The organism is Gordonia hydrophobica NBRC 16057, from assembly GCF_001592365.1.
Taxonomy (GTDB): domain Bacteria; phylum Actinomycetota; class Actinomycetes; order Mycobacteriales; family Mycobacteriaceae; genus Gordonia; species Gordonia hydrophobica.
Genome location: NZ_BCWU01000007.1, coordinates 1 through 56906 on the forward strand (window position 1 = coordinate 1; position 56906 = coordinate 56906).

The window sequence follows — 56906 nt, forward strand, 5'->3', positions numbered from 1 at the left end:
GCCACACACACCACCCAGGCGCCCCTCAACGAACACCCTTGCGTACCAGCGAAACTCGCGATGGTCTTGATTCGCCCGGCAACTCCGTTCCCCCGGCTACTCGACCGAATTATGACTACTCGGCGACGACGGCATACCCCAGCAGCAACCGCGCTGCGCCTTCGGCGATGTGCTGAACAGTCGCCCGGTCGCCGGTGCTGAGGTAGTTCAGGGTCATGCCGTCGGTCATGGCGAGGACGATGGGCACGATCTCCGCAATCGGTCGGGTCCAGGTGATCCCGGCCGCGTCGGCGGCGGCGGAGAGCAGACCGGTGATCATGTCGTGGTAGCCGCGGTAGAGTTTCTCGCCCAGATGCTCCAGCCCGTCCGTTCGCTGGGCGTAGAGCGCCAACTCCACCAGCGCATGCTCGCGGTCACGGTGCTCGAAGAGGTCGTCGGCGAAGGCTTGAAACGCGGCAGCCAAGACATCGGCGATGCTCATCTGGGAGGCGGTGAACATCGCCGATGCCTGACTCAACCAACTGTCCATCGCGGACAGTTCTTGCGCGATCCCATGCTCGACGACCGCAGCGAGCAGTTCGTCGCGCGAGGTGAACGCATAGAACAGACTCGATTGACCGACCTTCGCCTCCTGGGCGATACGCCGGGTGGTGGCCGCCTCGACACCGTCGCGGGCGATCACACGCATCGTCGCATCGATCGCCAGTTCGCGTCGCTGTTCCACTGAAAGCCGGGCCATCACACTCCGAAGTTGATCAATTGATCGACTACTGTTCCTTGGCGACAGTAGCCACCTGTCCACCATAAGGGCAACCCCGGTCACGCCGTGCGCGACCGGGGTTGCCTGGTCTTATCGCTGCCGTTCGCAGCAATCCGTCACCCGAATCGACCGGAGATGTAATCCTCGGTCTCGGTGCGGACGGGGTTCGAGAACACATCGCTCGTCGCGCCGACCTCGATCAACTCGCCGGGCTTACCGACGGCCGCCAGGTTGAAGAAGGCGGTCTGATCGCTCACACGCGCGGCCTGCTGCATGTTGTGCGTGACGATGACGATCGTGTAATCGCTCTTCAACTCTGCGATGAGGTCCTCGATCGCCAGCGTCGAGATCGGGTCGAGGGCCGAGCACGGCTCGTCCATGAGCAGCACCTGCGGCGACACGGCGATCGCGCGGGCGATGCACAGACGCTGCTGCTGGCCGCCGGAGAGACCACCGCCCGGCTTGTCGAGACGGTCCTTGACCTCGTTCCAGAGGTTGGCGCCGCGCAGACTGGCCTCGGCGACCTCGTCGAGCTTGGCCTTGTCGCGCACGCCGGCCAGCTTCAGACCGGCGACGACGTTGTCTCGGATCGACATGGTCGGGAACGGGTTGGCGCGCTGGAACACCATGCCGACCGTGGTCCGGACACCGACCGGGTCCACGCCCTTGCCGTACAGGTCCAACTCGTCGAGCTTCACCGAACCGGTTGTGTAGGCGCCGGGTGTCACCTCGTGCATACGGTTCAGGGTGCGCAGCACCGTTGACTTACCGCAGCCCGACGGCCCGATGAACGCCGTCACCGACTTCGGCGCGATCTTCAGCGAGACGTCCTTCACGGCGTGGAAATCGCCGTAGTACACGTTCAGGTCGTCGATGGTCAGGCTCTTTGCCATGATTTAGCTTCTCTCCATTCGAGGCCCGGTGAAGCGCGACAGAATGCGCGCCAACACGTAGACGATCGCAACCGCGATGACCAGCGTGAGAGCTGCGCCCCACACGGTCTCGTAGCCGCCCGGCCCCTTGTTGTATTCCTGCAGCATCATCAACGGCAGTGATTCCTGGTTGCCGTCGAACGGGTTGTAGTTCATCGCGCGGCTCGCACCCACCAGGATCAGCACCGGAGCCGATTCACCCATCACGCGGGCGATCGCCAGCATGATGCCGGTGATGATGCCGGACATCGCCGTCGGCAAGACGATCCGAAGGATGGTCTTCCACTTGGGGACACCGAGCGCGTACGACGCTTCACGGAGTTCCTGCGGAACGATCTTCAGCATCTCCTCGGTAGCCCGCACCACCAGCGGCACCATGAGCAGCACCAGTGCCAACGCGACGGCGAAGCCCGAGCGAGGCATGTCGAGCGTGGTCCGCCAGACGGCGTAGACGAACAGCGCCGCGACGATCGAGGGAACGCCGGAGAGGACGTCGACCATGAAGGTCGTCACCCGCACCAGACTGAATCGGCGACCGCGCTTGGCGCCCGTGTCTGCGTACTCGACGAGGTAGATCGCAACCAGAACACCGAGCGGAATGGCCACGACCGCCGCGATGGCGGTCTGCATCAGGGTGCCGACGATGGCATTGGCTGCACCGCCGTAACGCTCGGAGCGGGTCCACCAGTCGATGTCGAGGAGCGGACCGATGCCCCGCGCGATCAGGGTGTAGATCAACCAGCCCAGCGGCAGGATGGCCAGCGCCACGGCCACGGTGACCGCACCGCGGACGACGTTGTCGGTGGCCTTCCGGCGCGGCGACAGTGTGGTCAGTTCCATGTCAGGTCTTTTCTCAGCAGTCGTGTTAGTCATGTCGCTCCTCTCCTACTCTCCTGCGCGACGCGAGATGACACCGCGCGCTGCAGCGTTGACGAGGAAGGTGAGCGCGAACAGGACCAGACCCGCGGAGATGTAGGCGCCGGTTTTGAGCGGCGAGTCGAACTCGGCGGCATTGTTCGCGATGACGGTCGCGAAGGTCTGACCGCTCTCCAACAGGTTGAAGTTGATCGGTCCGACGGTGGAGATGATGAGCAGGAGCGCCATCGTCTCACCCAGTGCACGACCCAGGCCGAGCATCGCGCCGCTGATGTATCCGGAGAACCCGAACGGCAGCACCGCGAATCGCACGACCTCCCACTGGGTGGCGCCGAGCGCGAGCGCGGCCTCCCGGTGCGAGTGCGGCGTCTGCGCGAAGACCTCGCGGGTGACAGCGGTGATGACCGGCAGGATCATGACGGCAAGGACGATTCCTGCCGTCAGCAGCGTGCCGCCGGTCGACATGTTGGCCACGTTCTGCGGGGTCTCGAAGAACGGCAGGAAGCCGAGATTGCTGACGAGCCAGTTGTTCACACCGACCATCGCCGGGCCGAGCACGAGAATGCCCCACAGGCCGTACACGATCGACGGCACTGCGGCCAGCAGATCGACGATGTACGCGATGGGTCCGGCGAGCCGCTTCGGTGCGTACTCGGTCACGAACAGCGCGATGCCGAGCGACACCGGCATGGCGATGATCAGGGCGATGACCGACACCAGCACCGTGGCGTAGAACTGCGCCGGGATGCCGAACTCGAGGTCGGTGCCCGACACCACCCAACTGCCGGTGTAGGTGAAGAAGTTGGCGGTGTTCTTGGCAAGCGCCGGAACTGCCTGGATCAGCAGGAACAGCGCGATGAGGCCGATGACGAGCGAGACCAGCAGGCCCGAGCCAGTTGCGAGGGTGCCCATGATGCGGTCCCCCAGACGAGAGACGGCCGAGCCGGCGCGATTGCTCGCGCTCGGCCCGGCTGCGGGTCCTCGCTGACTGGGCGCCGGGGCCGATGCGAGATCGGTTCCCAGCTGCTCGGACACGGCCGGTTCCCCGTCACTACTCGTGTGCGGGTTCACAGTGGTGTCCGGATTCGTCACAGCGCGTCGATCGTTCCACGCAGTTTGGTCTTGAAGGCATCAGGCAGCGGCACGTAGCCGAGCTTGTCGAGGCCCTCCTGGCCCTTGTCGAGAATGGTGGTGAAGGCGGACTTCAGGTCCTCGGAGACCTTGGAGTCGGAGTAGCCGGTGGAGCAGACGATCTCGTATGTGGTCAGCACCAGCGGGTACGCGCCGGCCTCCTTGAGTCCGTACAGCGCATCGGTGTCGACGACGAGGTCCTTGCTGTCCGGCTTGACGAACTTGGCGGCGTCGAGCGCTTTGCCCGCGGTCTCAGCGGTCAGGTCGGTGGCGCCTGCGCCGAAGTCGATGGCGGCCACGCTGAGGTCGTTCTCGGTCGCGAAGCCCCACTCGACATAGGTGATCGCGCCCGCGGTCTTCTTCACGGTGTCACCGACACCGGTCGACTTCGACGCGCCGCTGCCGCCGTGGCCCGTCCACTCCTTGGAGTGCTCGTACGGCCACTCGGTCGGAGCCGCCGTGTTCAGGTAGCGGGTGAAGTTGTCGGTGGTGCCAGAGCTGTCGCTGCGGTGGACCGGAACGATGTCGGTCGCGGGCAGGTTGGCGCCCGGGTTCAGCGCGCGAATGGCGGCGTCGTTCCACTTCGTGATCTTGGAGTCGAAGATCTTGGCGAGGGTCGGCGCGTCGAGGTTCACCTTGTCGACGCCGGGGAGGTTGAACGCAACGGCGACGGGGCCGGCGACGAGCGGCAGGTGCCACGCGTCGTTTCCGCCACAGCGAGCCTTCGCGTCGACGACTTCCTTCTCCTTGAGGGGAGAGTCGGAGCCTGCGAAGTCGACGTCGCTGGCCAGGAACTTCTTCACACCGTCGCCGGAACCCGACCCGGTGTAGTCGAGGATCGCGCCATCGTTGTCGGTCAGGACCGTCGCGAACTGCTCAATAGCCTTCTGCTGCGCGGTCGAGCCTTCACCGGTGATGGTGCCGGCGTCGGAACCACCACCGCCGCACGCGGTCAGGACGAGGGACACAGCGGCAAGGCCGGCGGCGGCGGAGCCTGCAGTGCGGACGAGCTTCGGGGACACGCTCATGGGAGTCGGGCGCCTTTCGAGTAGTTCAGGTAACGAGCCGAAACTATCGACACCCGGTTAGCGAAAGGAGGCCGAAGGGTTACCGCGCGGGCAACACTCGGGACGAGAAGGTGAACGGAAGATGGACGTCACGTTTTCACTCCGCGCGGCGCCTGCCACGCGGAGTGAATGCGGTGAGAGATCAGCTGCGCCGGTAGGCGATGTCCGCGGTGTATCGGGCGAACCCGAGCTTGGTGTACGTGTGCAATGCCGCGGTGTTGTCGCCCTCCACGTACAACTCCACCTCGTCAAGCGTCCGCCCGTCGACGCGGAGTTGCGCCATGTAGCGCAGTCCCGCGAGGGTCAGGAGCGCCCCGAGGCCACGGCCCTGCGCGGTCGAATCGACGCCGACGATGTACACCTCGCCGAGCGGCGCGGAACCGTCGTCGAACCGGTGGATCTTGGTCCAGTGGAAGCCGAGCAGAGCGTCGGGATCGTCCGCGTCGAAGGCGAGGAACAACCCCGTCGGGTCGAACCAGTTGGAGCCGGTGCGCTCGGCGATGTCTTTCGGCGTCCAACCGCCCTGCTCGGGATGCCAGGAGAAGGCGTCGTTGTTGACGCGGAGTACTTCGGCGTGGTCGGACGTTCCGGCGTATGTCCGCAGCAGCACATCGTCGCGCTGCGGCAGTTCAGGCAGCGGCTCAGCGACGGGCCTGCGTAGTCGGAGGAGTTCGCGCACGCGGTCGAGTCCGAGTGCGGCGGCGACTGCGGCCGCCGCGGGCAGGTCTCCGTGCGCCCAGATCTGCGGGGCCTCCGATCCCGGTACCGATTCGGCCGCAGTCAGCGCGGCGTCGATCAGCACGCGGCCCTCGCCGCGATTGCGGTAGTCGGGATCGACGACGGCCTCGACCATCGGTGCACCGCCGTCGCGGGCGGCGAGCACGTTCGCATAGCCGTGCTCGGTGAGCACATGAACGTCGGCGCCGGATTCGACCGCCAGACGCGCCTGCTCGGCGAGCGGCGGCACACCGTCTGCGCGTTCGGCGCGCGCGCAGAGGTCGTGCGCGGCGGCGATGTCGCTCGCGGTCAGTGGGCCGGTGATCACGCGGGGCTGGTTCTCAGTCATCACCTTCTAATGTATCCATCTCCGAGGCCTGGCTGGCGGTTTCTGACATCGAGGTCTCGGCGGTCGCGCGCCGCGGCGGCTTCACCGCCTTGTACCCGACATTCCGGACCGTCCCGATCAGCGATTCGTGGTCGCTGCCGAGTTTGGCCCGCAGTCGTCGGACGTGCACGTCCACGGTGCGCGTGCCGCCGAAGTAGTCGTAGCCCCACACCTCGTGCAGCAGCTGTGCACGCGTGTAGACGCGACCGGCGTTCTGCGCCAGAAACTTGAGGAGCTCGAATTCCTTGTACGTGAGGTCGATCGGCCGACCGCGCAATCGGGCCGTGTAGGTGGACTCGTCGATCACGAGTTCGCCGAGCGTGACCTTGTCGGCGGGCTGGTCGTCGTGCGCGGTGGTGCGCGTGGCCACCATCCGCAGCCGGGCGTCGAGCTCGCCGGGCCCGGTGCCGGGCAGCAGGAAGTCGTCGATCCCCCACTCGCCGTTCACGGCGACGAGTCCACCCTCGCCGACGATCGCGATCACCGGTGCGGTGTCGGTGTCGGAGACCAGGCGGCACAGGGTTCGCGCGGCGGCCAGATCGGCCCGCGCATCCACCAGGATCACCGCGGGCTCGCCCAACCGCACCAGCGACGAGGTGTCGGCAGGCAGCACCTCGACCCGATGGGACAGCAGCGACAGGGATCCCAGGGCGACATCGGCGGTCGCTTCGTCAGTCAACAGCAGCAGGTCCACACACCACTCCGCTCTCGTCGTGGCCTTGGGACGTGTTCTGGTCACGCCCCTGCGTTGTGGGCTGTCGATCGACGCTGGTCGCAGCACCCGGTAGTCAAATGACAGAATAGCGCCGATGCCTCGAACCTCTGACGACACCCCGAAACCCATGCCTCGTCGCGCCCTGCGGATCGGCGCGTGGATCGCGGTCGTCGCGGTGGTGGCCGCGGTCCTCGCGTTGGTGATCGACGACGTCGCCGCGTCTCGTGCCGAGCACCGGTTGGCTCAGTCCGTGCAGGCCTCGCCGGGCGTCGAGTTCGAGCCCGACGTGATCATGAGCGGCTTCCCGTTTCTGGCCCGGAGCGGTTCCGGTGAGTTCAGTTCGATTCTGATCAGTGCGGACGGCGTGCCGATCCCCGGCTGCACGGGGCCGCACCCGTGCCGATCCACGGTCGACGCCCGTCTGCAGGATGCGCGGATCGGCGACACCGGCGAGGTGAACCCGCGCACGGTGCTCCACGCGCAGGCGATGAAGGTCGAGACCCGCATCGATTCGCCGACTCTCGGGCGGCTGATGCACATCACCGACCTCTACATCAACACGCCCGCGCCGGACGACAAGGTCGGTGGCGGTGGACCCGGCGACGGGCTGCTGGAGCGCACCGATGGAATCATGATCAGTGGGACCGTGCCGCTGCCGGGTTCGCCTGCAACACAGAACGGGTATCCACCGTCGGCCGCCGCCTACACCGCACCGAAGGTGAAGGTCAGTGTCAGCGCGCGCGTCTTCGTGGTCGACGGTCGCATCCACATCGAGGCGACGGACTTCTACGACGGCCCCGAAGAGCACTATTCGGCGGAGGTCCCCGAGGAATTACATTCAGCGGTATTAAAAAGCTTCTCCATGGTTCTGCCGCGCTTTCAGATGGCGTGGGGACACACCGCGAAACATGCTCTGAGCAGGGGAAGCGACCTCGTCGCAAGCGGTGAAGTCGGACCCGTCGCGGTACGTCCGATCGACTACGCGAAACCGCTCCCCGACAGGTCGTGATCCGACGTTGTAGTGTCGGATTCATGCAGCAACGACGTGAGCTGATGCTCACACACAGATTGGCGATCGACCTCTGTCGTGTCGCCGCAGATCGCTGTCGCTAGCCGGGGACCGAACCGCCGGATGCGTGGCTGACGATCTCACCCGCACTCCGACCGTCCTGTCGCAGACTTCCCGATCCCCGACCACATACCTCTCTCGCCTTGCGCGGGAATCCCTCCATCTGTCGAATCACTTCGCTGCCCGCGCGGCGAAATTCTGAAAGGAATTCAAGAATGGCACGCTCCGATGCGCTCGTCAGCGCCGATTGGGCTGAAGAGAACCTCAACGCCGACAAGGTCGTGTTCGTCGAGGTCGACGAGGACACCTCGATCTACGACACCAACCACATCCCGGGTGCCATCCGCCTCGACTGGAAACAGGATCTGCAGGACGGCCTGCGCCGCGACTTCCTCGACGCCGACCGCTTCTCCGCTCTGCTGAGCGAGCGCGGTGTCGCCAACGACGACACCGTGGTCCTGTACGGCGGCAACAACAACTGGTTCGCCGCATACGCCTACTGGTACTTCAAGATCTACGGTCACAAGGACGTCCGTCTGCTCGACGGCGGTCGCAAGAAGTGGGAGCTCGACGGTCGCACTCTGAGCACCGACGCCGTCAGCCGCCCGGCCACCACCTACGTCGCACAGCCCGCCGACGCCTCGATCCGCGCCTACCGCGACGAGGTCATCGACTCGATCGGCAGCAAGAACCTGATCGACGTCCGCAGCCCTGACGAGTTCTCCGGAAAGATCTCGGCGCCGGCCCACCTCCCGCAGGAGCAGGCGCAGCAGCGCGGCCACGTGCCGACCGCACTGAACATCCCGTGGTCGAAGGCCGCGAACGAGGACGGCACGTTCAAGTCCGACGAGGCTCTCAATGCGCTGTACGCCGAGCAGGGCTTCGACGACTCGAAGGACACCATTGCGTACTGCCGCATCGGCGAGCGCTCGAGCCACACCTGGTTCGTGCTGCAGGAGATCCTCGGCAAGAAGAACGTCAAGAACTACGACGGCAGCTGGGTCGAGTACGGCTCTCTCGTCGGCGCCCCCATCGAGCGCTGAGCGCTTCTTCCGCGAATCTCCAGAGAGGACTAACGACATGTGCGCAGCCCCCAAGCAGGGTCAGACCCTCCCCGCAGGCGTCGACACCGAGAAGGAGACCGTCCTGACCGGCCAGGTTCTGGACGGCTCGGGCAACCCGGTCGCAGGCGCCTTCGTGCGTCTGCTCGACGGCACCGGTGAGTTCACCGCCGAGGTCGTCGCATCGGCCACCGGCGACTTCCGCTTCTTCGCCGCTCCCGGCAACTGGACGCTCCGCGCGCTCAGCTCGCAGGGCAACGGCGACGTGCAGGTTTCGCCCGAGGGCCCCGGCGTCCACAACCAGGACGTCACCGTCGCCCGCTGATCTCATCACCCAGAACCCCGGCCCGCCTCCTGTGGCGGACCGGGGTTCTGTCGTCTCAGCGTCCACGGCGACCGGACGACGCACGGTAGTAGGCTGAGTCAAGCGCCCGAATCGGACGCGGGAAGGGATGTCATGACAGCACCAGCCACTCTCGCAGAGGTCCTCACCGTCGAACACCGTGCGATCGACGAGGGCATCGAGAAGTTCGTCGCCGCGTCGCCCGGCGGATCCGTCCAGGAGTGGGCCGCACCGCTCGTCGACTCGATGGACGCGCTGCGTCGGCACATCTACCTCGAGGAGGAGCTCGTCTTCCCGCAGCTCCGGACCGGTCCGCTGATGATGCCGATCATGGTGATGCTGACCGAGCACGGCGAGATGTGGCGCCGGATGGCCGCGCTCGACGCGAAGCTCGCGTCCGACGGCGTCGACCAGGAGCCCCACCGCAGCGAGGCGGTGGCCGCCTGCCGGGAGATGCTGGAACTCCTCGACAGCCACAACGGCAAAGAAGAGCCGATCATCTACCCGCACCTCGACTCCGACATGGACGACGACTCCCAGGCCTTCCTCCGCGACTTCCTCACCGACGGCACCACCCCCGACGGCTGGGAGTGCGAGCGCGCCGCCGCCAGATAGTCGCGGGTATCCGCGTAGTGCAACGGGATCCGCGTAGTTCTGCGCGTTCTCCGGCGGGTTACGCGGATCCCCTACCTACCGCTTGATGAGCGGGCTGCGGACGACATGGGCGCCGTTGGCGCGGTCAGCAGCGTCGAAGAAGTCCTCGCGGTAGATGTCGCGCGGGAAGAGACGCGCCTTCATCAAGGCACGCATCGTGTCCTCCACCATCGCAGGGTTGCCGCAGATGTAGGCGACGTTGCCCCCGGCTCGAGGGAAGTCCTCGGTGAGCAGCGCGGGGACGCGCCCCTGCCGGCCGTCGCACTCCTCCCGCGAGACGGCGGGTCGGTACGAGAACCAGTCTCGTTCGTCTGCGACCTGCTCGAACCACTCGCGGTCGTAGAGTCCGTTCTCCAGGGCGACGCCGTGGTACATCACCACCTCGTGCTCCCATTCGCCGTCCTCATCCTCGATCGCCATCACTGTCTTGAGGATCGAGACCAAGGGCGCCAGACCCGTCCCGCTCCCGAGCAGCAGCAGCGGCTTGTCCCGATCCGGGCGGAAGTAGAACTTGCCGTACGGACCGGACAGCGTGACCACGTCGCCGACGGCCAGCCGGTCGAACACCCACCCGGCCGTCGCAGCACCATTCTCGGTGCGCTTGATGTGCAGCTCCACGCGGCCGCGCTCATGCGGAGCATTGGCGATCGAGTAGGGCCGGTCGTCGCCGTCAGGCAGATTCAGCTGCACGTACTGCCCGGCATTGAAGTCCATCGGCTCGTCCAGGTCGACGACGAGTCGCCGAACGTCGGGTGCGATCTCGTCGAGCACCGCGACCGTGCCAGAGAAATCGCGGACCGGATACATGGTGATCCCCTCCTCGATCTCCACGTCGCCCTCGATGACCACGTCCTCACGCGGCGTTGCGACGCACATCAGTGCGGCGCCCTCCGCGCGTTCGCTCTCCAGCAGCGCGTACGGCGACGCGTCGCCGTAATCGATCGCACCCTCGAGCACCTCGGCCTTGCAGGTTCCGCAGGTCCCGTGGGTGCAGGCGTGTGGCAGCCACACGCCGTTGCGCAGACAGGCGTCCAGGATCGACTGGTCCTCACGGCACTGCAGCTCCGTGCCGAGCGGTTCTACCGTGATGGTGTGCGTTGTGGTGGTGTCAGTCGTCATCGCAGGGTCTTCCCGTCAGGCCGTGGTGAATTTCAGGAGCGCCTTGTGCCCGATGCCCAGCTCCGTCAGCGACGCGGATCCGTCACCGGGATCGAGCGCGTCGTCGAAGAGCTGCCAGTCGGTGATCGAAGACGGCTCGAAGTCCGGATCCGACGCCGCCCACGGGTTCACGATCTCGGCGACGAAATCGTTGAAGCTCATGGCCTGGGGCGCACGGAAGCACGCCGCCGAGCAGAACAGCGGGTTGCCGCGCCAGTGCACGTACAGCAACTGGTCCTCCCCGAAGATCTCCGCGCGGTCGGCCGCAGGGTACTTGTACTCGTAAAGGGCCTTGACAGCCATGTCTCACGCCTCCTGGGTCTCGGTGTCGTCGGTGCTGGGGCTGCTGGAATGCCATTCCTGCCAGGAGACGTGATCGGGTGAACCCTTGTACTCACCGTTGTCGCCGTCCTGGATCCCGTACCACTCGAGTACTTCGGGGACCGTCGGTCCACCGCAGTTGCCTTGGTAGATCTGGTGAACCGGCAGCCAGGCCTGCACGTATTTCTCGGGCTCCCGTTCAAAGATCCACTGACATCCGTCACTGCAGGTGTGGTAAGTCTCGCCTTCGTAGTCGCTGTGACGGAAGGAGATCGTCGTCGGGTCGCCCGGCTCGGTGAACGCCATCGGCACCTGGCACACCTGACACAGCTGAGGGAGCCCCTGGAAGAAGACGCGACCGCCGTCGGCCTCGATCTTCCGGTGCTTCTCCCAGTTGGGCCCGTAGTGGGTGTCGAAGGTGTCGCCGTACTGCTCCGACAGCCATGCCATGTGGTCCGGCGTCGGGACCTGCGTGGTGAACGACGCTGCGAACGAGAAGTTGTGCAGGATCTTGTAGACCTCGTGCGAAAGCTTGTCCTTCTCCGCGATCGCGTCCTCGACGTGTCGCGGCGGGCGGATGCCGTAGAACTCCAGGTCTGGGAACAGCCCGCCGAGCATCTGCTCCTCGAAGTACAGCTCGAACGCCTCCTTCCAGCTCATCACCGGTTTCGGAAGCATGTAATCCATCATTCCGGCCACCAGCGCCGACATCCGGTATGCCCGCCAGAACCACTTGTCGATCCAATCCTGGATGATCGGAACGTTGTCCTCGTCCTGCTCCAGCAGGAATTTGATGGCTTCCAGCCCCAGCGTCATGTGGCGGCTCTCGTCCGACTGCGCCGAGAAACCGAACGACATGGTCGGCATATCGCCGTTGAAACTCGCGCCCGACATGAACGGCACGAACAGCAGGTTGGTCAGCAAGTACTCGAAGCTGAACGAGATCGAGATCAGGAACTCGAACGGACCGGCGGTCATCGCATCGTCGAACAACGACTTCGGAACCGACAGGTACCAGACGCGGTCGTGCATCTGCGACCACGAGTGGAAGCCCGAGTAGTACTTGTTATAGTTGCTGATGGTGTGGACCTGCGTCTGACAGTGACGCAGTTCGTCGACGCTCTGACAGAGCGCTGCGAACCGTGGTGCCGGGCCTTCGAGGTACCGCGCAAGGTATGCGAAATGGCGGTGCGCCTGATATTCGAGCGGCGTGACGCCCTGGATGAACAACTTGATCGCATTCAGGTACGACGCGTCCGAGACTGTCAGGTGCCCCTGACTCTGCGCAAAGCCGTCGAGCACCGCATACAGGCGCTTGTCCTTCTCCGCCTGATACTTGTAGTACGCGTCGACGGTCAGCCGGAACGGATCCTCCCAGCCGTCCCAGTCGTGGATCTTGATGCCCTCATAGCGGGTGTACGGGTACAGCGTGTCGTGATCGACGTACGACGGTTCCCAGTCGAGGTCGCGTGTCAGAGCCGAGTAGCGCTGTTTGAGTGGAAGCTTTTTGGCGCGTTTCGGAGTCGCTGCGGTGGTCATGTGATGTCTCCTCGTAACCTCTGGTCAGTGTTCCCAGGCGACGACGATCTGGTCGTCGTCCCATTCGGCGAAGTTGCCGGTGTAAGTGACGATGGCGAGTTGGAACTCGCCGGTCTCCCACTCGCGGCCCAGCTGGGCCTCCACGGATTCACGGTTGATGACGATCTGGCCGGGCGCGGACAGCTTCACCAGGCCGGGCAGCCTGCGCATCTCGACGTCCGGGTTGTCCGCCCGGATGGCCGCGATGATCGCGCGGTTCTCGTCAGACTCCTGCATGTCGATGCCCACGGGACGGGCTGCAGCGGTCATGCCGGCACCTCCGCTCCCACGGCGCCGTCGACGACGGCGGTCAGCGCTCCGACCGCCTCCGCTGCGCGGGCGCCCCATTCGGCGTCGATCCGGTCCAGAGTCGCGATGTTGGCCTCGCCGTGTTCGGGATCGGTGCGCCAGGATTTGATCAGCGAGTCGAGCCATTTCCGCTGGTCGGCGAACCAGGTGGTCAGGTATTGCGCGACCAGGCTGTATGCTCCCGCGCCGCCGAGCAGCGCACGGTCGTCGAGGCCGCTGTAGAGGGCCGGGTACAGGACCTTGTCGACGGCGTCGATCGCGAGAAGGCCCTCAGCCCAGTCCTCGACAATCATGATCTCTTCGACGAGCCGACGCAGCGGCTGAAGGTGGTCGGCACCCATCCACTGGGCCTTGGCCGCTTTGAGCACATCGACGGTGCCGACCCCCGCGGCGATCCCAATGCGCGAGAGCATCTGTGCGTTCCCGATGCGGTCGAAGGCTGCGAAGCTCGCGCACTGCGAGAGGGAGGTGCCGTACGCGAACCGCGATCCGGCCACGCTCACCAGTTGCGCTCCCGCTTCGTAATGGCGAAGCGGAACGACCACGTCGGCGACCACGCGGCGCCAGCCCTCCGGCAGTTTGGCGAGCAGCTCGCGGCTCTCCAAGTAGCCGAGAGTCTTGCCGAACTCGTCATGCAGCGCGGCCCGGTTGGTGACGTAAGGCGTGTAGTAGAACTGCCTCGGATCGGCGAACGTGTACGGATCGGTGAGCTTGAGCGCGCTGTAATTCGCGTCGTACAACTCGTGGTCGGGCGTCCACGTGGGCCGGTAGTGGAAGTTCTCCCGCGGCTCGATGTCGAGGGTGGCCTCCTGATAGCGGGTCGCCGGCTCGTCGCCGAACCGCTCGATGATGTTTTGGTACGTCTGCCGTTTCGGTTCGATGGTCTGGTAGCGCAATTCGAATTGCATCGATGTCTCCCGGTTGTGGGTTGGCTGCGGTGGGTGGGGTGTGTCAGTTGCCTGCGATGAGTTCGAGGACCAGCGCGGCCATCTCGTCCTCACCCGCCAGGCGTCGTGAGGTGTGAACGCCACGGACGACGAGCTCCGCGGTCGCAGTGTGTCCGGAGACGACGGTCTCGATCCGCGCGGTTCGATCGGCGTAGTCGAGGGTGAAGGCGAGGGCGCCGACACCGGTCTCGTCGGTGAGACCGAGCACTCCGACAGCGTCGTCATTGCCTGCGAGGACCGCGTTGGCCTCGCTGACCAGTTGCTCGGCGAGCGAACGGATGATGACCTGCGTGTCGGCAGCGTGCGCGACAGCCACCTCTTCGCTCGGCAGGGTCTGCGGCGCCGATATCGCACCGCCGTCGAGCAGGTCCTGCACCTGGTGCATGAACGGGGTCATTCCATCTCCTCCACTGTGTGGCATGAAGCATCGTTATCGAGCGATGAGATGAGCATCACACAGTATTGGGGGGCTGTGAAGTATTAGAAATACCCTTATTAAGACTAAGGAAGTCTTTATGGGTTCCCGGTCAGATCAACCTCCGGCAACACCCGATACAGACAAGCCAGCACCCGCTCCAGATCGGGCGACGGCGGCTCGTCGCGCATCGCCATCGCCAGTTCGACGGTCGGCACTTCACCCGCCAGGGGGACGTAGACCGCGCCGGTGATCTGCAGCTGTTGCACCGACTGCGGCACCAGCGCAACGCCGAGGCCTGCGGCGACGAATGACACCAGCGTGGCGGTCTCCCCCACCTCATGACGGATCACCGGCCGGAAACCGGCGCGCTGACACGCGTCGATCACGACCTCGAAGACGACGGACCGATTGAAACCGGAGTAGGCGACGAAGACCTCGTGTTCCAGATCCGCCACCTCGAGCGACGTGCGGGTCGCCAGCGGATGCGAGTGCGGAACCACCGCGACCATCGGTTCCGCGCCGACCACTTCGTAGCGCAGCCGACGGTCGTGCACCGGCGGCCGGAGGAAGCCGAGGTCGATGACGCCGTCGTGCAGCGCCGCCGCCTGCTGCGGCGTGAGCATCTCACCGTGGAGGTCGAGGTCGATGTCCGGAAGCTCGGCACGCAGACGACGCGCCATCGCGGGCAGCAGGTGATAGGTCGCCGAGCCGGTGAAGCCGATCGAGACCCGACCGATCTCCCCGCCCGCGATCCGCACCGCCTCATCGGCGGCCGCGTCGACCGACGCGAGGATCTCCTTGGCGCGCTCCAGATAGCGCTGCCCCGCCGCCGTCAACTCCACCCTGCGGGTGGAACGGTTCAGCAGAGTGACGCCGAGGTCCTCCTCGAGTTGCTTGATCTGCTGCGAGAGCGGCGGCTGCGCGATGTGCAGGCGCTGCGCAGCACGCCCGAAATGACACTCCTCCGCCACCGCGACGTAGTACCGCAAGTGCCTGAGTTCCACCGAGACCACCGATCCGTATTCCGGCCTCGACTGTAGACGCCTGCCGAGGGTCGCAGGCGTCGATCGACGTCAGTCCGCGGAATGGATGCGCGCAAGCAGCGCCGCGGGCTCCTCACCGAAGGTCTCGACGATCTGCGCGCCGCCCGAGCCGAGCTCGATGATGGCCTCGGGCGCGTAGACCCGATTGACGCATCCGACGCCGGTCAACGGATAACTGCACGACGGCACCAGCTTGGCGTCGCCGTTGCGGGCGAACAGCGTCATCATCACGAAGACCTGCTTGGCGCCGATCGCCAGATCCATCGCGCCGCCGACGGCGGGAATGGCGTCGGGCGCCCCGGTGCTCCAGTTGGCGAGATCGCCGTCGAAGGACACCTGGAAGGCGCCCATCACACAGACGTCGAGGTGCCCGCCGCGCATCATCGCGAACGAGTCGGCGTGGTGGAAGTACGACGCGCCCGGCAGCTCGGTGACCGGAACCTTGCCCGCGTTGGTGAGGTCGAGATCCACGTCGTCGCCCCGAGCCTGCGGACCCATGCCGAGCATGCCGTTCTCGGTGTGCAGTGTGACGGCGCTCTCGGGCGAGAGATGGTCGGAGATCTGCGTCGGACGGCCGATCCCGAGGTTGACGTACGAGCCGGCCGGAATGTCGGAGGCGATGCGCGCAGCGAGTTGGTCCATCGTCAACGGTGCGTCGCCGCCGCGTCGGGCGTCGGGTGCGAGGGTCAGCGGAGTGTTCATCGTGCGCCCTCCACGGCGAATCGGCGGGTCGGGGTGGCGATGACGCGGTCGACGTAAATCCCGGGGGTCACCACGCTCTCGGGATCCAGCGCGCCCACGTCGAGGATCTCCTCCACCTGGACGATGGTCGTGGCGGCGGCGGTGGCCATCACAGGACCGAAGTTGCGAGCGGTCTTGCGGTAGACCAGGTTGCCCGCCCGGTCGGAGCGGTGGGCGCCGATCAGTGCGACGTCGCCCTTGATCGGATATTCGAGCAGGTAGGTACGCCCGTCGATGACCCGCGTCTCCTTCCCCTCTGCGATCGGCGTGCCGACGGCCGTCGGACAGTAGAACGCGCCGATGCCCGCGCCTGCCGCGCGCATCCGCTCGGCCAGATTGCCCTGGGGAACCACTTCCAACTCGATCCTGCCCTCGCGATACAGACCGTCGAAGACCCACGAGTCGGACTGACGAGGAAACGAGCAGAGAATCTTGCGGACGCGACCGGTCGCCAGCAGCGCGGCGAGTCCGTGGTCACCGTTGCCCGCGTTGTTGCTCACGATGGTGAGATCCTTGGCGCCCTGCCGGATCAGCGCGTCGATGAGGTCGAAGGGCATGCCGGCCAGACCGAAGCCGCCGACCAAGACGGTGGCACCGTCCGAGATTCCCGCGACGGCCTCGTCGGCGTCGCCGCAGAACACAGTGGCACTCACGGGCACACTCCTTATCGCAGGTGAGAGAGCTGTCCCCTACGACGGTATGGCCTCCGATTCATACTGGCAATTACTCATTTACCGCCTATTGATAGCTGTTGAGTGTCACGGCCGCTCGAGGCTGAGCCGGGCTGTGATCTAGCGTGCACTCGACGGACTCGGTTCTGTCCGCGCACTGCGGGGCTGTAGTATCAGCAACGTGGTCCTCTTCTTTGAAATCCTGTTGGGATTGGCTTCGCTGCTGATCATCTGGTTCGCGCTGTACACGGTCTACAGACTGGTCAACGACGAGTCATGACCCGCTCCGGAAACGAAGCGATCTCCGACGCCGAACTCCGCGCTCAGGAGACGGCAGGCAAGAATCTGTCGCCCGTCGGCGATCTGCCCGTTTCTCCGGACACGGCCAACCTTCGCGAGGGCGCGGATCTGCATTCCGGCTTGCTTGCACTCCTGCCGCTCGTCGGCGTCTGGGAGGGCGAGGGCGAAGGTCATGACCCGCTGACCGGATCCGACTATCAGTTCGGTCAGCAGATCATCGTCGCGCACGATGGTGGCAACTACCTCGTCTGGCAGTCCCGTTCGTGGGTCCTGGACGAGCAGGGCGAGTTCGTCCGCCCCGACCTCCGTGAATCCGGCTTCTGGCGGATCAGCGAGGACGACAACATCGAACTCATGCTGACGCACGCCGAAGGCTCCATCGAGCTGTACTACGGCCGTCCGCTCAATCAGACGTCGTGGAATCTGACCACCGACGTCACCATTCGCACCGAGACCGGCGCCCACACCGGCGGCGCCAAGCGTCTGTACGGGCTGGTCCCCGACGGCGACCTCGCCTACGTGGAAGAGCGCGTCGACGCCGACGGCGATCTGACCCCGCGTCTGTCCGCGAAGCTCCGCCGCGTCATCGGCTGAGTTCCAGCACCGGAACGTCCACGCCCGACACGTCCTGGTGCGTCACCACGACCACCGTTCGGTCGCCGAAGAGATCGCCGCAGATCAACGACATCAGCGTGTCCGCGTCCGCGGCGTCCAGGTGCTCGGTGGGTTCGTCCAACAGGACCACCGGCGCCGGGTGCACCAGCGCGCGAGCGAGCAGCAGGCGCCGACGCTGTCCGCCGGACAGGGCCGCCGCGCCGCCGACCAGCCTCTCGTCGAGCCCGTCCGGCAGCCCGGCGAGCCACTCTCCCAGTCCCACCTGCGTGAGGACGGCGACGGCCTCGTCGTCCGTGACGTCGCCGCGCGCCACACGCAGATTCTCCCGGACTGTGGTCGAGAAGACATGTGCGTCCTCAGCGAAGTAGCACACCGAACTCCGCAGCCGGGAGCCCTCGACGACGACCGTCCCCGCAAGCGGCGCGCGCAGACCGGCAAGAGTCAGCAGCAGGGTCGACTTACCGACCCCACTCGGTCCGACGACGACCTGCCGCGCGCCCGGCACCAGCCGCAACTCGGCGAGCGTCCCCAACGGATCCGTCCATCCCCAGGCCAGCCCGTCCGCCACGAGTGAGACCGGCCGCGGGTCGACGACGGGATCGGCCTCCTCGACGCCGTCGGCCTGGGCTCCGTCGACCAGCGCCAGAATGCGCCGGGCGGCCTGCCGACCGCTCTCCCACGCGATGCCCGCCTCGGTGAGCGGCGACGTGGTCTCGAACGACGACAGCGGCAGCAGGAGCAGCACACCGAAGAGCATCGGCGTGATCGCCTCCCCCGACGAGACGTCGGCCAGGGAGCCCGAGAGGCCGGACGACAACTGCACCGCGATGAGCGCGGCGGCGAGGACGCTGACACCCATCGAGAGCGGCGTGACGGCTTGGGCGGCGGCTTGCCAGCGCATGCCCGCGTCCTCGGCGCGTTCGGTACGACGATCCGCCTCCGCCACGGCGTGCAGCACCCCTGTGCGAGCCCGCGCGACGGCCAACTCCGGACCGTGCCACAGCAGCGACGACGCCGCATCGGTCACGTCTTCGCGCGCGCGGGCGGCGTCGGCGACCTTGCGTGACGAGCCGCGTGCGGCGAGCCAGGGCGCGAGGACGCCGCTCACCAGCAGCGCAACCGCCAAGATCACTGCCGCGGGGACCGAGACGACCGCCATGATCACCACGGCGCTGAGTGACGTGACGGCACCGATCGCCATCGGGAGGAGGCCTCGGATCACCGCGCTGCCGACCTCGTCGACGTCGTCGGCGGTCCGGGACATCACTTCGGACTGCCGCAGTCCGACGGTGAAGCCCGCCGAACCCTGCGAGAGCGCTCGGTACAGCCGAGTGCGGGCATCGGCCATCGCCTGCAGCGCGACGTTGTGTGTCGCGAGGCGCTCCAGGTAGCGGAACACGCCGCGCGAGATGCCGAGGGCGCGCACCGCCGTGACGGCGACCGACAGGTAGAGCACCGGCGGCATCTGCCAGGCACGGGTGATGAGCCACGCCGACAGCGCGGCGAGGCCGAGCGCCGACAGCGCACCGGCGACGCCGAGCAGGATCGGAACGACGAGTCCACGCCACCGCAGCCCGGTGAAGGCCAGTACGGCGACGACGGGATCACGATCAGCGTGCATACTCGGTCTCCTCGGCGAAGTCGACGATGTGATCCGCGGCGGCGAGCGTCGCGGCGCGGTGCGAGACCATCACGACCGTGTCGCCCGCGCGGGCCCGTGCGGTGAGCGCCTCGACCACGCGGTCGGCCGTGGCGTCGTCGAGATGGGCGGTGGGTTCGTCGAGCAGCAGGAGCGGCGCCGGCGAGGCGAGCGTCCGGGTGAGCGCGAGGCGCTGCCGCTGGCCCGCGGACAGTCCGGCCCCGCCCGCACCCAGGATCGTGTCGAGTCCGGCGGGAAGATCGGCGAGGACCTCGTCGAACGCCGCTGCCCGGGCCGCGTCACGCACGGCGGCGTCCGACAGCGGCCCGAACAACGCCAGGTTCTCGGCAACGGTCCCCGGCACGATCGCGGGATGCTGCGGCAGCCAACCGACCTCCCGATGAAACTGCTCGGGAGCCAGACTCTGCACGTCGGTGTCTCGTACCAGCACTCGCCCCTCGTCGGGACGCTGCAGGCCCAGGATCGCCGCGACGACAGACGATTTGCCGCAGCCGTTGGGTCCGGTCAGCACCGTCAACGTGCCCGGACGGATGCGCATCGACAGGCCCCGCGGCGCCCAGCCGTCACGGCCGTGCAAACCGAGCCGTTCGACCGCCACCTCGGCGCCTCGAACCGGAACGTCGACACTGACCTGCTGTGTTCCACGTGAATCAACACCGCCCGCGTCGATGATGTCTAGGACGTCGTCGGCCGCGGCGACACCGTCTTCCGCGTTGTGGAACTGCGCACCGATCTGTCGCAGCGGGTGGTAGGCCTCGGGCGCCAGCACCAGCGCGAGGATGCCCGCATAAAGGCTCATGTCGCCGAACACCAGGCGCAACCCGATGCTGACGGCGACCAGCGCCACGCTCAGCGTCGCCAACAGTTCCAGTACGGCGCCGGACAGGAAGGCGATCCGCAGCGAGCTCATCGTCGTGCGACGCAGCCGTTCGCCCAGGTCGGCGACCTGCCCGGCCGGTCCGTGGGCGCGGCCGAGCGCCCGCAACGTCGGCAGCCCGGTCATCAGGTCGACGAGTCGGGCGTTCTGCCTGCTCATCGCATCGAGTTTGCGGCGCGTCCGGTCGCGCGTCACGAGGCCGATCAGGACCATGAAGATCGGGATCAGCGGCAGCGTGACGACGATGATGACGCCGGAGAGCAGATCGGTCCACAGCACCACCGCGACGACCAGCGGGGTGATGATCGCCGTGGAGAGCAGCGCGGGCAGGTATCCCGACAGGTAGTCCGACAGCCGGTCGAGGCCGCGCAGGACCACCGTCAGCGCGTGCTCGCGGTGAGTGAGCAGGTCACGGGGTGCGGTTTTGGCGGGATCGGTCATCGTGTCGAGGGCGGCGACCCGCAGTTCGTCGATGGTCGCGTGCGCGGCACGACGACCCACCCGGTCGCCCGCGTACGTCATCGCGGCCCGGGCCGCCACGGCGACCGCCAGCACGGCCAGGTGCACCGCCTGCGCATCGAGATTGCGCGTGGCCGGATCGGTGATGATCTCGGCGCCCAGCCCGGCGAGCGCGATCGCGGCGGCGACGGTGGCGATCAGCGTGCCTGCCGCGAACAGCGCACTCGCGATCACCGAGCGGCGCGCCGACCGCGACGCTCGCAGCAGCCGAGGATCGAGCGGCGGACGACGTCGGCCCGACGTCGCCGCCGAGTCCGTCGTGTCCGCAGGCATCATCGACTCGACTTCTGCAGCGGTAGCCCGATCGACGACGGAATCTGTTCCACCGACAGCCGCTTGCGGAACACCCAGTAGCTGTACGCCTGGTAGCCGATCACGACCGGCGTCATGATCCCTGCGGCCCAGGTCATGACTACCAGCGTGTAGTGGCTCGACGAGGTGTTCGCCACGGTCAGCGAGTACGCGACGTCAGTGGTGGACGGCATCACGTCCGGGAACAGCGAGCCGAAGATCATCACTGAGACGCCCGCGATCGCGATGCAGGTCGCGAAGAACGCCCAGCCCTCACGACGCGCGATGGTCGCGATCACCATGCCGACGGCGGCGACGGCCGCGACGGCGACGACGCCCCACGTCCACGTGTGCCCGTACGCCACCTGGGTCCACAGGAGGAAGGCGGCGGCCACGACCGCCGTCGGGATCGCCAGGCGGATGGCGCGCTTCTGCGCGTCGTCGCGCATCTCGCCCGACGTCTTGAGTGCGACGAACACCGCCCCGTGGGTGAGGAACGCGAGCAGCGTCGTCGCTCCGCCGAGCAGCGCATAGGGGTTCAGCAGGTTGAAGAAGCCGCCGGTGTACTGGTGCTCGGCATCGATCGGCAGGCCGCGCAGAACGTTCGCGAACGCGACGCCCCACAGGATCGCCGGGATCCACGACCCGAGGCCGATCCCGACGTCGCACCAGCGACGCCAGCGGACGTCGTTGATCTTGCCGCGCCATTCGATGGCGACCACGCGCACGATGAGCCCGATCAGGATCAGGAACAGCGGCAGGTAGAAGGCGGAGAACATGGTGGCGTACCAGCCGCCGAACGCCGCGAACAGCGCCGCTCCGCCGGTGATGAGCCACACCTCGTTGCCGTCCCACACCGGGCCGATGGTGTTGAGCAGCAGTCGACGCCGCTTGTCGGCCAGGATCGGATCGTGCGCATCGTGCTTGTCCGGCAGCGTCATCAGCATGCCGACGCCGAAGTCGAAGCCTTCGAGGACGAAGTACATGGTGAACATGGCCGCGATGATCACGAACCACAGGTTCTCAAGAGTCATCTGATGCTCCTCAGTAGGCGAACGAGAGTTCGGTGGCGTCGTCGTCCGCATCGTCCTCCGACGCGATGGCGACGGAGTCCTTCACGGCGGGACCTTCGATCACGTAGCGGCGTTCGAGGTAGAACCAGACGACGCCGAGCGCACCGTAGAGCAGCGCGAAGCCGATGAGCGTGGTCCACACCATCGGCGCGGTGTTGTTGGAGACACCGTCCTGAACCAGCATGTGCACCTCGAGCGGCATCCCGTCGGGGTCGGCCCAGTTCGGCACGACCACCCACGGCTGTCGTCCCATCTCAGTGAAGATCCAGCCCGAGGCGTTGGCGAGGAATGGCGTCGGGAGCATCCAGAGCGCCAGTCGACCGAACCAGCGGGGCACGTCGCTGCGTTTGCGCCGCAGGAACCACAGGCAGCCGGCTGCGACGACCACCGAGCCGAGCGCCCACGTGATCATGGCGCGGAAGCTCCAGTACGTCACGAACAGGTTGGGTGCGAAGTTCTGACCAGGCATGTTGAGCGCTTCCTGGTACTGCTTCTGCAGTTCGTTGACGCCCTTCACCTCCGTGTCGAAACGGTGGTCGGACAGGAACGAGAGCATGTTCGGGATGGTGATGACGTGCTCGATGTTGTCGCAGTTGTTCTGTCTACCGATGCTGAGCACCGAGAAGGCCGCGCCGGTCTCGGTCTCGCACAGCGACTCGGCGGCCGCCATCTTCATCGGCTGCTGTTTGAACATCAGTTGCCCCTGCATGTCTCCGGTCACGAACAGTCCGAGGCCCGATCCGATGACGACCCACAGGGCGAGCAGCGCCACCGGTCGCCACAGTGTCGCGTTGTCGTGCCGGAGCTGCTCGGGCGTCGCACCCACCTGGCTCGGCGAGGTGGTCTCCGGAATGATCGACTCGTCGCCGGTCTTCGCAGCCTCTTCGATCTTGGCCGCGCGGTATCCGTTTCGCGCCATCCACCAGAGACCGATGACGGCGACGACGGTGGCAGCAGTGAGCAGGGCGCCCATGATGACGTGCGGGAAGGCGACGAGCGTCGTGTTGTTGGTGATGACCGCGATGAAGTTGTTCATCATCGGCCGGTCGCGCTCGGCATCCCATTCCACACCGACCGGATGCTGCATCCACGAATTCGCGACGATGATGAAGTAGGCCGACGCGTTGACCCCGATCGCGACGAGCCAGATGCACGCGAGGTGGATCCGTTTGGGCAGTCGACCCCAGCCGAACATCCAGAGGCCGATGAACGTGGACTCGAGGAAGAACGCCATCAGCCCCTCGAGCGCGAGTGGCGCACCGAAGACGTCCGCGACGAAGCGGCTGTACTCGCTCCAGTTCATCCCGAACTGAAACTCCTGCACAATGCCGGTGGCGACGCCGAGAGCGAAGTTGATCAGGAAGATCTTGCCGAAGAACTTCGTCGCGCGGAGCCACTGCTCGTTACCCGTGCGATGCCAGATCGTCTGCATCACCGCGATGAGCGGTGCGAGCCCGATCGTGAGCGGAACCAGAATGAAGTGGTAAACGGTGGTGATACCGAACTGCCACCTGGAGATGTCGACAACGTTCACTAGCGAACCTCGTTTCAGCGCCCGACACTGGACTACTACATAGAGTAGTAGCGTTTCGGCTGGTGTAAAGAGCGTCGTGACCGAGGCAACCCGGCCCGCCGTTATGACCCTGCCGACTCCGCTACCAGCGCGGCGACGTCGAGCACACTCGCCGCACCCATGACCTGCTCGTCCAAGACGCGGATCCGCGCCGCCAAGGTGATCGACGACAACAGCCACACCTCGTCGGCGTCGTAGAGCTCGCTCACCTGCAGCGCAGACTCAGACGTCTCGATGCCCCGCGCCGCCGCCAGCTCGAACAACGCCTCCTGCGTGGTGCCGGGCAGGATGCCGTCGTCCCGTCGGGGCGTCACCAGCACGCCGTCGATCACCGCCACCACCGAACTGCGCGGACCCTCCAACACCGTGCCGTCCGCGGCGAGGAAGACGGCGTCGTCCACTCCCAACGACTGCACGTGCCGCAACGCAGCGACGTTCGCCGCATAGCTGAGCGACTTCACCCCGGTCAGGAGCCACGGCGCCGTCGCCGCCAGGCCCGGCCGATAGGCGGTGGGCAGCGACACCGCGCGCACGCCGTCACGCCGAGCGACAGCCGCGCGCGCGGGCGCCGGGGTGATCGACACGAACAGCGTCGGCCGCCCGTCACCGCCGTCACGGCCACGCGTGTACACCACGCGCAACACCCCGTCCGCGGGCGACGACCACTCCCGCACCGCGACACCGACCGCCCGCTCGACCTGCGCCGGATCGACGGCCGGCAACCCCGCCGGCCCCACGCTCGCGGCCAGCCGACGCAGATGACGTGCCAGCCCGCACACCCCGCCGGCGCGGACCAGCATGGTCTCGAACACTCCGTCGCCGTGCAGCAGCCCGAGATCGTCGGCGTGCAGCAGTGGAACGTCGGGGTCGCAGACCCGCCCTTCGCCGGAGACCAGCACTCGCGTCATCGCTCTACGATGTCACGTCCCGTGCCGGATTCGCGGCAGTGGGAACCATCTGCCATCGCACCACCCGGCTCGTGATGCACCATGGGCCGATGACCACCGAACGCATCGCCGTCGTGACCGGCGCCAGCCGCGGCGCAGGCAAAGGCATCGCCCTGGCTCTCGCCCAACCCGGAACCACCGTCTACGTGACCGGACGCACCGTGGAACCGGGCCGCGCCGACCTCCCCGGCACCATCGGCGAGACCGCCGACGAGATCACCCGCCGCGGCGGCACCGGCATCGCCGTCGCCGTCGACCACTCGGACGACGACCAGGCGGACGCACTCTTCGACCAGGTCCGAGCCGACCACGGCCGCCTCGACATCCTGGTGAACAACGCCACCGCACTCCCAGCGGGCCTCACCGAGAAGGGGCCCTTCTGGAACAAGGGGCTCGGTCTCCTCGACCTGCACGGCGTCGGCCTGCGCTCCACCTACGTCAGCACGTACTACGCGGCGCCCCTGCTCATCGAGACCGGCGGCGGGCTGGTGGTGCACACGTCATCGTTCGGCGGCACCTGCTACATGCACGGCCCGGCGTACGGCTCGGGCAAAGCCGCCGTCGACAAGATGGCGCACGACATGGCCGTCGACTTCACACCGTTCGACGTCGCCGTCGTCTCCCTGTACATGGGCCTGCTCAAGACCGAACGCACCCTGACGGCCTTCGAGGCGAATCCGCAGATGTACGCCGGGCTCGCCGCCACCGCCGAAACCGTCGAGTTCCCCGGCCGCATCATCGACGCGCTGTCCCGCGACCCGAAGCGCATGGAACGCTCGGGTCAGATCCTCATCGGCGCCGAGCTCGCGACCGAACTCGGCGTCACCGACGTCGACGGCAACCAGCCGCCATCGCACCGCCGATTCCTCGGCGATCCGCCGACCTTCTCCGCCGCCGTCGTCGAGTGACGCGCACAAACTCGTAGACTCGGACACATGCCGTCTCCGTCGCCGATCCTCACGTCCCATCCCGGTGCAGTCCCCACCCCCGAAGGCGATCCGAGTCCAGGCGTCGCCTGGCACTACGGCGATCCCCTCGGCGAACAGCGCGCCGCCACCCGGCGCGCGGCGATCGTCGACCGGTCCGACCGCGCCGTCATCGAACTGTCCGGCGACGAACGCCTCACCTGGCTGCACACCATCTCCACGCAGCACCTGACTGGGCTCGCCGATCGACGCAGCGCCGAGAACCTGTCGCTCGACGGCAACGGCCGCATCGAGGACCACTTCGTCCTCACCGACATCGACGGCACCACCTGGGTCGACACCGAATCGTCCCGCGGCGAGTCACTCGCCGACTTCCTGACCAAGATGGTCTTCTGGGCCAAGGTCACCCCCGCCGCCCGGCCGGACATGGCGGTGCTCACCCTGCTCGGCCCCGACGTGCTCAGCGGCCCGATCGCCGAAGCCATCGGGCTGGCCGCCGACGCCACCGTCTATCAAGCCGGCGACCTCCCCGAACTGCGGCACGACGACGAGCCCCTCGGCTTCTGGCGCGTGATGCCGTCGCTCGGCGACCGCGGAACCACCCCCGTCGTCGACCTCGTGGTCCCCGAGTCCGACGTGCGCGCATGGTGGAAGCTGATCGTCGACGCGGGCGCCGCGCCCGCAGGCATGTGGACCTACGAAGCCCTGCGAGTGGCCGCCATGCGCCCACGCCTGCACCTGGACACCGATGAACGCACCATCCCCCACGAGGTCGACTGGATCGGCGGCCCCGACGAGGGCGGCGCCGTCCATCTCGACAAGGGCTGCTATCGCGGCCAGGAGACCGTCGCGCGCGTCGCCAACCTCGGACGTCCGCCGCGCCGTCTCGTCCTCCTCCACCTCGACGGCAGCTCCGCGTACCGTCCCACCACCGGCGACGACGTCAACGCGGGCGGACGCAAGATCGGCCGCCTCGGCACCGTCGTCGATCACTTCGAGAACGGCCTGATCGCTCTCGCACTCGTGAAACGCAACGTCCCCGTCGACACCGAACTCGTCGTCGGCGCCCCGGACAGCCCCGACGACGCCGCCACCGCACGCATCGATCCCGACCTCTACACACCCGACGACCAGGTGCAGCCCGGCCGTGCCGCCGTCGACCGATTGCGCGGACGCGGCTGACCCGACGTCAACCGAACGACACGCAGACCCCTCATACCAGCGGTTTTCGTGTCGCCTGTCGCAGCAATGGGACTTAATGCCGAGTGCGCGCTAGACTGTGGATACGAAAACTATTAACGAATAGAACGGGGCCGCCACACCGATGGCCGCCCCGTCACTGTGCGAGGGGGTCCCATATGGGCCGCGGCCGGGCAAAGGCAAAGCAGACGAAAGTTGCTCGTCAGCTGAAGTACTCCACTCCTCATACCGACTTCGACAGTCTCCAGCGTGAACTCTCTGGTGGCGGCGACAAGTCGTATGACTCATTTTCGAGTGAGGAGAGTTGGAACAGTGAAGAGGAGTGGCGGCACGCCTGACGGCGTCGTCGCTACACCCGCTCGTACAGGCATCACCCCTCACGGGGAGTAGCGCCCTGCGCACATGATCGCCTGACATACGCAGAACCCCGTGTCGTGTGTGCGACCCGGGGTTCTCGTATTGCCTGCGCTTGTCTTGTTCGTGGGTGGGTGCGGTGGCGGGCGGGAGAAGTCGCTGCTTCGGCAGTCCTCGCTCCTCGCCTAGCGGCTCGTCGCTGCGGAGAGCTCAGCAGCGACTTCTCCCGCCCGCCACCGCTCCCGTGCACCGCGCGCTCGTACCTCCTCGTGAGGCGTCTTGCTTCCAGCGGTTCCTGTGGCGCTCTCAATCGCTGGCATGCGTTTGGCGCACGACAAGGCGGCCGCGACTTCGTGTCGCGGCCGCTTGTTGCGCCCTAGGATTTGCCAGTCGCGCGCTAGAATCTGGGGTGGTCTCCCACCAGGGTGGCGGAGCCCTTGGCTCCGGCGTCGCCCGCCTTGACGGTGCCGAGGACCCAGTTGTCGACATGGCGGGCGGTCAGGATCGCCTGGGCGCGGTCGGTATCCTCCGGCGAGACGATGGCGACCATGCCGACGCCCATGTTGAAGGTGCGCTCCATCTCCGACCGCTCCACGCGGCCGCGCTGCGCGATCATCGAGAACACCGGGGCCGGCGTCCACGTGCTGCGCTCCAGCTCTGCGGTCAGGCCCTTCGGCAGCACGCGGCCCAGGTTGTCGGCCAGGCCGCCACCGGTCACGTGAGCAAAGGTCCGGACATCGCTCTCCGCGGCCAGCGCCAGGCAGTCCTTCGCGTAGATGCGCGTCGGCTCCAGCAGTTCCTCACCGAGGGTGCGACCGAACTCCTCCACATGCCCGGACAGATCGAGCTTGCCCCAGTCCAGCAGCACCTTGCGCGCCAGCGAGTAGCCGTTCGAATGCAGACCCGACGACCCCATGGCGATGACGACGTCGCCGGCGCGCACGCGGTCGGGACCGAGAATCGAATCGGCTTCCACGACGCCGACACCGGTCGCCGAGATGTCGTAGTGACCGTCCTCCATGACGCCCGGATGCTCGGCGGTCTCGCCGCCAAGCAGGGCACACCCGGCATCCACGCAGCCGTCGGCGATGCCCTTCACGATGTCGGCGACCATCTCCGGGATCACCTTGCCGATGGCGATGTAATCCTGCATGAACAGCGGCTCGGCGCCGCACACGACCAGATCGTCGACCACCATCGCAACCAGGTCGCGACCCACGGTGTCGTGCTTGTCCATCGTCTGCGCGATCACCAGCTTGGTCCCGACACCGTCGCTGGACGCCGCCAGCACCGGCTCCCGGTAATCGCCCTTCAGTGAGAACAGACCCGCGAAGCCGCCCAGTCCGCCGAGAACTTCGGGGCGCGTGGCACGCTTGGCGTGCGGCGCGAAGAGTTCGACGGCGCGCTCGCCTGCATCGATGTCCACGCCCGCGGCCGCATACGATGCGCCGGCCGGCAGCTTGTCGACAGACCCTTCGGTCATATTCTTGATTCTCCTGAAATTAGGGCAGCTGAAGACCAGCCGGTCGGGCGGTGGGACGCACTCACGGTACCTGAGTGCACGCTCGGTTCTTGTACGACGAGGCAATGCACGACCCGAATCGGGTCGACCCGCCTCAAGGTCGCATCACGGCGCTGACGTTGTCGTTCGACGCCGTCAACGGATCGAGTCCGTTCGAACTCCGCAGCATGGACTCGAGGACGGTTTTGCCCATCGTCGTCTCCGTGGGGAGTTCGATCGGGTACTTGCCGTCGAAGCACGCCGCACACAGACTGCTGCGGTCCTGACCTGTGGCATTGATCATCTCGTCGATCGTGATGTACCCGAGCGTGTCGGCGCCGATGGCCTGCCGGACGCTCTCGACCATCGCTTCCTTGGAGTCGGAACCGTTCGCGATCAACTCGGCGGGCGACGCGAAGTCGATGCCGTAGAAGCACGGCCACTTGACCGGTGCCGATGCGATGCGCACGTGGACCTCGGCGGCGCCCGCCTCGCGAAGCATGCGGATCAGTGCGCGCTGGGTGTTGCCGCGGACGATCGAGTCGTCGACCACCACCAGGCGCTTGCCGCGGATCACTTCGCGCAGCGGGTTCAGTTTGAGTCGGATGCCGAGTTGGCGAATGGTCTGCGACGGCTGAATGAACGTTCGTCCGACGTACGCGTTCTTCATCAGCCCCTGGCCGTACGGGATGCCGGACTCCTGCGCATAGCCGACCGCCGCGGGGGTCCCCGATTCGGGAACCGGGATCACCAGGTCGCCGTCGGCGGGCTGCTCGCGAGCCAGGCGACGCCCGATCTCGACGCGCGTCGAATGCACCGAACGGCCGTGGATCACGCTGTCGGGGCGCGCCAGGTACACGTACTCGAAGACGCAGCGCGCAGGCGTCGGCTCGGCGAACCGCTGACTGCGGACCCCGTCGGAGTCGATGGCCAGGAGCTCGCCCGGCTCGATGTCGCGGACGAACGAGGCGCCGACGATGTCCAGGGCAGCGGTCTCCGAGGCCACCACCCAGCCGCGGTCCAGACGGCCCAGCGACAACGGACGCACACCGTGCGGGTCACGCGCGGCGTAGAGCGTCGTCTCGTCCTGGAACGTGAGGCAGAAGGCGCCCTTCACGGTCGGGAGAAGCTCCATCGCCGACTGCTCGAGGGTCTTGTCCGCAGCCCCGTGTGCCAAGAGCGCACCGAGGATGTCCGAGTCCGAGGTCGCCGCACTGTTCGACGCCGTCCCGTAGATCCCGAGGTCGCGGGCCCGGTCGGCCAACTCGGAAGTATTGACGAGGTTGCCGTTGTGTCCGAGCGCAACGCCGCTGCCGGTCGCCGTGTTCCGAAAGATCGGCTGAGAGTTCTCCCAGGTCGTCGAACCGGTCGTCGAATAGCGGCAATGTCCGACGGCCACATGCCCGACCATGGAGGCGAGGGTCTGCTCGTCGAAGACCTGGCTCACCAGGCCGAGGTCCTTGAACACCAGCACCTGCGAGCCGTCGCCGACCGAGATGCCCGCGGCCTCCTGACCACGGTGCTGAAGGGCGTAGAGCCCGTAGTAGGTCAGTTTCGCGACGTCTTCGCCGGGCGCCCAGACGCCGAACACACCGCACTCTTCGCGAGGCTCGTTCTCAGGCTGGTCCATGGCGGCGGACGGGTGTGACGATCCGCAACATCCGGTCTGATTCAGCAGGTTCGGACGGTGATTCGGCTTCTCGGACAAGTGAGACGCTCCGGTTTCCTGGGCTCGGCGGGCGGTACCGTTACCACAGTCTACGGCCATCGATCCGGCATCGAGAAATTCTCGGCCCGTCAACGCGCGAGCGGGATCACCGGCAGATAGTCGGCGACGTCGCCTGCCCGGTGACCGGACACGCTGACGCGGTGCTCGGCGACGGCGGTCTCGAGATCGAGCAGCCCGGTCGCCAGGAGCAGCCATTCCCGGGGTGCCATCTCGATGACGTTCGGCGGAGTGCCTCGGGTGTGCCGCACGCCCTCGACGCACTGCACGGCGACGAACGGCGGCACCCGCAACTCCACAGCATTCCCGGGCGCGTCCTGGCCCACCGTGCGCGCCGTGAGTCGGACCGCAGCGGCCAACGCCGCACGCCCCGGCTTCGGCGCGGTCTCATCACGCAACCAGTCGGCGACGGCCAACACGGCAGCACGGGTCTGCGCCGGATCGGCTTTGTCACGCGGTCCCACGGCAACTCCTCATCGTCGATTCTCGGACAGAATTCCCCGCTGGGCGACGGCATACCCGCTCACGCCGATACCGGCCGTCAGCGGGGAATCCTGTCCGGCCTGCGCGGGTCAACCGACGAACGGGGCGACGGCCCCGGCGGCGATGATCTGCTCGACGACGTCGTCGGCCGTCCGCTCCTGGCCGATGCGCAGCGACTTGTTGGTCCCGTGATAGTCGCTGGACCCGGTCTGCAGCAGGTGCAGATTCCCGGCGATGTCGGCCAGTTCGGTGCGGGCGGCGTCGTCGTGGTCGGGATGACGCACCTCGAGCCCGGCCAGCCCGAGCGGCACCAGCGATTCGATGACCTCGGCGGTCAGCACCGAGGCCGCCGCACGAGCCCGCGCGTGCGCGATGACCGGGACGCCGCCCGCCGCCGTGATCTGCGTGACAGCCTCGGTCAGCGTGGTGGAGCGCAGCGTCGCATAGTAGGGGCTGCCGTCGTGCAGGAGTTCGTCGAACGCCTCCGCCACCGATCCGACCACCCCGTGCTCCATCAGCGCTCTTGCTATGTGCGGTCGGCCGATGTTGCTGGGACCGGCGATCTCGCGGACCCGCTCGAGAGTGATCGGGTGGCCGGCGTCGATGAGGTTCTGCACGATCCGGGCGCCGCGACCGGCGCGATCGTCTTTCACGCGCTGCCATTCCCCGACGATGCCCGGGTCGTCACGGTGGAACAGGTAACCGAGCAGGTGGACGGTGACCAGCGTGCCGTCGACGTCCGGGTGCTTGGTGGAGAACTCGGCTCCCGGAATCACCCGCATACCGGCCGGCACCTGGGCGGCGATGTCGTCCCAGCCGCCCGCCGTGTCGTGATCGGTGAGCGCGATCGTGGTCAGCCCGGCACTGCGCGCGGCGGCCACGAGCTCGGCCGGAGTGTCCGTTCCGTCGGAGAACATCGAGTGCGTGTGCAGATCCGCGGTCATCTCGGGGGCCATGCTCCGATGGTAGTGGGATCAGATCTGGTGAATGCCGCGAGATCGGCTTCGCGCGCGTGCACCGTCCGGCACGATTGCCGCATGGGCACTGATGTGAGCCAGCAGCAGTTCAGCGGCGACGACCGCGTCCGATTCCGGTCACAGGTGTCACGCGGCACCGAGGCCATTGCGCGGATGCTCGCCGAGGGGCTCTTCACCGACCACGGGCGGCCGCCGGAGCCATTGCTGGGGATGGAGGTGGAACTCAATCTGATCGACGACGACGCCGACCCGGCCATGGCAAATGCCACGGTGCTCGACGCGATCGCCGACCCCGACTTCCAGACCGAGCTCGGTCAGTTCAACATCGAGATCAACGTGTCCCCGCGACCGTTCGTCGGCGGCGACACCGTCTCTCTGGAGCAGTCGCTGCGGAGTTCGCTGAACCGGGCGGAGTCGCGCGCGGCCTCGACCGGCAACCACCTGGTGATGGTCGGCATGCTGCCGACCTTGCGGCACGAGCACTTCGCGCACCAGTGGATCTCCACCAATCCGCGCTACAGCCTGCTCGACGAGCAGATCTTCGCCGCACGCGGCGAGGCGTTGGAACTCGACATCACGGGCGTCCCGCTGGCGACCGGCGGTAGCGCCGATCTGCTGAAGACCACCAGTGAGTCGATCCTGCCCGAGGCCGCGTGCACGTCACTGCAGCTGCATCTCCGCGTCGCGCCCGAGGACTTCGCCGCCCACTGGAACGCCGCGCAGGCCATCTCCGGCGTCCAGGTCGCCATCGCGGGGAACTCCCCGTTCCTCGACGGCAAGGCGCTCTGGCACGAGACCCGGATCCCCGTGTTCGAGCAGGCCACCGACACCCGCCCGCTGGAGTTGAAGAATCAAGGCGTGCGGCCGCGCGTCTGGTTCGGCGAACGCTGGATCAACACCATCTTCGATCTCTTCGAGGAGAACACCCGCTACTTCCCCGCCTTGCTCCCCGTCTCGTCCGACGTGGATCCGCTCGCCGAACTCGAGGCGGGACGCATCCCGGAGCTCGACGAGCTGCGACTGCACAACGGGACCGTGTACCGCTGGAACCGACCGGTGTACGACGTCATCGACGGGCAGGCGCACCTGCGCGTGGAGAACCGAGTGCTGCCGGCGGGGCCGACCGTCGTCGACATCATGGCCAATTCGGCGTTCTATTACGGCGTGGTCCGCGGGTTCGTCGAAAGCGATCTGCCGCTCTGGTCGCAGATGTCGTTCGACGCCGCCGAGGAGAACCTGGCGGCAGGCGCACGCTGGGGCTTCGGCGCACAGATGTACTGGCCGAACATCGGCTGGGTGCGTCCGGACGAGCTGGTACTGCGACGCCTGCTGCCGCTCGCCGAACGCGGCCTGACCGCTTTCGGGGTGTCGGAGCAGGCCAAGGGCCGCTACCTCGGGGTGATCGAGGGTCGGTGCGCCACCCGGCAGTCGGGCTCGGTGTGGCAGCGCAAGGCGGTCGCCGCCCGCGAACGGGCAGGAGAAACTCGTGAGCAGGCACTGCGCGGCATGGTGAAGGACTACGTGACGCTGATGCACGAGGGTGAGCCCGTGCACGCGTGGCCGGTGTAGGCGCCGGTTCAGCTACCAGCCTGCGTTCCGCGGCCTCGACCGCCTCCCCTTCAACCGTCGGCTCGACCTGTCGCTCCGCTCCAATTCCCGTGGAACCCCGCGGGAACCCGGTGCGGCAGCGCGATGGACGCGATGTCCTCGAGGGTCTGCGCGTCGAGCACGGCCAGTCGCGTCGAGTCCGCTGCGAGGTCGGTGACCAGGCCCATCACGGCGCCGTCACCACGAGCGGCGTCGGCCGACCGCGGGGCGAAGGTGAACTCGCCGAGGACCACGCCGTCGCCGAACCGTCGCGTCACCGGCTCGGAGCCGTCGGCGTTCACCCGCGCGAGCAGGGACCCGAAGAGGTCGCTGCCCCCGCCTCCGACCACCCAGCCGGCACCGTGATCCCGGCCGGCGAAGCGGTCGTCGATCCGCGGGAACTCGACGGCCGCATCCCACAGCTGTTCGCGCTTGCAGGTACGCCGAACCGGATCCAGCGTCCACCGCTCCAGACGCGGACGCCCTTCGGAGGGACCGGTGCGGTCACGGTCGAAGGTCCGGTCGTGAACCACCAGATCGACGACCGCCGTGCCGTCGACGTCACGTGCGTTGAGCGGGTGGTAGACGTAGCAGGGGTCGACGTCGATCCAGACGACGTCGGCGTCGCCGCCGTCGCGCGGCATCAGCCCGACGCGGGCCGGATACTTCGGATTCCAGCTGTACGGCAGCGATCCGGCACCCGATCGCGGCAGTCGTTCGGACACGACGTGCGGCATCCGAACGCGGCCCACCATGGCGGACATCGCGAGCCGGGCGAGCGGTCGGACGGCGCGCGGAACGGAGGAGTCGACGGCGATCCGAGGATCGAAGACGACCGGGAGGTCGTAGACGACGACCGTGCTCTCGGTGAGTGAGAACGCGTGCATCATCGGGCTGCCGCCGACGGTGATGTCGACCTCGCGGCGAGCGCGGCCGTCGACGCCGATGACCGCGTACCGGACTGTGTCGCCGCGACCGAAGTGGTAGCTGATCGCATGCAGTTCCCCGGTGGTCGGGTCCTCGATCGGGTGGGCGGTGAAGCCGCCGCGGACCGTGCCCGCGAAGTCGCAGACGTCGAGCGTGTCGAGTTCGTCGGAGAGCTCGGCACAGGCGAGACCGGCCTCGACGAGCGCGAGAGTCCGCCCTTGGAAACCGATGACGTTGGTGTTGGCGCCGGCACCGTGCAGGAACGACCGCCCCGCCTCGGGCGGCCCGGGCCTGCCGAGGACGTCGGTGTGATGCGAGTCGACCCAGCGGTTCCGATACCAGAGCCCCTTCCCGCCGGACAGTCGGATCCCGTGGACCATGCCGTCGCCGGTGAACCAGTTGTAGGTGTCGGGGTCGACGTCGGCGATCGGGTTGGGTCCGTTGCGCAGGTAACGGCCGTCGAGCCAGTCGGGCAGCGTGCCGATGACCGGCAGATCGTGTTCGGTGAGTTCGGTCCGAACGGGCGCGTACTCCCCTTCGAGGAATCGGTTCGTGTTCATCGGGCACCTCCACGTTGCTATAACGTTGTTATGCAGGGATCATAACGCTGTTATGAGTGCACGTAAAGAGGAATCGGCACACCCGGTCCGCGACATGCTGACCGAGTCCGCCTACCGATTGATCACGCAAGAGGGCGTCGAGGCGCTCACCGTCCGACGCCTCGCGAAGGAGGCGGACACGTCGACAATGGCCGTGTACTCCCGGTTCGGCAGCGTCGGAGCGGTGGCCGGGGAGGTCTGCGAGCGCGGATTCGTCGAGTTCGCCGATACGCTGCGTGCAGCGGGAACGTCGTCAGACCCGGTCGCCGATGTGTTGGCGCAGGGGCTGTCGTACCTGCGATTCGCCACGGAGAACCCCCGGCTGTACACGCTGATGTTCCAGTACACGTCACCGGACTGGACGGCGTCGAAGCGCACGTCACTGCTGCAGCACGGCAACCCGACCGAGTCGGTGGCCGGCCGTGCCGCGTTCCGGGTCATGGTCGACGCGCTGCGGCGCGTCACTCCCACCGACGCAGAGGATGCGATCCTGATCCGCGCCGGCGCCACCTGGAGCATGGTGCACGGGCTGGCGATGCTCTCGATCGCCGGGCACCTGACCGGCGTGCACGATCTCGTCGCCCGCAGCGCGCTGATCGCCCTGGCCGTCGGCTACGGCACCCCCGCGCCGGAGGCGGAGCGAGCCTTCGACGCCGCCGCCGATCGGCAGCCGTGACGACCGCTCTGCGCTCGCCGGAGTCAGGCCGAGGTGCCGACCGCGATCGCCACGATCACCAGGACCACGGCGATCACCACCGCGAAACCGATCGCCATGCTGATCCACGCCCACTTGGCGAGGTTCTTCGACGACTCGATCGCGTCGTACGCCTGCTGGGTCTGACCGACGTACCAGAGCTTGCTCACCGAGTTGCTCTTGTTCATGCTCACGATGCCCAGCACCAACGGCGCGATGCCGATCAGCGTCGTGTAGCAGCCTGCGACGAGGAGTCCGCCGAAGACGATCGCCAGGATGGCCGACGTATTGCTGACATGAGGCGGTAGACCGTTGGCCGATCCGTACACCGGCGCACCGACCGGCTGGTACGGGGTCCCGTATCCGTAGGCGGGCGGCGGTACGGCCGGCGGCGTGGCGTACTGCGGCTGCCCGTACCCCTGCTCCGCATAAGGCTGCTGACCGTAGGGTTGTCCGTACGCGGGCGCCTCGAATCCCTGCTGAGCCGTCGGGTCGAATGCGGACTGCGGCTGCTCCGGCACAACGTCCGGCGCTCCGAACGGCGACGTGGAGCGGATCTCGGTCTGCGCGTAGGCAGGCGACCATTCCGACTCGTAGTACGGCGTCGTCGACCCCGCATCGTCGCCCTTCGTCAGCGAGACCGTGCTGGTCTTGTCGACGTCGTCCGCCGCGGGCGGTGTCGGCACGACGACGGTCTCGTCCGCCGTCGGGTCCGCACCGTTCTGATCTTCTGGACTGGTCACGCTACTGAAAACCTCACACCTTCACACTCACCAATGGTTCCGGCCTCCACCGCCACAGCGACACCGCGTACTTCACAGCAAGCACCGCAACCAGCGTCAGCCCGATGATACCGACGGCCTTGTCTGCATCGCCGATCAGTTGGTCGAGACGTCGCCGCCTCCGTGCCTCACACAGCCAAGCCGGTGAACGGCTCAATCGGGATGTTACGGATGATGAACCACACCACCGTGACGACGAGCGCCACCATCGGCGCGTAGCGCCACTGCTGCCAACTGTGAACGCGACGGCCGCGCCAGAGTCCGATCGTGTACGCCACGAAGGCGTAGCCGAGCAGCATCAGCGCCACCACCCCGACCGCGTTGTAGTGCAGAGCCGCCGGAACATCGCCGTGCAGCAGCGAATACAAGGCCCGCGTGGAGCCGCATCCGGGACAGTCGATGTGCAGCAGGAGTTTCGTCGGGCACGGGGGCAGGAAACCGCCGGGCGTCGTCGGATCCCCGAGCCACACCACCGTGCACACGCCTGCGAATCCGACCGCCGCCAGCATCGGCGTGACCACCCGGTGCCGCCACAGAACCGACCACCGGCTCGCCGAGCCGATGACGGCGTCGACGGGCGGTGTGACGTGCTGCCCGCTGCGGTTCATGCCGTGGGTCAGTACGTGGGGTAGGTGTACGACGGGCTGTCGGGCACCGAGTTGATGGCGGCCGCGAAGACCGCGAACCACAGGATCACGAAGATCACCCAGACTGCGACCGACGCGACGGCGCTCCAGATGGAGAACTTCTTCGCGTCCTCGGCCGCTCGGTGGGCTCCGGTGTAATCCCCCATCGCCCACAGCTTCGACACCGAGGTCGCCTTCACGATCGCGACGATGCCGAGCGGGAGGCAGCAGAGCACGGTGGCCAGGATCGCCCACACCAGGTTGTTGTCCGGTTCCGGCCCGGGCGCGCCGCCCTGATAGCCGTACTGGGGCTGACCATACTGGGGTTGGCCGTACTGGGGAGCGCCGTACTGGGGTTGGCCGTACTGGGGAGCGCCGTACTGGGGCTGACCGTACGGCTGACCCCCGTACTGCTGGTCGCCGGACTGCTGGTCACCGAAAGGCTTGTCGCCCGGGTCCCCGTCGGGGAACTGATTCGGATTGGTCATGCTCGTTCAGATTCCTCTCAGCGAGTGGTACTGAGGAACTGTAACGCACCGTCCTCCGAGTCCGAGCCACCGAACCTCCACCGGTCGATCGTCTGATGGACCGAGCGGCTACTTCTCCGGTCCGTCGTGTCCGCGCAGCGCCTCGAGCGCCTGCCGGACCCTCGCGGTGTCGGCGTCGGTCCAGCCGGCGGGCTGCGTCACCGCGATCCACCCGTCGAGAATGACGGTCCCGTAGTTGTGACCGTGCCCGTCCGGTACGCCCGCGGCATTCCCGAGGTCAGCGCTGACCTGCCAGAACGTGACGATGGGATACCAGCGCACCGCGGGCGCACGATCGGCGCCCGCCGGTTCGGACAGCCATCCGGGCTTGCTGAACAGCAGGTCGGGCGACCACCAGACGACGGGATCGGACCGGTGCTGGATGTACAGCACCCGCGGCGACATCCACTCATCTGGATTGCGTTTGATTCCCGCAGCATCGTTCGCAAACCGGACGACGAGCCCGTTCGCGTAGGTCGGTTCGGCCTCCGGGGTGCCCGGGTCGCGACGTTGCACCAGCGCATTCCACAGGCGATTCGAGTTCGGCGGCCCCACCCAGAGGACGCCGTCGACCGTCGACCGGATGTCGTTGAGGTCGTTGAACGCTCCCTCGCCCGCCTGCGTGCCGAGACTCTCGCCGTAGACGAAGAGTTTGGGGCGATGTCCTTCCGGTTTGGTGAGCCATCGGCGGTGCACCGCGTCCACGAGCCGCCGCCCGGCGTCGGCGGCCTTCTCGCGGTCGGCCAAGAACGAGACCCAACTCGGCAGGTACGAATACTGTGCGGCCACCAGCGCGCTGTCGCCGTTCGCGACCAACTCGAAGGTCTGCGCGGCGGTCGGGTTCACCCAGCCGGTGCCGGTGGTCGGGATGATGACGAGCGTCGAGCGGTCGAAGGCGCCGGTCCGTTCCAGTTCGTCGACGAGCAGTGTCATCTGTGCGTCGACGCCGTCGGCGGATTCGAGGCCCGCATAGACGCGGATCGGTTCTTTGGCGGGGCGCCCGTTGAATTCGGCGAGCCGATCGGCGTGGATTCCGCCGGAGACGAAGTTGCGTCCCTCGAAGCCGAGCGTGTCCCATCGAGCGAGCGACTCGGGGCTCCCCGACTTCTCCGGGAGCGTCGGCTGCACGGCGCCGTCGCGCGTCTGGTCGTTCTCCACGCTGAAGATCGCGTTCATGGCGGCGTAGCTGCCGCGGATCGCGATGCCGTCGATCACCGTGTACACCGCGATCAACATGAGCAGCAGTGAGACCACGCCGGCGACGCGCTTCGGAATGCGGAAGAACCGATTCAACGCGCGCGCCAGATAGCCGACGAGATCACGGAGGATTCGGAACGTTCCGATGATCGCGACGGCGAGCGCGGCGCTGATCACCGGAGCTCGCAAGTAGCCGAGGTACGACGGCGCTTCGGTCCCCATCAGCGCCGCCAACTCGCCCTGCCAGCCGACGGCGAAGTGCAGGGTCACCAGCCACAGGGCGAGGCACAGCAGCGGCACCCCGATGCGGATGATGCGACGCAGGCGGATCGGCGGCGGCCACCACGACACGTTCGGCAGCAGCCACCGCTGGGCGATCAGTGCCAGCAAGGCACCGAATCCATAGCCGATCGCGGCGGTGATGCCGCCGATCAGCCCCTGGAACGCCCAGTTCCGCGGCAGGAGCGACGGCGTGAGCGACCACGTGTAGAACACGGTGCCGACGACGAGGCCGGGCTGGTCCACACGCAGGACGCGCATGATCCGGGTGACGGCCGATCCCAACCACATCGAGGAATGACGAACGGCGGCGCGCGGGGTCCTCCGCGTCGCCGCCGCTGTGGTCGGCCGGTGATCGGTCAATTAGCCGAAGAGCTCCGGAAGGGTGCCCTCGTGGACCGCGCGCAACTCGTCGAGCTTGACCTCGAAGTGATCCTGGACCTCCACTGCGTCGCTGCCCTGATCGACGACACCGATTCGCGTCCACGGCAGCCCTCGCGCGTCGAGAATCGCCGAGAAGCGCGACTCCTCGGTCCGCGGAACAGCGACCAGGACGCGGCCGGCTGACTCGGAGAACAGGGTGACGAACGGGTCGGCGTCCGCCGGGAGGATGATGCGGCAGCCGGTCTCACCGGCCAGCGCGGCCTCGGCGACCGCCTGCATCAGACCGCCCTCGGAGAGGTCGTGCGCGGCGGAGACCAGTCCGTCGCGCGAAGCCGCGAGCAGGATCTCGCCGAGCAGCCGTTCACGCTCCAGGTCGACCTTCGGCGGCACTCCGCCGAGGTGGTCGTGCTCCACCTGAGCCCAGATGGAGCCGTCGAACTCGTCGCGCGTGTCGCCGAGCAGGATGAGCGTCTCGCCCGGCTCGGTGCCGATGTCGGTCGGGGTGCGGCGACGGACGTCGTCGATGACACCGAGCACGGCGACCACCGGCGTCGGCAGGATTGCGGTGGAACCCGTCTGGTTGTAGAAGCTGACGTTGCCGCCCGTGACCGGGATGCCGAGCTGTGCGCACCCGTCGGCGAGTCCGCGGACCGCCTGACTGAACTGCCACATCACGGCGGGGTCCTCGGGTGAGCCGAAGTTGAGGCAGTTCGAGACGGCGCGCGGAACGGCACCGGTGACGGCCACGTTGCGATAGGCCTCGGCCAGCGCGAGCTGCGCACCTGTGTACGGGTCCAGGTAGGTGTAGCGGCCCGACGTGTCGGTCGCGAGCGCGATGCCTCGACCGGTCTCCTCGTCGATCCGGATGACGCCGGAGTCGGCGTGCTCGGCCAGGACGGTGTTGCCGCGGACATAGCGGTCGTACTGCTCGGTGATGAACTTGCGGCTGCACAGCGCCGGGCTGGCGAGCAGCTTGAGGAAGGTGGCGCGCAGTTCGTCGGAGGTCTCCGGACGCTTCAGGCCCGCAGTGGTGGACGCGATGACGTCGTCCTGCCAGTCCGGACGCTCCACCGGCCGGTTGTACACCGGGCCCTCCAGCGCCACGGTCTTCGGCGGCACGTCGACCACCGTCTCACCGTGCCAGGTGATCTCGAGGTTCTCGCCGTCGGTGACTTCACCGATGACGGTCGCGAGGACGTCCCACTTGCGGCAGACCTCCATGAACGCATCGACGTTCTCGGGCTTCACGACCGCGCACATGCGCTCCTGCGACTCCGACGAGAGCACCTCCGCGGGTGTCATGCCCACCGCGCGCATCGGGACCTGCTCGAGCTGGATCCGCATGCCGCCGTCGCCTGCGGCCGCGAGCTCGCTGGTGGCGCAGGCCAGGCCCGCGCCGCCCAGGTCCTGGATGCCGACGACGATGCCCGCCTGGTAGAGGTCGAGGCAGCACTCGATGAGGACCTTCTCGGTGAACGGGTCGCCCACCTGGACGCTCGGCAGCTTCTTCCGGTTGGGGCCTTCGTTGCCGTCGTCGTCGAAGGTCTCCGAGGCGAGAACCGAGACGCCGCCGATGCCGTCGAGTCCGGTGCGGGCGCCGAACAGGATGATCTTGTTGCCGGTGCCCGAGGCGAAGGCGAGGTGCAGGTCCTCGGCACGCAGGACGCCTGCGCAGAGCGCGTTCACGAGCGGATTGCCCTGGTAGCTGGCATCGAAGACGGTCTCGCCGCCGATGTTCGGCAGGCCGAGCGAGTTGCCGTAGCCGCCGACGCCGCGGACCACGCCGTCGACCACGCGGCGGGTGTCGGGGTGATCGGCTGCGCCGAAACGGAGCTGGTCCATGACCGCGATCGGGCGGGCGCCCATGGCCATGATGTCGCGGACGATGCCGCCGACGCCCGTCGCCGCGCCCTGGTACGGCTCCACGTAGCTCGGATGATTGTGCGATTCCACCTTGAAGGTCACCGCCCAGCCGTCGCCGACGTCGACCACGCCCGCGTTCTCGCCGATGCCCGCGAGCATGCCCGCCCGCATCTCGTCGGTGGTGGTCTCGCCGAAGTACCGCAGATGCACCTTCGACGACTTGTAGCTGCAGTGCTCGGACCACATCACCGAGTACATCGCCAATTCGGCGTCGGTGGGACGACGGCCGAGGATCTCACGAATCCGGGCGTACTCGTCGTCTTTCAGGCCGAGCTCGGCATGAGGCTGCGGAAGCTCGGGGGTATCGGCGGCGTGGGAAACGGTATCGACCTGGGCGCTCACGCCAGACAGTCTATGCCAGCGCACCGATTGCTCGGACGCTCGCCCACATCGCCGGATCAGCGCGGTGTGCGGTACACCGGAAACAATCTTGGACGCTCGGTCCGTGCGATGCCGACGACGGCGCCGTACGCCTCCGGATCGCCCGTCGTCGACGCCTCTTGGACCAGGTCGATCGGCTGCCTCGACCCATCCGCCGGGAACTGCACCAGCTCGGCCAGCGCCACCACCACGTTGACGGCGAAGAACACGAAGACGAAGCACGCGACCAACGCGATGGTCAGTGTGCCCGGGGCGCGCGGCGCGCACACCGCGACGACGACCGCGACCACGTCCAGCACCGCAGCGCACCGGACGCCGACGAGGATCGGCGCGGCCCGGTCCAGTGCTCGGCGACCACCGGCCCGCAACTCCGCCGGTCGTGCGACCAGCGCCGACCACGCCCAGCACCCCGCGGCCACCAGCAGCGCAGGCGCTGCAGGCCACGCGCCCCACAGCAGGATCGGCACGCCGACCAGCGCGTGCAGGACCGCCGCGGCGATCGCCGCTCCGTAGACGTTGCTCGCGGCCGACGCGTTGTCGGCCGGGGTCCGCGGCGACGTCAGCAGGTCGGGTGCGGGCGCGCCGTCACCGCCGTCGACCGCCTGCGCCCAGGCGGGGACCAGTGCACCGGCGGCCGGGGCGTCGCCACCGGCATGCGGTCGGCGCAGTGCGTCGACGTCGGCGGGGCGCGGGCCGCCGACGTACCGGCGCTCGAGTGCGACGGCAGGTGCGGGTCCGTCGCCGATGAACGCCCGGAACACGGTCCCGGGCACCGGCGCCCAGAACGGCCAGTCGGCGTAACGGAAGCGCAGCGGGGGCAGTCCGTCGACGACGGCGGTGAGGACGAACAACGGCCGACTGTCGAGCCACTCGTCGGTGAACTCGACGTCCGTGACGGTCGCGACGGTCGCCGTGCCGGTGGCGCGGAGGTGACGGAGCGCGAGGTCGTGGGCGAGCGCGATCCGCCAGCCCGCGACGGCGCGGATCGTGACGACGCTGATTGCGGCGACACCGACGAGCGCTGTCACCACCGCCGCACAGACGAGCACGCCGGAGTGGTTCCGGGCCGTCGCGGCGGCCACGGCCAGTCCTCCGGGCACTCCGATCGACGCCCCGGCCACCGTGGGCCACAGCTGCGCGGCGCCCAGCACTTCCGGCGCCTTCAGTTCCCGACCCGAGACGGTGGCGGTCCCGAGTCGGCCGTAACCGAATCCGCCCGCGACCGTCTCCCCTGCCACGCGCGGCGCGATCCACCCGATCGCGGCGAACCCGAAGACTGCGGCGGCGAGAAGCCACGGACTCCAGCCCTGTCCGATGACACCGCCGAGTGCCCACGCCGCGGTCCCGCAGGCGACCGTGACCGCGGCGGTGAGCACGATCAGCACGCCGGCGTGGTCCGCGAGCGACGTCTCCCGATTCACCGGGGCCGTCGGGTCCGGGCAATAGTGCGGATCGTCGTCCACGCTCGTGTAGCGAAAGCTCATGTCGTCTCGTCCCGTCAGTCGTTGTGCCCTCGAGCGCGTCGGCGAACCGCCGTTTCACCATCCTGGCGAGTCGGAAGCATTATTCTCGTGATGGCCATGAGCGTTTCGGGGGGATTGCGATGAATACGAGCCATGATCAGACTGCGCGCGTTGCCGCGCGGGAGTACTTCGCCGCCGGGGTCGGCGTCCTGCTCGGAGATGCACCGCCCGACCGCGACCGGGCACTGAGAGCGTTCGTCCGCGCCTCGGAGATCGATCCGACGATGGGCGACGCCTGGCTCGGTCGCGTCGCCGCCGGCGACCGGTCCGGCCCCTGCCTGCTCGGCCTGTACCGCACGCGCGACAGCATCGGCGTCAGCCAACGTCGGCTCGGCGTGCCCGCCGGACATCTCGTCGGACACCTCCCCACCGGGATGTTCGTCGATCTGCCGATCACCGGGCCCGTCGATGCCGCCGCTGCCTATGCCGCCTCGCTGCTCGCGGGCGGCGACACGACCGGCGCCCGCGACGCCCTCGACCTCATCGACGCCCCTGACGATCCGTCCGTCGCCTTCTGTCGCGCCCTGGTGGCCTTGCGGACGCGGCGGTGGCCCGAGGTCCTCGACGTCGTCGGTTCGCTGGCGTGGCCCGACGACGTCCTGGCCGCGGCCGCCGACTTTCTCGCAGGCACCGCTTGCGTGCACTTGGGCCTGTTCGACGAGGGGTTGCGCAGATTGGAGCGGGTCCGCACCTCCGTCCTCGTCAATGCGCGGGCACAAGCGCTGTTCCTGAGCGGGATGGCACTGCGCACCCGCGGCGACGAGGTGACGGCGCGCGGGTGCCTGGAGGAGGCGTTCGCTCTCGACCCCGGACTCGCCGAAGCCCGCCGCGCGCTGGCCGACCCGTCGTACCGACTGGTGGTCGGCGAGGAATCGACTGACCGTTCTGCCGCGGCCGCGGCGGGGACCGAGACGGCGCTGCCGTCGAGGTCGGACGACGCCCTGCGCGCGGTGACCGACGAGCTCGCCGCGCAGGTGGGCCTGGCGGCGGTCAAGGATCAGGTGGAACGGTTGCGCGCCACCGTGACCCTCGCCCAGATCCGAGCCGAAAAGGGTTTGCGGACGCAGTCGCGCAGTCTGCATCTGGCCTTCACCGGCCCACCCGGCACCGGCAAGACGACGATCGCGCGTCTGGTCGCACGACTGTACTGTGCGCTCGGCCTCCTCACGACCGACACCGTGGTCGAGGTCAGTCGCCGAGACCTCGTCGGTCAACACCTCGGATCCACCGCTCCACAGACGTCGGCCGTCATCGACAGCGCCCTCGACGGTGTGCTGTTGATCGACGAGGCCTACACGCTCGTGCAGGAGGGGCTGTCCGGCGGCGACGCGTTCGGACGTGAGGCCATCGACACGCTGTTGGCCCGGATGGAGAACGATCGTGACCGGCTGGTGGTGATCATCGCCGGATACGACGAGGAGATCGATCGGCTGCTCGCTGCCAACGAAGGCCTCGCCTCCCGTTTCGCCCGACGGATCAGGTTCACCTCCTACACCCCGGGCGAACTGACGCGGATCGCCGAGGTACTCGCAGACCGCCGCGACGCCCGGCTCAGCGGCGAAGCCGCCGCCGCCCTGTCCGAAGCGTTCACCGAACTGTACGACGACGTCGTCGACACCCCCGCGGGCCCGCGTCGCGGCACCGACGTCGCGGGCAACGGCCGGTTCGTCCGCAACGTCCTCGAAGCCGCCGAAGAGGAACGCGAACACCGGCTCGCCGCTGGCGACGACCTCGCCGGCCTCACCGACACCGAACTGATGACCATCACCGCATCCGACGTGCACCGCGCCCTGGCCACCACCCGCTGACGGGTCGCCCCGTCGGCATGGACGGACCGCCGCGGTGCTCGCCGGAGTTACGCCCGCACTGAATTGAACTTCCGGGACCGGGACCGCGGTGGCGGAATCAGCGACTCCCCGGACGTCCGCCCAGGTCACGCGGACGCAGGCAACGTCAGCCATGGCGGGATCAGCCACCGGCCGACGACCCCGACTGCGCAGCCCCGACCAGCATCGATCTGTGCCCTTAGGCTCCACACCATGCCGAAAACGAGCGATCAGACACGCCGCCGCCGGGCCGACGATGCCCGCGTCGTTGCGGACGTGCTGCGGCGCGGAATCGACCGCGGCGAACGCACCGGCGCCCTCGACGAGCAGCAACTCGCCGCCGAGTTCAGCGTCTCCCGCAATGCCATCCGCGATGCCCTCGCCTTGCTGTGCAGCCAGGGGCAGATCGACCGCGCACCCCGCATCGGCACGCACGTCGTCCGACGCAAGGCCGAACACGGCATCGATGCGCTGCGCGGCCTGAAAGAAACCCTGGTGGAGCACGGCCGGGTGCGCAACGAGGTCCGGGTGGCCACACTCGTCAGGTCCCCGGCCGCAGTCGCCCGCCGCTTGGCATTGGCCCCTGGTGCCGAGGTGGTCTACATCGAGCGGCTCCGGCTACTCGACGACGAGCCGGTCAGCCTCGATCTCACCTACCTGGCCTCCGACGTCGGCGTGCCGATCCTGGACCACGACCTGGAGAACACCGACGTCTTCACTCTGCTGGAACGAGTCTCCGGACAGCGTCTGCATTCAGCCGAGCAGAGTGTGGAGGCCGCCAGCGCCGACCCGCACTCGGCCGCCAACCTCGATGTCCCGGCCGGCACCGCGCTCCTGCTGATCGAACGTCTGGCGCGCCTCGGCCCCGAAGCGCGGCCGGTCGACCTCGAATACCTCCGGATGCGGAGCGACCGCATCACCCTGCACGCCACGGCGCTGCGGGACACCCACCCGAATGGAGAAGCCCGATGACCCTGGTCAACAACCGCGCCGACGTCCCGGTCACCATCGACGAATCGCTGTGCATCGACGGCTGCACGCTGTGTGTCGAGGTGTGCCCCCTCGACTCGCTGGCGATCAATCCCGAGTCCGGGAAAGCGTTCATGCACGTCGACGAATGCTGGTACTGCGGGCCGTGCGCCATCCGCTGCCCCACCGGCGCCGTCACCGTCAACATGCCGTACCTGCTGCGCTGACCAGCCCTTCGCCCAGTTCGACCCAGCCCCAGTTCGACCCAGCCCCAGTACGACCCAGCCCCAGTACGACCCAGCCCCAGTACGACCCAGCCCCTGTGAGGTCCCCTCATGTCCAGAATCCGGTACTTACTCTCCCCCGTCCTGATCGCAGCGGTCGGCGTCGGTGCCACCGCGTGCTCGTTATCGCCCGACGATGCGGGTGACACGACCCAGATCGTGGTCGGATATCAGTCCAAGACCATCAACACCGTCACCGCAGGCACACTGCTTCGCGCTCGCGGCGACTTCGAGAAGCGTCTCGAGCAGGCCGGCGAGGCGAGCGGCACCAAGTACTCGGTGCGCTGGGAGGACTACGACACCGGCGCACCCATCACCACCGGAATGATCGCGGGGAAGATCGACATCGGGTCGATGGGCGACTACCCGATGCTGATCAACGGTTCCCGGGCCAACGCCGACCCGGCCACCGCGACATCGATTCTTTCGGTGACCGGTTCCTCCCCCAAGGGCTCGCTCAACATGGTGGTGGCGCAACCGGATTCACCGATCGACTCGGTGGAGGACCTGCGCGGCAAGCGAGTCTCGGCCAGTGTCGGCTCCGCCGGCCACGGCACTCTGCTGGCCGGCCTGGATCAGGTCGGCGTCCCGTCCGACGAGGTGACCATCTCCAACCAGCAACCGGAAGTCGGCGCCTCCACGCTGGAGAGCGGCAAGGTCGACGCGCTCGCCCAGTTCGTCGCCTGGCCCGGGCTGCTCGTGTTCCAGCACAAGGCCAAGCTGATCTACGACGGCGCCCAACTCGGCCGACCGACTCTGCACGGCACCATCGCACGCAACACCCTGGTGAAGGACCATCCCGAGGTGGTCGAGGCCTTCCTCGCAGCGCAACTGGATGCCACCGCGGCACTGGTCTCCGATCCCCTGACCGCCGCGAAGCAGGTCGCCGACGCCAGCGGGCTGCCACCGGAGGTGGTCTACCTCTACAACGGACCCGGGGGCACCGACTTCAATCCAGCGCTCAAGCCCTCGTTGATCGAAGCGCTCGCCGCCGACAAGCCGTACCTGAAGTCCATCGGCAGCTTCCCGAACCCCGTCGACCTGGACAGCTTCGTCGACGACGCACCGCTGCGCTCGGCGGTTGCCGACACTGGCGGCGACTATCCCGCTCTGCTCGCGCGAACCGGCAACGAGTCGGTCGCGGTCGGCGAGGTCTGGTACGACGGTGACGACACGACCAAGACCGACGACGCCACGGCCGTGCTCCGCCTGGTCCGTGACGCGAAGGCGCAGAACAAGAAGGTCACGGCCGCGTACGTGACCGATCCGGTCCTGGGGACCCGCTGGTTCGCCGACCACTCGGTCTGGCTGCGAAACGGGGATCGCTTCGAGGCCTTCACCACCGCCGACAGCGCCCGCACCTACCGGGAGAACAATCCCGGCGCAGTCTCCGTCAGCTACGACGACGCGATCGCGCAGGTGCGGTCGTGACCGCGGGCACCGTCCCCGGGGCCCGCCCGGTCGACGCCACGCACCCCCTGATCGAGTCCACCCCGGTCGAGGACGCCGCCCACTTGGATGGAACCGACGCTGTGGCGCTGCCTGCCGGATCCGCACGGCCCGGTGGCGGGTCCGCCGTCTCGCTCTCCCGCTGGGCTCTGCGCTTGGCCACCGTGGCGGCCGTTGTCGTTCTCTGGCAGGTGCTGGCGGCGAACAACGTGGTCGCGTGGTTGCACTTCGACACCGTCCCCTCACCACTGGAGGTGTTGTCGGCGTGGGGCGACCGGTTCGGCACGCAGCAGTACTACCTGGACGTCGGGCAGTCGCTGATCCGTATCGGGATCGGTTTCGCCCTGGCGACCGCCGTCGGGGTCCCGCTGGGCATCGCACTCGGACGGTCCCGCGTGGCCGGCGACACCCTCGGCACCCTCACCGAACTGGCCCGCCCCATCCCGGCGATCGCCCTGGTTCCCATTGCGATCCTGGTGTTCCCCACCGACGAGGCGGGCATGGTGTTCATCACCTTCCTGGCCGCGCTGTTCCCGATCATTGTGTCCACCCGGCACGCCGTCCGCGCACTGCCGACCATCTGGGAGGAGTCGGTGCTGACCATGGGCGGCACCCGTCGCGACGTGACCCTCCGGGTGATCCTCCCGGGGATCATGCCGGGCGTCTTCGGTGGCCTTTCGGTGGGGATCGGCGTCGCCTGGATCTGCCTGATCTCCGCCGAGATGATCTCCGGTCGCTTGGGGATCGGCTACCAGACCTGGCAGAGCTACACGGTGGTCGACTACCCGGGTGTCTTCGTCGGGATGTTCACCATCGCCGCGCTGGGCGCCGCGACCTCGGGCGCCATCGAACTGTGCGGCCGGCGCATGACGCGATGGCTGCCGAGAGGAGAGCAGAAGGCATGAGTACCGCGATCGAAATCACCGGCGCCACCCTGCGGCACGGCGCCCGGACCATCGTCGACGGCCTCACCTTGTCCATCCCCGCCGGCGAGGTGCTGGTGGTGACCGGCCCGTCGGGTTGCGGCAAGTCGACGCTGCTGCGCGCGATCGCCGGGCTGCGCCCCGTTGACGACGGCACGATCGCCGTCGCCGGCGAAGCGGTCACCGGCACGTCCCGCGACCGCGCGATGGTCTTTCAGGACGACGCCCTGCACCCCTGGCGCACCGTCCGGAAGAACATCCTGCTCGCCCTCACTCTGCGCGGTGTTCCGCGCAGCCGGCGGCGCGCCGAAGCCGACCGCTGGCTCGGCGAGATCGGGCTCGACGACTTCGCCGATCACCTGCCGCGGGAGCTGTCCGGCGGCATGCGGCAACGCGTGCAGTTGGCTCGCGGCCTCGCCGGCGCACCCCGGGCGGTGTTGATGGACGAGCCCTTCGGCGCACTCGACGCTCAGACCCGCAGATCCATGCAGCAGTTGCTGATCCGCACCCTGACCGCCCATCCGGCCACCGTCGTCTTCGTCACCCACGACATCGACGAGGCGGTGTTGCTCGGCGACCGGATCGTCGTTCTCGGCCGCGCCGGTGAACCGGTCCGCGCGATCGTCGACGTGCCCGAACCGCGCACCTCCTCTTCCGCGAACGACGCGACCCGCACCGCGGTCGCCGCAGCCCTCGTCTCTCCCACCGCGGCAGCAGTGCACCCTCCTGCCGCACAGCAGAAAGCCACCGCATGAGCACCCCCGACGACCCGCAGACCTTCACCGCTCCCGACCTCGCCGACGCCCGGCGCCTGGACTGCGACGTCCTGGTGATCGGCGGGGGAACCGCGGGCACGATGGCGGCGCTGACCGCCGCCGAGAACGGCGCGCAGGTGCTCCTCCTGGAGAAGGCGCACGTCCGGCACTCCGGCGCGCTCGCCATGGGCATGGACGGGGTGAACAACGCGGTGATCCCCGGCAAGGCCACCCCGGAGGACTACGTCGCGGAGATCACCCGCGCCAACGACGGCATCGTCGACCAGAAGACCGTCTACCAAACCGCCACTCGCGGCTTCGGCATGATCTCCCGGCTCGAGCGGTACGGGGTGAAGTTCGAGAAGGACGAGTACGGCGAGTACGCGGTGCGACGCGTGCACCGGTCTGGCTCGTACGTTCTGCCGATGCCTGAGGGCCGCGACGTCAAGAAGGTCCTCTACCGAGTGCTGCGCCGCCGCGAGATGCGGGAGAAGATCACCATTGAGAACCGCCTGATGCCGGTCCGGGTCCTCACCGAGAACGGTCGTGCCGTCGGTGCCGCCGCCCTGCACACCCGCACCGGGGAGTTCTACGTGATCGGTGCCAAATCGGTGATTCTCGCGACCGGTCCGTGCGGCCGTCTCGGCCTTCCCGCCTCGGGCTACCTCTACGGCACCTACGAGAACCCAACCAATGCCGGCGACGGCTACTCAATGGCCTACCACGCCGGGGCCGAGCTCAGCGGGATCGAATGCTTCCAGATCAATCCGCTGATCAAGGACTACAACGGGCCCGCCTGCGCCTACGTCGCCAACCCGTTCGGCGGATACCAGGTGAACGCCGACGGCGACCGCTTCGTCGATTCGGACTACTGGTCGGGCGACATGATGAGCGAGGTGGTCAGGGAGATCGACTCTGCCCGCGGCCCCATCTATCTGAAGGTCAGCCATCTGCCGACCGAGACCATCGACACCCTCGAGTCGATCCTGCACACCACCGAGCGGCCGACCCGCGGAACCTTCCACGCCAACCGCGGGCACAGCTATCACACGCACGACATCGAGATGCACGTCTCCGAGATCGGCTTGTGCAGTGGGCATTCGGCGTCCGGCGTGTGGGTCGACGAGAACGGGGCGACCACGGTCGACGGCCTGTACGCCGCGGGCGATCTGGCCTGCGTGCCGCACAACTACATGATCGGTGCCTTCGTTTACGGCGAGCTGACCGGTGGTCACGCCAGCGACCGCGCCAAAACCGTGGACGCGCCGGGCAAGCTGCCCGCCGACCAGATCGCCGACGCCCACGCACTGATCTACCGGCCGTTGGCGAACCCGGACGGACCGCCTCAGCCGCAGGTCGAGTACAAGCTCCGCCGGTTCGTGAACGACTACGTCGCACCGCCGAAGACCTCGAACAAGCTCGGCATCGCCATCGAGACCTTCGAGCGCATGAAGGGCGAGATTGCGCAGATGGGCGGGCGGACCCCGCACGAGTTGATGCGCTGCGCCGAGGTCACCTTCATCCGCGACTGCGCCGAGCTCGCCGCCCGGAGCTCCCTGACCCGCACCGAAAGCCGTTGGGGGCTCTATCATCAGCGCGACGACCTCACCGAGCGCGACGATGCGAACTGGGGCTACCACCTCAACGTACGCAAGAACGGTGACGGCGAGATGGAGTTCCTCGGCAGGCCCGTCGCCCCCTATCTGGTGCCCGTCGACGGCTTGGATCACCTTCCACCGCAGGATCGTTCGGTGATCGGCATCCGGCAGCCGACGGTGCGCACCGGCCCCGGCGAGGGCCTGCTCGCGGGCGCGTCGCCCCGGCCCGTCGCGCGCCCCGGCGCGGCGCCGCAGCAGCGTGAGGCGTTGTCACCGCGGATCGCCGAACTGGTCGCCCTGGAGTCGGTGACCGTGGACGAGATCGCCGACTACCTGGCAGACGACGACGCGACGGTGCGCCGCACCGCGGTGGCCACCCTCACCGAGCACACTCCGCCGGAGTTCGAGCTGGCGCTGGCCGCTGCGCTCGGCGACGTCGACGGCGGCGTCCGCCGCAGCGCCGTCGACGCGCTCCGCGAGCTGGTGGAGGTACTCGTCGGCAAGCCCGATTTCGTGTCGGCGCTGCACGAGGCCGCCGATTCCGGGGATCCGCTGGTGCGCGCCGGGGTGCTCGACGTACTGCGCGCGTTGAAGGAGGCCGAGGCGGCCTTCTTCGCACGCTTCCTCGGCGATACACACCATCGGGTCCGCATCGAGGCGATCCGCGGTCTGGTGTCGCTCGACGATGCCACGTCGATCGCGCGAGCCGCTGACGACGCCGACCGCGAGGTGCGGGTGGTGGCCGCGCACGGACTCGCGACCGTCGGGGCGGGCGCGGACACCCTGCGACGACTGGCGATCGATCCCGATCCGCTGGTGCGCGCGGCCGCCCTGGCCGCCCTGTCGACACTCGGCGATCCGGACGCCGACGGAAAGCTCCTGCGAAAGGCCCTGCGCGACAACGCCTGGCAGGTACGCAAGGGGGCGGCGACGGGGCTGGCGGTGGCGCCCGGCGAGGAGTCGGTGTCCGCGTTGGCGCCGCTGGTGTCCGACCCCCACGGCGACGTGCGGAAAGCCGCCGTCCAGACGCTGCGACCGTGGTCCGACGACCCGGTCGTCGCCGAGTTGATGTCCACTGCGGCCACCGACGAGGACGCCGACGTCCGGGCCGCCGCGCGCTGAGGCATGCCCCGCCCGCATGTCGCGCCCCTCCGGCATCACACCGGGGGCGCGACGCGTGCGGCGTCGAGATGATTGATTCCCGGTGATGATCGTCCCCACGTTGGTCGAGTGCTGCCTGCGAGCGGAGCGAGCACGGAGTTGATCGAGAACGTCGTGAGGACCGCAGGCATCGCGAGCCCTCCACTGCCATCATGCGGTGATCTCGGCACCACGCCGACGGATCGCCTCTGGTGGAACGGCACGCCCCGGAGAGACCGCGATCGCCCTGCTGATCGCTCAGATCCCGCTCCCGATCATCGGCAACGCATTCGCGAACTGTCGATACTCGACGACAGCTACTGCAACGTCCGACCCGGCGACGGCTACGCCGACTGCGGCAACCCCGCCTGCCCCTACAACCCCAACTCTCGCAGGATCCGCTCGGCCACCTCGGCCGGGGGCCCGTCGCCGGGACGGATCACCAGGTCGGCGTTCTCCGGCTTCTCGTACGGGGAGTCGATACCGGTGAACTGTGCGATCTCGCCGGCCCGCGCCTTCGCGTACAGCCCCTTCGGATCGCGGGACTCGCAGTCCTCGAGCGGCGTGTCGACGAAGATCTCGAAGAACGGCAGGTCTGCGGCCTCGTGGATCTCGCGCGCCCGCTGCCGTTCGGCCGCGAACGGACTGATCAACGAGACCAGCGCGACGGCGCCGGAATCGGCGAAGAGCGCGGCGACTTCCGCAGTGCGACGGATGTTCTCCCTGCGGTCGTCGTCGCCGAAGCCCAGATCGTTGGTCAACCCGTGCCGGAGGTTGTCGCCGTCGAGCAGGTACGCCGGTCGCCCCTCGGCGACGATGCGGCGTTCCAATTCCATCGCGATGGTCGATTTCCCCGACGCCGACAAGCCCGTCAGCCACAGCGTGGCGCCGCGGTGGGAGCGGTGATCGCGGGTCACCTTGGTGGACTGCCACACCACCTGGGTATCGTGCGCCAGCGGCGCGGTGATCATGCCCGCGGCCACAGTCGCGTTGGTGACCTCGTCGATAAGAATGAAGCTGCCGGTGGCGCGGTTCCGTCGATACTCGTCGAACATCACCGGCCGCTGCGCGTGCAGCGACAAGCGCCCGATCTCGTTGAGAGTCAGCGCCTTCGCTGCCTCGTCCCGGTGCAGGGTGTTGACGTCGAGCCGATAGTTGAGGCCGTCGACGCGCACCCTGGTCTCGCGGGTGCCGCACAGCATGCGGTAGGTCGCACCCGGCGCGAGCTGCGACGACTCGGAGAACCAGCAGACCATCGCATCGATCTCGCGGCCGACGTGCGGGCGGTTGTTGGGGCGGACCAGCATGTCGCCGCGGACGATGTCGATCTCGTCGTCCAGTGCGATGGAGACGGCCTGCGAGGCGAAGGCCTCGTCGAGTTCGACGCCGCCGGGCCCCCAGATCTTCTTGACCGTGGTGCCGAAACCGCCGGGCAGCGCCACCACCTTGTCGCCGACCGCGAACGTGCCGCCGGCGATGGTGCCCGCGAATGCCCGGTGGTCGAATCCATCGCTGCGCTGCGGCCGGATCACGTATTGGACAGGGAAGCGGGCGTCGCGGAGGTTGCGGTCGGAGGCGATGTAGACGTTCTCCAGATGGCTCAGCAGCGGCCGACCGGTGTACCAGGGCATCGCCTCGGAGCGGTCCACCACGTTGTCACCGCGCAGCGCGGAGATCGGGATGAACGAGAGGTCGGTGACGTTGAGCTTGGCCGCGAACGCGACCACTTCGTCACGGATCTCCTCGAACCGCGCTTCGGAGTAGTCGACGAGGTCCATCTTGTTGACGCAGACCGCCAGATGGGGAATCCCGAGCAGAGACGACAGGAACGCGTGCCGACGCGTCTGCTCCAGCACCCCCTTGCGCGCGTCGATGAGGATGATCGCGACGTCGGCGGTCGATGCCCCGGTCACCATGTTTCGCGTGTACTGCACGTGGCCGGGCGAGTCGGCGATGATGAACTTCCGCGTCGCCGTTGCGAAATAGCGGTAGGCGACGTCGATCGTGATGCCCTGCTCGCGCTCAGCGCGCAGGCCGTCGGTGAGGAGCGCCAGGTCCGCGTGTTCGTCACCGCGCTTGGCGCTGGTGCGTTCGATGGCTTCGAGCTGATCGGTGAGGATCGACTTCGAGTCGTACAGCAGGCGCCCGATGAGCGTCGACTTGCCGTCGTCCACGCTGCCCGCCGTCGCGATCCGCAGCAGTTCAGCGGGGGCGACGACGTCGGGCTGGGCACCCGCCCGGGTGGCAGAACTCATCAGAAGTAGCCCTCTTTCTTGCGATCTTCCATCCCCGCCTCGGAGATGCGGTCGTCGGCTCTGGTGGCTCCGCGCTCGGTGACCCGCGTGGTCGCGACCTCGGCGATCACCTTCTCCGGGGTGTCGGCGTCGCTCTCGACGCAACCGGTGCACGTGGCGTCGCCGACGGTCCGGAAACGGACGTGTTCGGTGTGGGCGGTCTCGCCCGGGTAGGTCTCCAGGAACCGCGTCTTCGCGAGGAGCATGCCGTCACGCGGGACCACCTCGCGGTCGTGCGCATAGTAGATCGACGGGAGGTCGATCCGCTCCTGCGCGATGTAGTTCCAGATGTCGAGCTCGGTCCAGTTGCTCAGCGGGAACACGCGGATGTGCTCGCCACGCGCACAGTGTCCGTTGTAGAGATTCCACAGTTCCGGGCGCTGATTCCGCGGATCCCACGCTCCGAACGAATCGCGAAAACTGAAGAAGCGCTCCTTCGCGCGCGCCTTCTCCTCGTCGCGCCGAGCGCCGCCGAACACCGCGTCGAAACGGTTCTCGGTGATGCCGCGCAGGAGTGTGGTGGTCTGCAGGCGGTTGCGCGACGTGCCCGGACCGGTCTGCTCGACCACACGGCCGGCGTCGATGTCGTCCTGCACGCTCGCGACGATGAGACCGACGCCGGTCTCGGCGACCACGCGATCGCGGAACTCGATCACCTCGTCGAAGTTGTGTCCGGTGTCGATGTGCATGAGAGGAAACGGGACCGGAGCGGGCCAGAACGCCTTGCGCGCCAGATGGAACATGACGACCGAGTCCTTGCCGCCGGAGAACAGCATTGCCGGGTGCTCGAACGTGGCGGCGACCTCACGGAAGATGTGAATCGACTCCGCTTCCAGCTCCTCGAGCGTGGTGAGGTCGTACCGGGGTCCGGTCCCGACCATCGCGGCAGATCCGGTTCCGTCCGGTGAGGTGATCATCGGCACCCACTCCCTTGACGTGTCGAATAGTCGACACATAGTGTTGACAATATGACAGATACGGTAGGCGACGACGGGACGGAGCGTCAATCCTCTCCGCCCACGCGTCGCGTCGTCGACGTGATGTCCCTACTGGTGGAACACGCGGACACCAGCCTGACCCTCGCGGACATCGTCCGCGCGACGGGGATTCCGCGCGGCACCGCCCATGCCATCGTGACGCAGCTCTGCACCCTCGGCTGGCTGACCCGCCGAGGAGACAACACGCTCACCCTGGGCGTCATCTTCCTCGCCGCCAGTCGGCGCGCCGCACGCGTCGACGTCGTCGCCGCAGCAGCCGCCCCGGCACTGCAGTCACTGGTCCACGCCACCGGCCTCCCCGCCTTCCTGGCTCAGCGCGACGGCGACACCATCACGGTCACCGATCAACTGGCGCCGGACTCGCCCCCGGGGTCCACACCCGCGGCGCCGCCGGTGCGCAGCATGCAACTGCGACCTCCACTCTGCCGCGAGTTCATCGCGTGGTCCGACGACGACACGCGCGCGGCCTGGCTGCAGCGCGCCCCCGCCGATCAGCGGCCGCGACTGACCGCGGTGCTGGCGGCCGTCCGCGACCGCGGGTACTCCATCGAGCGCATCACCGACGACCATCGCGCCATCATCGACGCGCTCAGGCACCTCGACGAGATGTCGGCCGAGCTGCGATCCCGCATGGCAGGCCTGGTCTCCGAACTATCCGCCATCGACTACCTGCCCGACGAACTGGTCGACGACGTCGGCGCGGTCAGCGTCGGCGCCCCGATCTTCGACGACACCGGAGCGGTGGTGGCGGCACTGGTCGCACGCCCCGATCGAACGATGCCCGTCGATGAGCTGCTACGTCTGGGCGACGCGGTCCGCCACAGCGCCGCACAGGTCGGCCCCCGCCTGAGATCGGGACCAACGTCACCATTGCCGGACCCTTCTCACCGGGGCTAGATTTTATACAACAGCCTATTGTTTTTATTGAGAGGACCGGCCCATGCCCGACGTCACCCTGGACGTTCGCGAGATCGAGAAACCTGCGCGACACCCGAAGATCTTCGGCATCTTCGACTCCTTGGCCGTCGGCGAAGCGCTCATCCTGGTCAATGACCACGATCCGCGCCACCTGCACGACGAGTTCGAGGAGAAGGTGCCGGGCGGCTACGGCTGGGAGTACCTGGTCCGCGAGAAGCGCGACTATCGCATCCGGATCAGCAAGACCACCGAGGCCGCGCCCGCGCGCAAGCTCGGCAACACCGCGGAGCTGACGCAACGGGAGGTCGACGCCGCCGACGTCGCATGGAAGCTCGACTTCCGCGGTCGCGGACTCGACTCCAACCTGATCCGACTGGCCGCCGAGGGCGCCATCAATACCCA

At 67.7% G+C, this 56906-nt stretch carries 53 protein-coding genes (1 of these 53 running past the window's edge); 19 read left to right on the top strand and 34 right to left on the bottom strand.

Features of this window, described 5'->3' with window-relative positions:
* Window positions 1-115: 115 nt before the first annotated feature.
* The 7 genes from GH2_RS12545 to GH2_RS12575 form a co-directional block, all read right to left on the bottom strand.
* A complete protein-coding gene (locus tag GH2_RS12545) occupies window positions 116-739 on the bottom strand; it encodes a TetR/AcrR family transcriptional regulator (protein WP_066168481.1) in 624 nt (207 codons plus the stop codon).
* 137 nt (window positions 740-876) lie between these two features.
* A complete protein-coding gene (gene pstB, locus GH2_RS12550) occupies window positions 877-1653 on the bottom strand; it encodes a phosphate ABC transporter ATP-binding protein PstB (protein WP_066168486.1) in 777 nt (258 codons plus the stop codon).
* Between the two features lie 3 nt (window positions 1654-1656).
* The gene (gene pstA / locus GH2_RS12555; protein ID WP_084247477.1) at window positions 1657-2532 is read right to left on the bottom strand and encodes a phosphate ABC transporter permease PstA; all 876 of its coding nucleotides are present in this window, start codon (window positions 2530-2532) and stop codon (window positions 1657-1659) included.
* A 45-nt stretch (window positions 2533-2577) separates the two neighbouring features.
* Window positions 2578-3603: a phosphate ABC transporter permease subunit PstC gene (gene pstC / locus GH2_RS12560; RefSeq protein WP_372434548.1), complete on the bottom strand. Its 1026-nt coding sequence runs from the start codon at window positions 3601-3603 to the stop codon at window positions 2578-2580.
* A gap of 53 nt (window positions 3604-3656) precedes the next feature.
* Window positions 3657-4727 (bottom strand): phosphate ABC transporter substrate-binding protein PstS, encoded by a 1071-nt coding sequence (gene pstS, locus GH2_RS12565; protein WP_084247478.1) that lies wholly within the window; start codon window positions 4725-4727, stop codon window positions 3657-3659.
* Window positions 4728-4908: 181 nt separating this feature from the next.
* The gene (gene mshD, locus GH2_RS12570) at window positions 4909-5832 is read right to left on the bottom strand and encodes a mycothiol synthase (RefSeq protein WP_066168496.1); all 924 of its coding nucleotides are present in this window, start codon (window positions 5830-5832) and stop codon (window positions 4909-4911) included.
* Window positions 5825-6565, bottom strand: a complete 741-nt coding sequence (locus tag GH2_RS12575) for a response regulator transcription factor (RefSeq protein WP_066168498.1) — start codon at window positions 6563-6565, stop codon at window positions 5825-5827. The genes mshD and GH2_RS12575 overlap by 8 nt, the downstream gene beginning before the upstream one ends.
* A gap of 115 nt (window positions 6566-6680) precedes the next feature.
* Between GH2_RS12575 and GH2_RS12580 the strand changes: the two genes are divergently transcribed.
* From GH2_RS12580 to GH2_RS12595, 4 genes are all read left to right on the top strand, one after another.
* Window positions 6681-7595, top strand: a complete 915-nt coding sequence (locus GH2_RS12580; protein WP_066168501.1) for an LmeA family phospholipid-binding protein — start codon at window positions 6681-6683, stop codon at window positions 7593-7595.
* Window positions 7596-7870: 275 nt separating this feature from the next.
* Window positions 7871-8698, top strand: a complete 828-nt coding sequence (locus GH2_RS12585; RefSeq protein ID WP_066168504.1) for a sulfurtransferase — start codon at window positions 7871-7873, stop codon at window positions 8696-8698.
* 37 nt (window positions 8699-8735) lie between these two features.
* Window positions 8736-9041: a DUF1416 domain-containing protein gene (locus GH2_RS12590; protein ID WP_066168508.1), complete on the top strand. Its 306-nt coding sequence runs from the start codon at window positions 8736-8738 to the stop codon at window positions 9039-9041.
* A gap of 132 nt (window positions 9042-9173) precedes the next feature.
* Window positions 9174-9674 carry a hemerythrin domain-containing protein gene (locus GH2_RS12595; RefSeq protein ID WP_066168511.1) on the top strand — a complete coding sequence of 167 codons (501 nt, stop codon included), beginning with the start codon at window positions 9174-9176 and terminating at the stop codon, window positions 9672-9674.
* 75 nt (window positions 9675-9749) lie between these two features.
* On the opposite strand, the gene GH2_RS12600 is transcribed toward GH2_RS12595, so the two are convergent.
* The 9 genes from GH2_RS12600 to GH2_RS12640 form a co-directional block, all read right to left on the bottom strand.
* Window positions 9750-10832, bottom strand: a complete 1083-nt coding sequence (locus tag GH2_RS12600) for a 2Fe-2S iron-sulfur cluster-binding protein (RefSeq protein ID WP_066168514.1) — start codon at window positions 10830-10832, stop codon at window positions 9750-9752.
* 15 nt (window positions 10833-10847) lie between these two features.
* On the bottom strand, window positions 10848-11174 hold the full coding sequence (locus GH2_RS12605) for a phenol hydroxylase subunit P4 (protein WP_066168517.1): 327 nt from the start codon (window positions 11172-11174) through the stop codon (window positions 10848-10850).
* A 3-nt stretch (window positions 11175-11177) separates the two neighbouring features.
* Complete coding sequence (locus GH2_RS12610) at window positions 11178-12731, bottom strand: YHS domain-containing protein (protein ID WP_066168519.1); 1554 nt, start codon at window positions 12729-12731, stop codon at window positions 11178-11180.
* Window positions 12732-12755: 24 nt separating this feature from the next.
* The gene (locus GH2_RS12615) at window positions 12756-13040 is read right to left on the bottom strand and encodes an MmoB/DmpM family protein (protein ID WP_066168523.1); all 285 of its coding nucleotides are present in this window, start codon (window positions 13038-13040) and stop codon (window positions 12756-12758) included.
* Window positions 13037-13987 carry a ferritin family protein gene (locus tag GH2_RS12620; protein WP_066168526.1) on the bottom strand — a complete coding sequence of 317 codons (951 nt, stop codon included), beginning with the start codon at window positions 13985-13987 and terminating at the stop codon, window positions 13037-13039. Before GH2_RS12620 ends, GH2_RS12615 begins: the two co-directional genes overlap by 4 nt.
* Window positions 13988-14030: 43 nt before the next feature.
* A complete protein-coding gene (locus GH2_RS12625) occupies window positions 14031-14423 on the bottom strand; it encodes a hypothetical protein (RefSeq protein WP_066168529.1) in 393 nt (130 codons plus the stop codon).
* Window positions 14424-14539: 116 nt separating this feature from the next.
* Window positions 14540-15448, bottom strand: a complete 909-nt coding sequence (locus GH2_RS12630) for a LysR family transcriptional regulator (protein ID WP_066169172.1) — start codon at window positions 15446-15448, stop codon at window positions 14540-14542.
* 69 nt (window positions 15449-15517) lie between these two features.
* Entirely contained in the window at window positions 15518-16189 is a 672-nt protein-coding gene (locus GH2_RS12635; RefSeq protein WP_066168532.1) for a CoA-transferase, read from the bottom strand.
* Window positions 16186-16881, bottom strand: coding sequence for a 3-oxoacid CoA-transferase subunit A (locus GH2_RS12640; protein ID WP_066168535.1), 696 nt, complete (start codon window positions 16879-16881; stop codon window positions 16186-16188). The genes GH2_RS12635 and GH2_RS12640 overlap by 4 nt, the downstream gene beginning before the upstream one ends.
* Window positions 16882-17175: 294 nt before the next feature.
* Between GH2_RS12640 and GH2_RS12645 the strand changes: the two genes are divergently transcribed.
* Window positions 17176-17793 carry a heme-binding beta-barrel domain-containing protein gene (locus GH2_RS12645; protein WP_066168538.1) on the top strand — a complete coding sequence of 206 codons (618 nt, stop codon included), beginning with the start codon at window positions 17176-17178 and terminating at the stop codon, window positions 17791-17793.
* Here the strand turns inward: GH2_RS12645 and cydC are convergent.
* From cydC to GH2_RS12670, 5 genes are all read right to left on the bottom strand, one after another.
* The gene (gene cydC, locus GH2_RS12650; protein ID WP_066168540.1) at window positions 17783-19435 is read right to left on the bottom strand and encodes a thiol reductant ABC exporter subunit CydC; all 1653 of its coding nucleotides are present in this window, start codon (window positions 19433-19435) and stop codon (window positions 17783-17785) included. The genes GH2_RS12645 and cydC overlap by 11 nt on opposite strands.
* Window positions 19425-21146 (bottom strand): thiol reductant ABC exporter subunit CydD, encoded by a 1722-nt coding sequence (gene cydD / locus GH2_RS12655; RefSeq protein ID WP_066168542.1) that lies wholly within the window; start codon window positions 21144-21146, stop codon window positions 19425-19427. The genes cydC and cydD overlap by 11 nt, the downstream gene beginning before the upstream one ends.
* The gene (gene cydB, locus GH2_RS12660; RefSeq protein ID WP_066168548.1) at window positions 21143-22195 is read right to left on the bottom strand and encodes a cytochrome d ubiquinol oxidase subunit II; all 1053 of its coding nucleotides are present in this window, start codon (window positions 22193-22195) and stop codon (window positions 21143-21145) included. The genes cydD and cydB overlap by 4 nt, the downstream gene beginning before the upstream one ends.
* Before the next feature lie 10 nt (window positions 22196-22205).
* Window positions 22206-23768: a cytochrome ubiquinol oxidase subunit I gene (locus GH2_RS12665; protein ID WP_066168549.1), complete on the bottom strand. Its 1563-nt coding sequence runs from the start codon at window positions 23766-23768 to the stop codon at window positions 22206-22208.
* Between the two features lie 101 nt (window positions 23769-23869).
* Window positions 23870-24715, bottom strand: coding sequence for an aminodeoxychorismate lyase (locus GH2_RS12670; protein WP_066168552.1), 846 nt, complete (start codon window positions 24713-24715; stop codon window positions 23870-23872).
* 89 nt (window positions 24716-24804) lie between these two features.
* On the opposite strand from GH2_RS12670, the gene GH2_RS12675 reads away from it, so the two are divergent.
* From GH2_RS12675 to GH2_RS21305, 3 genes are all read left to right on the top strand, one after another.
* Window positions 24805-25662 (top strand): SDR family NAD(P)-dependent oxidoreductase, encoded by an 858-nt coding sequence (locus GH2_RS12675; RefSeq protein WP_084247494.1) that lies wholly within the window; start codon window positions 24805-24807, stop codon window positions 25660-25662.
* A gap of 27 nt (window positions 25663-25689) precedes the next feature.
* A complete protein-coding gene (gene ygfZ / locus GH2_RS12680) occupies window positions 25690-26862 on the top strand; it encodes a CAF17-like 4Fe-4S cluster assembly/insertion protein YgfZ (protein ID WP_066168555.1) in 1173 nt (390 codons plus the stop codon).
* A 176-nt stretch (window positions 26863-27038) separates the two neighbouring features.
* Window positions 27039-27218 carry a DUF3073 domain-containing protein gene (locus tag GH2_RS21305; RefSeq protein ID WP_084247479.1) on the top strand — a complete coding sequence of 60 codons (180 nt, stop codon included), beginning with the start codon at window positions 27039-27041 and terminating at the stop codon, window positions 27216-27218.
* A gap of 413 nt (window positions 27219-27631) precedes the next feature.
* Here GH2_RS21305 and purM read toward each other — a convergent pair whose 3' ends face one another.
* The 4 genes from purM to GH2_RS12700 all read right to left on the bottom strand — a co-directional run bounded on the left by purM (window position 27632) and on the right by GH2_RS12700 (window position 31900).
* Window positions 27632-28717, bottom strand: coding sequence for a phosphoribosylformylglycinamidine cyclo-ligase (purM, locus tag GH2_RS12685; RefSeq protein ID WP_066168557.1), 1086 nt, complete (start codon window positions 28715-28717; stop codon window positions 27632-27634).
* Between the two features lie 133 nt (window positions 28718-28850).
* Entirely contained in the window at window positions 28851-30365 is a 1515-nt protein-coding gene (gene purF / locus GH2_RS12690) for an amidophosphoribosyltransferase (RefSeq protein WP_239588876.1), read from the bottom strand.
* Between the two features lie 167 nt (window positions 30366-30532).
* A complete protein-coding gene (locus GH2_RS12695; RefSeq protein ID WP_066168562.1) occupies window positions 30533-30925 on the bottom strand; it encodes a sterol carrier family protein in 393 nt (130 codons plus the stop codon).
* A gap of 108 nt (window positions 30926-31033) precedes the next feature.
* Window positions 31034-31900, bottom strand: coding sequence for a PHP domain-containing protein (locus GH2_RS12700; protein ID WP_239588877.1), 867 nt, complete (start codon window positions 31898-31900; stop codon window positions 31034-31036).
* A gap of 81 nt (window positions 31901-31981) precedes the next feature.
* Between GH2_RS12700 and GH2_RS12705 the strand changes: the two genes are divergently transcribed.
* Window positions 31982-33490, top strand: coding sequence for a glutamate-cysteine ligase family protein (locus GH2_RS12705; RefSeq protein ID WP_066168565.1), 1509 nt, complete (start codon window positions 31982-31984; stop codon window positions 33488-33490).
* Between the two features lie 50 nt (window positions 33491-33540).
* Here GH2_RS12705 and GH2_RS12710 read toward each other — a convergent pair whose 3' ends face one another.
* Complete coding sequence (locus GH2_RS12710) at window positions 33541-34995, bottom strand: carotenoid oxygenase family protein (protein WP_066168570.1); 1455 nt, start codon at window positions 34993-34995, stop codon at window positions 33541-33543.
* A 52-nt stretch (window positions 34996-35047) separates the two neighbouring features.
* Here GH2_RS12710 and GH2_RS12715 point away from each other — a divergent pair, with 52 nt between their 5' ends.
* Window positions 35048-35710 (top strand): TetR/AcrR family transcriptional regulator, encoded by a 663-nt coding sequence (locus tag GH2_RS12715; protein ID WP_066168572.1) that lies wholly within the window; start codon window positions 35048-35050, stop codon window positions 35708-35710.
* 23 nt (window positions 35711-35733) lie between these two features.
* On the opposite strand, the gene GH2_RS12720 is transcribed toward GH2_RS12715, so the two are convergent.
* The 6 genes from GH2_RS12720 to GH2_RS12745 form a co-directional block, all read right to left on the bottom strand.
* A complete protein-coding gene (locus tag GH2_RS12720; protein ID WP_066168575.1) occupies window positions 35734-36471 on the bottom strand; it encodes a hypothetical protein in 738 nt (245 codons plus the stop codon).
* Between the two features lie 167 nt (window positions 36472-36638).
* Window positions 36639-37019, bottom strand: a complete 381-nt coding sequence (locus tag GH2_RS12725; RefSeq protein WP_066169178.1) for a DUF2752 domain-containing protein — start codon at window positions 37017-37019, stop codon at window positions 36639-36641.
* 107 nt (window positions 37020-37126) lie between these two features.
* Window positions 37127-37624, bottom strand: coding sequence for a CD225/dispanin family protein (locus GH2_RS12730; protein ID WP_066168578.1), 498 nt, complete (start codon window positions 37622-37624; stop codon window positions 37127-37129).
* A 108-nt stretch (window positions 37625-37732) separates the two neighbouring features.
* Complete coding sequence (locus tag GH2_RS12735) at window positions 37733-39430, bottom strand: alpha/beta hydrolase (RefSeq protein WP_066168579.1); 1698 nt, start codon at window positions 39428-39430, stop codon at window positions 37733-37735.
* Between the two features lie 72 nt (window positions 39431-39502).
* The gene (gene purL / locus GH2_RS12740) at window positions 39503-41788 is read right to left on the bottom strand and encodes a phosphoribosylformylglycinamidine synthase subunit PurL (RefSeq protein ID WP_066168581.1); all 2286 of its coding nucleotides are present in this window, start codon (window positions 41786-41788) and stop codon (window positions 39503-39505) included.
* A 56-nt stretch (window positions 41789-41844) separates the two neighbouring features.
* Complete coding sequence (locus GH2_RS12745) at window positions 41845-43311, bottom strand: hypothetical protein (protein ID WP_066168584.1); 1467 nt, start codon at window positions 43309-43311, stop codon at window positions 41845-41847.
* 119 nt (window positions 43312-43430) lie between these two features.
* On the opposite strand from GH2_RS12745, the gene eccA reads away from it, so the two are divergent.
* The 7 genes from eccA (at window position 43431) to GH2_RS12780 (ending at window position 52276) form a co-directional block, all read left to right on the top strand.
* Window positions 43431-45158: a type VII secretion AAA-ATPase EccA gene (eccA, locus tag GH2_RS12750; protein ID WP_066168587.1), complete on the top strand. Its 1728-nt coding sequence runs from the start codon at window positions 43431-43433 to the stop codon at window positions 45156-45158.
* A gap of 231 nt (window positions 45159-45389) precedes the next feature.
* Window positions 45390-46148, top strand: coding sequence for a GntR family transcriptional regulator (locus tag GH2_RS12755; protein WP_066168590.1), 759 nt, complete (start codon window positions 45390-45392; stop codon window positions 46146-46148).
* Window positions 46145-46372 (top strand): 4Fe-4S dicluster domain-containing protein, encoded by a 228-nt coding sequence (locus tag GH2_RS12760; protein WP_066168595.1) that lies wholly within the window; start codon window positions 46145-46147, stop codon window positions 46370-46372. The genes GH2_RS12755 and GH2_RS12760 overlap by 4 nt, the downstream gene beginning before the upstream one ends.
* A 108-nt stretch (window positions 46373-46480) precedes the next feature.
* Complete coding sequence (locus GH2_RS12765; RefSeq protein ID WP_066168598.1) at window positions 46481-47860, top strand: ABC transporter substrate-binding protein; 1380 nt, start codon at window positions 46481-46483, stop codon at window positions 47858-47860.
* 107 nt (window positions 47861-47967) lie between these two features.
* The gene (locus GH2_RS12770) at window positions 47968-48783 is read left to right on the top strand and encodes an ABC transporter permease (protein WP_239588889.1); all 816 of its coding nucleotides are present in this window, start codon (window positions 47968-47970) and stop codon (window positions 48781-48783) included.
* A complete protein-coding gene (locus tag GH2_RS12775; RefSeq protein WP_066168601.1) occupies window positions 48780-49556 on the top strand; it encodes an ABC transporter ATP-binding protein in 777 nt (258 codons plus the stop codon). The genes GH2_RS12770 and GH2_RS12775 overlap by 4 nt, the downstream gene beginning before the upstream one ends.
* Window positions 49553-52276, top strand: coding sequence for a fumarate reductase/succinate dehydrogenase flavoprotein subunit (locus GH2_RS12780; protein ID WP_066168604.1), 2724 nt, complete (start codon window positions 49553-49555; stop codon window positions 52274-52276). Before GH2_RS12775 ends, GH2_RS12780 begins: the two co-directional genes overlap by 4 nt.
* 392 nt (window positions 52277-52668) lie before the next feature.
* Here GH2_RS12780 and cysC read toward each other — a convergent pair whose 3' ends face one another.
* Together cysC and cysD are read right to left on the bottom strand one after the other, a co-directional pair.
* A complete protein-coding gene (gene cysC / locus GH2_RS12785) occupies window positions 52669-54549 on the bottom strand; it encodes an adenylyl-sulfate kinase (RefSeq protein ID WP_066168607.1) in 1881 nt (626 codons plus the stop codon).
* The gene (gene cysD / locus GH2_RS12790) at window positions 54549-55469 is read right to left on the bottom strand and encodes a sulfate adenylyltransferase subunit CysD (protein WP_066169182.1); all 921 of its coding nucleotides are present in this window, start codon (window positions 55467-55469) and stop codon (window positions 54549-54551) included. Before cysD ends, cysC begins: the two co-directional genes overlap by 1 nt.
* An 87-nt stretch (window positions 55470-55556) precedes the next feature.
* Here cysD and GH2_RS12795 point away from each other — a divergent pair, with 87 nt between their 5' ends.
* Together GH2_RS12795 and GH2_RS12800 are read left to right on the top strand one after the other, a co-directional pair.
* Entirely contained in the window at window positions 55557-56483 is a 927-nt protein-coding gene (locus GH2_RS12795; protein ID WP_084247480.1) for a helix-turn-helix domain-containing protein, read from the top strand.
* A 43-nt stretch (window positions 56484-56526) separates the two neighbouring features.
* Window positions 56527-56906, top strand: the 5' portion of a protein-coding gene (locus GH2_RS12800) for a DUF2249 domain-containing protein (RefSeq protein WP_066168610.1). The gene runs 220 nt beyond the window's last position; the window shows 380 of its 600 coding nt (coding positions 1-380); its start codon is at window positions 56527-56529; the stop codon falls past the right edge of the window.

Excerpts from the sequence above, each read along its gene's own strand:
- purF (WP_239588876.1), bottom strand. The coding sequence starts at position 30,365 with ATGGACCAGCCTGAGAACGAGCCTCGCGAAGAGTGCGGTGTGTTCGGC.
- GH2_RS12610 (WP_066168519.1), bottom strand. The coding sequence starts at position 12,731 with ATGACCACCGCAGCGACTCCGAAACGCGCCAAAAAGCTTCCACTCAAA.
- GH2_RS12635 (WP_066168532.1), bottom strand. The coding sequence starts at position 16,189 with ATGAACACTCCGCTGACCCTCGCACCCGACGCCCGACGCGGCGGCGAC.
- pstA (WP_084247477.1), bottom strand. The coding sequence starts at position 2,532 with ATGGAACTGACCACACTGTCGCCGCGCCGGAAGGCCACCGACAACGTC.
- GH2_RS12645 (WP_066168538.1), top strand. The coding sequence starts at position 17,176 with ATGACCCGCTCCGGAAACGAAGCGATCTCCGACGCCGAACTCCGCGCT.
- cydB (WP_066168548.1), bottom strand. The coding sequence starts at position 22,195 with ATGACTCTTGAGAACCTGTGGTTCGTGATCATCGCGGCCATGTTCACC.
- pstB (WP_066168486.1), bottom strand. The coding sequence starts at position 1,653 with ATGGCAAAGAGCCTGACCATCGACGACCTGAACGTGTACTACGGCGAT.
- GH2_RS12765 (WP_066168598.1), top strand. The coding sequence starts at position 46,481 with ATGTCCAGAATCCGGTACTTACTCTCCCCCGTCCTGATCGCAGCGGTC.
- cydC (WP_066168540.1), bottom strand. The coding sequence starts at position 19,435 with ATGCACGCTGATCGTGATCCCGTCGTCGCCGTACTGGCCTTCACCGGG.
- eccA (WP_066168587.1), top strand. The coding sequence starts at position 43,431 with ATGAATACGAGCCATGATCAGACTGCGCGCGTTGCCGCGCGGGAGTAC.
- GH2_RS12755 (WP_066168590.1), top strand. The coding sequence starts at position 45,390 with ATGCCGAAAACGAGCGATCAGACACGCCGCCGCCGGGCCGACGATGCC.
- GH2_RS12670 (WP_066168552.1), bottom strand. The coding sequence starts at position 24,715 with ATGACGCGAGTGCTGGTCTCCGGCGAAGGGCGGGTCTGCGACCCCGAC.
- GH2_RS12730 (WP_066168578.1), bottom strand. The coding sequence starts at position 37,624 with ATGACCAATCCGAATCAGTTCCCCGACGGGGACCCGGGCGACAAGCCT.
- GH2_RS12590 (WP_066168508.1), top strand. The coding sequence starts at position 8,736 with ATGTGCGCAGCCCCCAAGCAGGGTCAGACCCTCCCCGCAGGCGTCGAC.
- GH2_RS12545 (WP_066168481.1), bottom strand. The coding sequence starts at position 739 with ATGGCCCGGCTTTCAGTGGAACAGCGACGCGAACTGGCGATCGATGCG.
- GH2_RS12600 (WP_066168514.1), bottom strand. The coding sequence starts at position 10,832 with ATGACGACTGACACCACCACAACGCACACCATCACGGTAGAACCGCTC.
- GH2_RS12675 (WP_084247494.1), top strand. The coding sequence starts at position 24,805 with ATGACCACCGAACGCATCGCCGTCGTGACCGGCGCCAGCCGCGGCGCA.
- purM (WP_066168557.1), bottom strand. The coding sequence starts at position 28,717 with ATGACCGAAGGGTCTGTCGACAAGCTGCCGGCCGGCGCATCGTATGCG.
- cydD (WP_066168542.1), bottom strand. The coding sequence starts at position 21,146 with ATGATGCCTGCGGACACGACGGACTCGGCGGCGACGTCGGGCCGACGT.
- GH2_RS12780 (WP_066168604.1), top strand. The coding sequence starts at position 49,553 with ATGAGCACCCCCGACGACCCGCAGACCTTCACCGCTCCCGACCTCGCC.
- GH2_RS12735 (WP_066168579.1), bottom strand. The coding sequence starts at position 39,430 with ATGTGGTTGGGATCGGCCGTCACCCGGATCATGCGCGTCCTGCGTGTG.
- GH2_RS12715 (WP_066168572.1), top strand. The coding sequence starts at position 35,048 with ATGAGTGCACGTAAAGAGGAATCGGCACACCCGGTCCGCGACATGCTG.
- GH2_RS12580 (WP_066168501.1), top strand. The coding sequence starts at position 6,681 with ATGCCTCGAACCTCTGACGACACCCCGAAACCCATGCCTCGTCGCGCC.
- GH2_RS21305 (WP_084247479.1), top strand. The coding sequence starts at position 27,039 with ATGGGCCGCGGCCGGGCAAAGGCAAAGCAGACGAAAGTTGCTCGTCAG.
- GH2_RS12745 (WP_066168584.1), bottom strand. The coding sequence starts at position 43,311 with ATGAGCTTTCGCTACACGAGCGTGGACGACGATCCGCACTATTGCCCG.
- GH2_RS12725 (WP_066169178.1), bottom strand. The coding sequence starts at position 37,019 with ATGCTGGCGGCGGTCGGATTCGCAGGCGTGTGCACGGTGGTGTGGCTC.
- GH2_RS12775 (WP_066168601.1), top strand. The coding sequence starts at position 48,780 with ATGAGTACCGCGATCGAAATCACCGGCGCCACCCTGCGGCACGGCGCC.
- GH2_RS12585 (WP_066168504.1), top strand. The coding sequence starts at position 7,871 with ATGGCACGCTCCGATGCGCTCGTCAGCGCCGATTGGGCTGAAGAGAAC.
- GH2_RS12625 (WP_066168529.1), bottom strand. The coding sequence starts at position 14,423 with ATGACCCCGTTCATGCACCAGGTGCAGGACCTGCTCGACGGCGGTGCG.
- cysC (WP_066168607.1), bottom strand. The coding sequence starts at position 54,549 with ATGAGTTCTGCCACCCGGGCGGGTGCCCAGCCCGACGTCGTCGCCCCC.
- GH2_RS12700 (WP_239588877.1), bottom strand. The coding sequence starts at position 31,900 with ATGGCCCCCGAGATGACCGCGGATCTGCACACGCACTCGATGTTCTCC.
- ygfZ (WP_066168555.1), top strand. The coding sequence starts at position 25,690 with ATGCCGTCTCCGTCGCCGATCCTCACGTCCCATCCCGGTGCAGTCCCC.
- GH2_RS12605 (WP_066168517.1), bottom strand. The coding sequence starts at position 11,174 with ATGGCTGTCAAGGCCCTTTACGAGTACAAGTACCCTGCGGCCGACCGC.
- GH2_RS12620 (WP_066168526.1), bottom strand. The coding sequence starts at position 13,987 with ATGCAATTCGAATTGCGCTACCAGACCATCGAACCGAAACGGCAGACG.
- mshD (WP_066168496.1), bottom strand. The coding sequence starts at position 5,832 with ATGACTGAGAACCAGCCCCGCGTGATCACCGGCCCACTGACCGCGAGC.
- cysD (WP_066169182.1), bottom strand. The coding sequence starts at position 55,469 with ATGGTCGGGACCGGACCCCGGTACGACCTCACCACGCTCGAGGAGCTG.
- GH2_RS12710 (WP_066168570.1), bottom strand. The coding sequence starts at position 34,995 with ATGAACACGAACCGATTCCTCGAAGGGGAGTACGCGCCCGTTCGGACC.
- pstS (WP_084247478.1), bottom strand. The coding sequence starts at position 4,727 with ATGAGCGTGTCCCCGAAGCTCGTCCGCACTGCAGGCTCCGCCGCCGCC.
- GH2_RS12795 (WP_084247480.1), top strand. The coding sequence starts at position 55,557 with ATGACAGATACGGTAGGCGACGACGGGACGGAGCGTCAATCCTCTCCG.
- GH2_RS12705 (WP_066168565.1), top strand. The coding sequence starts at position 31,982 with ATGGGCACTGATGTGAGCCAGCAGCAGTTCAGCGGCGACGACCGCGTC.
- GH2_RS12760 (WP_066168595.1), top strand. The coding sequence starts at position 46,145 with ATGACCCTGGTCAACAACCGCGCCGACGTCCCGGTCACCATCGACGAA.
- GH2_RS12595 (WP_066168511.1), top strand. The coding sequence starts at position 9,174 with ATGACAGCACCAGCCACTCTCGCAGAGGTCCTCACCGTCGAACACCGT.
- GH2_RS12615 (WP_066168523.1), bottom strand. The coding sequence starts at position 13,040 with ATGACCGCTGCAGCCCGTCCCGTGGGCATCGACATGCAGGAGTCTGAC.